Here is a 55,953-nt window from a genome sequence, read left to right on the forward strand (position 1 = left end):
CGCAGCGCCACCCGGCAATGAACTTAATGATAGGTCTTAATAATCTCCAGCACGCCGTTAATAATAAACTGCACGCCCATACAGACCAGTAAGAAGCCCATCAGACGGGAAATCGCCTCGATACCGCCCTTGCCTACCCAGCGCATGATGGCGCCGGAGCTGCGCAGCGATGCCCACACGATAATCCCGATAATCGCAAAAATCAGCGGCGGTGCCACCGTCAGCACCCAGTCCGGGAAGGTTGCGCTGTCACGCACCGTCGACGCGGAGCTGATGATCATCGCGATGGTCCCCGGCCCCGCCGTGCTCGGCATGGCAATCGGCACGAAGGCGATATTCGCGCTCGGTTCGGTTTCCAGTTCTTCCGATTTGCTGGTCGCTTCCGGCGACTCATGCGCTTTTTGCGCCGGGAATAACATGCGGAAACCAATAAAGGCCACGATCAGCCCCCCGGCGATACGCAGGCCAGGGATGGAAATCCCGAAGGTATTCATCACCAGTTGCCCGGCGTAGTAAGCCACCATCATGATGGCAAACACATACACCGAGGCCATCATCGACTGATGATTGCGCTCGGCGCTGTTCATATTCCCTGCCAGCCCGAGGAAAAGCGCCACCGTCGTTAACGGGTTAGCCAACGGCAGCAAGACCACCAGCCCAAGGCTGATTGCTTTAATCAAATCCAACATAGTGCGTTGTCGTCCTTATCCATATTTAACACAGCAATTATAGGGGGAAAGTGTGACATTCAGCCATGGGCGCAACGTAACGATTATTTTCCTTCTGAAAAGATAACAGGAAGTTATCCCTATGATTTGAAACACCTTAAAAAAAGTTCATGAAACGTTTTAGCAATTCGTGGCATCGGCTGATTCATTCAGTTGACTTATACTTGCCTGAGCAATAATATCTGCCGTGACTAATTACTTGCCAGGGCAACCATTGTGAAAAGCACCAGTGATATCTTTAACGACGTTGTTCCGCTGGGTCGTCTTATTCATATGGTCAATCAGAAAAAAGATCGCCTGCTCAATGACTATCTGTCACCGCTGGATATCACCGCAACACAGTTCAAAGTGCTGTGTTCCATTCGCTGCGAAGTGTGTATCACGCCGGTTGAGCTGAAAAAGGTGCTCTCTGTCGATCTGGGTGCGTTAACCCGCATGCTCGATCGTCTCGTCTGCAAAGGATGGATAGAACGAAGCCCTAACCCGAATGACAAACGCGGCGTACTGGTGAAGCTGACCAGCGATGGCGCGGCCATGTGCGAGCAATGTCATCAATTAGTAGGACAAACACTGCATCAGGAACTAACAAAAAACTTAACGGCAGATGAAGTGGCAACCCTTGAGCTTTTGCTGAAGAAAATCCTGCCGTAAACAGAAAAAAGAGGTATGACGATGTCCAGACGCAATACTGACGCTATCACCATTCATAGCATTTTGGACTGGATCGAGGATAACCTGGAATCGCCGCTCTCCCTTGAAAAAGTGTCAGAGCGTTCAGGTTACTCCAAATGGCACCTGCAACGGATGTTCAAAAAAGAGACCGGCCATTCATTAGGTCAATATATTCGCAGCCGCAAGCTGACGGAGATTGCCCAGAAACTGAAAGAAAGCAATGAGCCGATCCTTTATCTGGCGGAGCGTTACGGTTTTGAATCGCAGCAAACCCTGACGCGTACGTTCAAGAACTATTTTGACGTGCCACCTCATAAGTACCGAATCACCAGCGTGCCGGGCGAATCCCGATACCTGTATCCGTTAAAACACTGTAGTTAATCATCGCCTGTCACAGACGTAACCGAGGAAATCATGAAAGTTATCGCCTCCGCCGCCCTCGCCTTGCTGGTGCTGTTCTCCAGCCAGACCTTCGCGGAGCAAACCCCTCGTGCAACGCAGCAAAATAATCCGGATACGATGATTTTGCCGTCCGCACATGACCAGTCGCCCTATGATTTCAACCACATGGGTGCTGGTAGCGACAAATCCGACGAATTAGGCGTGCCTTATTATAATCAGCACGGCTTCTGATTCGTTTTTGCCCCGCAGACGCGGGGCTTTTTTATGCCTTTTCGCTTACCCGCGTCGTCCGACGAACCCGCAGACCAAACACGTTAATGTACAGCCCGGCCATGATCAGCACGGCACCCAACAGCTGCAGCGCGCTTAGCGTTTCATCCAGCAATATCGCCGCACTGGCAAGCCCTACCACCGGCACCAGCAGAGATAACGGCGCGACGCGCCAGGTCTCATAACGCCCCAGCAGCGATCCCCAGATCCCGTAGCCCACAATGGTGGCGACAAAGGCCAGATAGACGAGAGACAGGATCGTGGTCATATCGATGTCGACCAGACTGTTCAGCATCACCGCCGGACCGTCCAGAATACTCGACGCCAGCAGAAACGGGATAACCGGGATCAGTGCGCTCCACACCACCAGCGACATCACCGCCGGGCGCGCCTCGTGCTGCATGATCAGCTTGTTGAAGATATTTCCGCAGGCCCAGCTCAGCCCCGCCGCCAGCGTCAGCATAAACCCGAGCAGCGCCACGTGCTGTCCGTTCAGGCTGGCCTCGATCAGCACCAGTACGCCAAACACCGCCAGCGTGATCCCCGCCAGCTGATTGCCCTGCAGGCGCTCGCCAAACACAAACGCCCCGAGAATAATGGTAAAGAACGCCTGCGCCTGTAACACCAGCGAGGCCAGACCCGCAGGCATACCGAACTTGATGGCGCAAAAGAGAAACGCGAACTGGCCAAAGCTGATGGTCAGACCGTAGCCCAGCAGCAGTTTAAAGGGGATCTTTGGACGCGCCACAAAGAAGATGGCCGGGAAAGCGACCAGCATAAAACGTAAGCCGGCCAGCATCAGCGGCGGCATGTTGTGCAGCCCCAGCTTGATGACCACAAAATTGAGCCCCCATACTACGACCACCAGCAGTGCCAGCAGCCCGTCTTTCCGCGTCATATCCCGCCCCTGAATTATTAATAATTTGTTAACACTTCAAGGTAACAGAAAAAAGTGCGTCACGAGAAGATCATTATTTCTGGCAGGCAGCTGAAGCACTTAGGGATAAATCGGGTGCTATACAAGCCCCTTATGTCATGGTAATCCTGTTAACACACATCGAATAAAAGCATAAGCAACTGTCGGGCAGGAATATGAAACCATCTCTCAGGCGCTCAACCGCAGCGCTGCTGGCATCGTCATTGTTATTAACCATCGGTCGAGGGGCAACGCTGCCGTTTATGACCATCTATCTCACGCGCGTCTACAGCATGAGCGTCGAGAATATTGGTTATGCCCTGACGATTGCGCTGACTATCGGCGTGGTGTTCAGCCTGGGATTTGGCATTCTTGCCGATAAGTTTGATAAAAAACGCTACATGCTGATCGCGATTGTGGCGTTTATCGCCGGATTTGTGGCGATCCCGCTGGTCAATAACGTCACGCTGGTGGTGCTGTTTTTTGCGCTGATCAACTGCGCCTACTCCGTCTTTTCGACGGTGCTGAAAGCCTGGTTCTCCGACGTCCTCACCTCCAGCCAGAAGGCGCGGGTCTTTTCGCTGAACTACAGCTTCCTGAACATTGGCTGGACGGTCGGCCCGCCGATTGGCACCTTGCTGGTGATGTACAGCCTGCAGCTGCCGTTCTGGCTGGCAGCCTTCTGTGCCGCCCTGCCGCTGGGCTTTATCCACTTCTTTGTGCAGAAAAGCGTGGCGTTAGATACCGCCGAGGAGAAGACGCCGTGGCAGCCGTCGGTCTTGCTGAAAGATCGCGCGCTGTTCTGGTACACGCTCTCTGGCCTGCTGGCGTCGTACGTGGGCGGGTCGTTCGCGAGCTGTATTTCGCAATACGTTCTCGCTGCACATGCGGACAGCGATTTCGCCGAAAAGGTGGTCGCCGTGGTACTGCCCGTCAACGCCGCCGTGGTGGTAACGCTGCAATATGCGCTGGGCCGCAAAATCTCAGCCAGCAATATCCGCCCGCTGATGTCCCTCGCCACCCTGTTTTTTATCGTGGGGCTGGGCGGCTTTATGCTCTCCGGGGAAAACCTGGTTTACTGGGGCATCGCTGCCGCTATTTTCACGCTGGGTGAGATTATCTATGCGCCGGGTGAATACATGCTGATCGACAACATTGCGCCACCGGGAATGAAGGCGAGCTATTTCTCCGCGCAGGCGCTGGGCTGGCTCGGCGCGGCGGCAAACCCGATGATCACCGGTATCATCCTGACCAACCTGCCGCACTGGTCGTTGTTTGTGATTATGATGGCCGCGATTATTGTGGCGTGGCTGATGATTTTGCGCGGGATGAGCGTGAAGGCATGGTGCGAGTCACCCAAAGCGGCGTAGCAAATGTAGGCCGGGCAAGGCGAAGCCGCCTCCCGGCAAAAGCAAAAACCTAGTGGTGCAACATCTCCTCCACCACCTGCTCTTTATACATCTCGTTCGGATAATAGGTCGGCCAGTTATCCATCTCTTTCAGCAGCGCCTCGTGGGAGGTATTGCCCATGAAAATATGGAAGTGCGAAGAGGCCTTCGGTCCGATGGTATGGTCGCTGAACTGGACAAACTTCGGCGCCTTGCTGCTGGCGTCCTTGCACTCAAAGAGATAGCGCACGCCTTTCTTGCCTGACGCGTAGGTCAGAATTTTGTAGCCGCTGTAATCATACTGGCAGCGGCTGACCGCTTTCCCCTGATGGAATTCCATCACGTTATTTTCGATACCGATGGCATCCACGTCCGTCGCATAACCCGTGCGGTAGTAGGCTTTCACCTCATCAAAGGATTTGCTTTTATCCTTCTGCGCTTTCTGCTTAAAGACCGGATCCAGCGAACCATCGAGCAGGAACGGATAGACCGACTGCCAGGTGCCGTCCCAGTCAGACAGCGCTCTGTCCTTCACGTCTTTATCCTCAAACACGCCGTTCGCCGCTTTCTGTTCTGCTTCGGTCATCTGGTGGCCGTGCGAGTGAGCAAACAGCTGGCCGCTGACCAGCAGCGCCCCCAGAGTCATGGCAAATTTCCCAATATGTGCAGCCAAAGTAACGCCCTCATTCCGTTTTATAAGAATGAGAATGTTATATTATAACATTTCAGATCGCAACCAGCCCGCGAACGCCCTCCTGCTCCATATTTTCACCCCGCCCGCGCTGAATAATGGTGCCGCGGGACATCAGCAAATAGCTGTCGGCCAGCTCGGCGGCAAAGTCGTAAAACTGCTCAACAAGCAGGATCGCCATGTCGCCTCTGTTTGCCAGGGTGCGGATCACGTGGCCGATCTCTTTAATAACGGAAGGCTGTATGCCTTCGGTCGGTTCATCCAGGATAAGCAGCCGCGGACGACTCGCCAGCGCGCGACCAATCGCCAGCTGCTGCTGCTGACCACCCGAGAGATCGCCCCCGCGACGGTGCTTCATCTCTTTGAGCACCGGGAACAGCTGCCAGATCTCCTCCGGCACCTGCTTCGCCTCGCGGGCGGAAAACCGCGATAGCCCCAGCAGGAGGTTCTCCTCCACGGTCAGGCGCGGAAAAATCTCGCGTCCCTGCGGGACATACGCCACGCCAGACTGCACCCGCTGGTGCGGTTTGCTGTGGGTAATCGTTTTCCCCTGCCAGATGACCTCCCCGGTTTTCGCCGGGATCAGCCCCATCAGACACTTCAGCAGCGTGGTTTTCCCCACGCCGTTGCGCCCCAGCAGACAGGTGACTTCGCCGGTGATGGCCTCAAAGCTCACGCCGCGCAGGATGTGGCTGCCGCCGTAATACTGATTCAGTTCGTTGACCTGTAGCATTCCCTCTCCTTAACGTCCCAGATAGACCTCAATCACCTGCTCGTTGGCCTGCACCTCACGCAGCGACCCTTCCGCCAACACCCGCCCCTGATGCAGCACCGTCACGTGGTCGGCAATCGTTTCAACAAAGCCCATATCGTGCTCCACCACCATCAGGGAGTGTTTGCCCGCCAGCGTTTTGAACAGCTCTGCGGTGTATTCGGTTTCCGCGTCGGTCATTCCGGCGGCGGGTTCATCCAGCAGCAGCAGATGCGGGTCCTGCACCAGCAGCATGCCGATCTCCAGGAACTGTTTCTGTCCGTGGGAAAGCAGCCCGGCCCGTCGGTCGCGCTCCGCGCTAAGGCGCAGCAAAACCAGCATCTCGTCGATCCGGTCACGCTGCTCCCCATTGAGTTTTGCCCGCAGGCTCGCCCAGACGGATTTATCCGTTTTCATGGCGATCTCCAGGTTTTCCCACACCGTCAGCGCTTCAAAAACCGTGGGCTTCTGGAATTTACGCCCGATGCCCTGGCGGGCGATGGCCGCAGGCTCCAGCGCGGTCAGGTCGATGGACTGATCGTAAATCGCCCTACCGCTCTTTGGCCGCGTTTTGCCGGTGATGACGTCCATCAGCGTGGTTTTACCCGCACCGTTGGGGCCAATCACGCAGCGCAGCTCGCCCACGCCGATATTCAGCGAGAGATCGGTCAGGGCCTGAAAACCATCAAAATTGACGTTAATGGATTCAAGCTGAAGCACCGGGTCAGTCTGGTCCCGGTAGCGATCGCCGGGCAGCTGGCGGGTAAATAATCCTTCCGTTGGCTGCATCATTTCTCTCCCTTACGCAACAGACCGTAGACGCCGCGCGGCAAGAACAGCGTGACGGCGATAAAAATCAGCCCCAGAAACAGCTGCCAGTACTCCGGCATCGCGACGGTGAAGAAACTTTTCGCCCCGTTCACCAGCGCCGCGCCAATCACCGGCCCCACCAGCGTGCCGCGCCCGCCCAGCGCCACCCAGATGGCGGCCTCTATCGAGTTCGTCGGCGACATTTCACCGGGGTTAATAATGCCGACCTGTGGGACGTACAGCGACCCCGCCAGACCGCACAGCACGGCAGAAAGCGTCCACACCAGCAGCTTGAACCCGCGCGGATCGTAGCCGCAAAAGGTCAGGCGGTTTTCGGCGTCGCGCACGGCGGTCAGGATGCGGCCAAACTTGCTCTTCGCCAGCGCAAACCCGGTGCCCAGGGCCAGAAGCAGCAACAGCACGGTCGCCAGGAACAGCGCGATGCGGGTGGTCGTTTCCGTTACCGAAAACCCGAGCAGCGTGGTAAAACCGGTAAAGCCGTTATTGCCGCCAAACCCGGTTTCGTTCCGAAAGAACAGCAGCATCCCGGCATAGGTCAGCGCCTGGGTCATAATCGAGAAATAGACCCCTTTGATCTTCGAGCGGAAGGCAAACCAGCCAAACACCAGCGCCAGCAGGCCCGGCACAAGCACAATCAGCACCAGCGCCCAGGCAAAGTGCTGGGTGCCCCACCAGAACCAGGGCAGCTCGCTCCAGGAGAGAAACGACATAAACGCGGGCAGACCGTCACCTGCAGCCTGGCGCATCAGGTACATGCCCATCGCGTAGCCGCCCAGCGCGAAGAAGATCCCGTGCCCAAGGGACAGCATGCCGGCGTAGCCCCACACCAGATCCAGCGCCACCGCAACGATGGCATAGCAGAGGATCTTGCCAATCAGCGTCAGCATCCAGGTCGACAGCGCCAGCGGATGCGTCGCAGGCAGTAAGGCGAAAAACGGCAATATCAGCAGACACACCACCAGCAGGCTGCCTGCAAGTTGCGTTGTGCGTGGCGCTTTACGCGCCAGCGTTAAGGTCAGCGGCTGGCTCATCAGTCAATCACCCTCCCTTTCAGCGCAAACAGCCCCTGCGGGCGTTTCTGAATAAACAGCACGATCGCCACCAGAATCACGATCTTGCCCAGCACCGCCCCCATCTGGGGTTCAAGGATTTTATTAAAGATCCCCAGACCAAACGCCGCGGCCACGCTGCCTGCCAGCTGGCCTACGCCTCCGAGCACCACCACAAGGAAGGAGTCGATGATATAGCCCTGGCCCAGCTCAGGCCCGACGTTACCGAGCTGCGATAGCGCCACGCCGCCTAACCCCGCAATCCCGGAGCCAAGCCCAAACGCCAGCATATCGACGCGCCATGTCGGTACCCCGCAGCAGGCGGCCATGCTGCGGTTTTGCGTCACCGCCCGCACGTTAAGCCCCAGACGGGTTTTATTCAGAATGAGCCAGGTAAAGAACAGCACCAGCAGCACGAAGCCCAGCACCACGATGCGGTTCCACGGCAGCGTCAGGTTAGCAAAAACCTGCACCCCGCCGGAGAGCCATGCCGGGTTCGCCACCTCCAGGTTCTGGGCGCCAAAGGTCATGCGCACCAGCTGGATAAGCATCAGGCTGATGCCCCACGTCGCCAGCAGCGTTTCCAGCGGACGACCGTACAGATGACGGATCACCGTGCGCTCCAGCACCATTCCAATGCCCGCCGTCAGGCAGAACGCGACCGGCAAGGCGATAACGGGATAGAGCGCCAGCCACTGGGGCGCAAGCCCGGCCATCGCCTGCTGCACCATCCAGGTCGCATATGCCCCCAGCATCAGCATCTCGCCGTGAGCCATATTAATCACGCCCAGCAGGCCGTAGGTGATAGCCAGCCCCAGCGCGGCCAGCAGCAGCACCGACCCAAGGGACAGCCCCATAAACGCCTTGCCCAGCAGGTCGCCCCACATCAGGCGGTGTTGGATCTGGCTAAGACTCTCTTCTGCGGCCGCGCGCACCGCGCTATCCGGCTCCGTCTGTGGCAGGGTAAACGGGGTAAGCCTGGACTGCACGTCCGGATCGTCTGACTGGCCTAACAATTCGACGGCCTTGCGACGCACTTCCGGCTGCGGGCTGGCCAGCTGGAGATTCGCGACCGCCAGCAGCAGCGCCTGACGCGCCACGGCGTCCGTCTCATCGTTCACACGCTTTTCCAGAAAAGCGAGCATCCCGGGCTGGGCATCGCGCTGCAGCTGACGCGCCGCCGCCCGTCTTTCGGTGACACTGTCACTCACCAGCTGATGCGTGGCGATAGCAGTTGCAGCCAGCACGCGCAGCCGGTTCGTCAGGCGCACGGCTTTGGTTGGGCCCTCTGCCGTCTGACTCTCCCCCAGCGGGATGACGTTGCCATCGCGTTGTGCAAAGGCGTGCTTTTGCGTATCGACGTAGAGATTTTCCTTTTGTAGCGCCTCAAGGAGCGGCAGTCTTGACGCATCCGGCGCGGCGGCCCACTGCGTCAACAAATCCGCCTGCTGGCTGCGGCTGGCGGCAACAAAACGATCGGCATCCGATGCCTGCACCATCCCTGGCAGCAGTCCGGAAAGCCATACAAGAGCGATGAACAGGCGCATGGCGTTCATGACGTTTCTCCCTGCGGTGATGGCTTAGTTGCTGGCGGTTTTCATCGGCTGGTCGGGCTTTTTGTCATTCCCGGCGATGAACGGGCTCCACGGCTGGGCGCGTACCGGCTGCTCCGTCTGCCACACCACGTTAAACTGGCCGTTGCCCTCGATTTCGCCGATCATGACCGGCTTGTGCAGATGATGGTTGGTGGCATCCATGGTGAGCGTAAAGCCTGACGGCGCCTTAAAGGACTGACCGGCCATCGCCGCACGCACTTTGTCCACATCGGTAGTGCCCGCTTTTTCCACCGCCTGCGCCCACATGTGAATACCTACGTAGGTGGCTTCCATCGGATCGTTAGTTACGACGGTATCGGCGTTCGGCAGCTTGTGCGCCTTCGCATAGGCTTTGTAATCCGCTACAAACGCCTGGTTAGTCGGGTTATCCACGGACTCAAAGTAGTTCCAGGCTGCCAGGTTACCCACCAGCGGTTTGGTGTCGATCCCGCGCAGCTCTTCTTCACCCACGGAGAACGCCACCACCGGCACGTCCGTCGCCTTCAGCCCCTGGTTAGCCAGCTCTTTGTAGAACGGCACGTTGGAGTCGCCGTTGATGGTCGACACCACGGCAGTTTTGCCGCCCGCGGAGAATTTTTTGATGTTGGCAACGATGGTCTGGTAGTCGCTATGACCAAACGGGGTGTAAACCTCTTCGATGTCCTTATCCTCCACCCCTTTCGAATGCAGGAACGCGCGCAGGATCTTATTGGTGGTGCGCGGGTAAACGTAATCGGTGCCCAGCAGGAAGAAGCGCTTCGCCGCGCCGCCGTCTTCACTCATCAGGTATTCCACCGCCGGGATCGCCTGCTGGTTCGGCGCCGCGCCGGTATAGAAGACGTTTGGCGACATCTCTTCGCCTTCATACTGCACCGGATAGAACAGCAGGCCGTTCAGCTCCTCAAAGACCGGCAGTACGGATTTGCGCGACACCGACGTCCAGCAGCCGAATACCACCGCCACTTTATCCTGGCTCAGCAGCTGACGCGCCTTCTCGGCAAACAGCGGCCAGTTTGAGGCCGGATCCACCACCACCGGCTCCAGTTTCTTGCCCAGCACGCCGCCTTTGGCGTTGATCTCATCGATGGTCATCAGCGCGACGTCTTTCAGCGGGGTTTCGGAGATGGCCATGGTGCCGGACAGCGAATGCATGATCCCCACCTTGATGGTATCGGCCGCCTGCGCGCCAAAACTCATCCCCATCGCCACGACGGACGCGGATAACGCAAAAGCTTTTAATAAGGTACGACGCTGCATATTTTCACTCCTGAAAAAGAACGCTGTGCGAAAACGTCCGGTACGGCGTGGACGCGGAAAAAAAAGTGTCAGCGAAGCAGGAGCAAAAAGAGTGCCAGAATGGAGATAGCGCTATTTCTGGGAGGGGAACGCCGGATGTAAAGAGAACGACTCAGAATGGTACAGCGCTGCACTTTTATAATGCAGCGCCGTATAACGGGGTTACCAGACTTCGCTGGCGATCTGCGTGACCAGCCGGACTTTGTCCCACTGCTGGGCTTCGCTCAGGCTGTTGCCCTCTTCGGTCGAGGCAAAACCGCACTGCGGGCTGAGGCAAATCTGCTCTTTTGCCACGTATTTCGCCGCCTCTTCGAGACGGGCTTTAATTCCCTCCGGATTCTCCAGCTCGCCGTTTTTTGTAGTGATAAGACCCAACACCACCTGCTGTTTGCCCGGGCGAACAAAGCGCAGGGGCGCGAAATCCCCGCTGCGGTCGTTATCATATTCGAGGAAGAAGGCGTCAACGTTGACCGTTCCGAACAGCACTTCCGCTACCGGCTCGTAGCCGCCTTCGGAAATCCAGGTGGAACGGAAATTGCCGCGACAGACGTGCAGTCCGATGGTCAGATCGTCCGGCTTGCCCTCCAGCGCCTTGTTCAGCACGCGGGCATAGATGCGCGCCAGCTCATCGGCGTCGTCGCCGCGCTCGCGGATCTGACGGCGCTGGTCGTCCGAACAGAGATAGGCCCAGACGGTGTCATCCAGCTGCAGATAACGGCAGCCCGCGTCGTAGAAGGCCCGGATGGCATCGCGCCACGTGGTCGCCAGGTCATCGAAATAGACGTCAAGGTCCGGATACACGGTCGCATCAATATCTTTGCGACCGCCGCGGAAGTGCAGCACGCTTGGGCTCGGAATGGTCATTTTTGGCTGGGCGTTACCGCTGATGCTTTTCAGATAGCGGAAATCGTCCAGCATCGGGTGCTCGCCAAAGCCCAGCTTGCCGGTGACGCGCACGCCGTGGGCTTTGGTTTGCACGCCGTTAAACTGGATGCCCTGCTGGGAATCGTAACGCTCAACGCCCTGAAGACCGTCGAAGAAGTCGAAGTGCCACCAGGCACGACGAAACTCACCGTCGGTCACCACATGCAGGCCGCACGCACACTGCTGCTCGACGACGTGGCGAATGGCCTCGTCCTCCACCGCACGAAGCTGCCCGGCATCAATCTCACCGCTGGCAAATTTCAGGCGAGCCTGCTTGATGGCATCCGGGCGTAAAAAACTGCCGACTACGTCGGCGCGGTACGGGGCGTGGCGTCGTTGCATGGAAATCTCCTCAGTCTGCCGGCGATAATTGCCCGCAGTGATAATTCATTATTTGAAGCTTTAGACTTCTGGATGTCTAAATGTCCAAAAACAATGTCATACCTCACCGGTGCCGGCAAACGAGAAAATTTCACGTATGTTGAAAAAAATTCATCTTCACAGCGCGGCGACGGACGCCTCGCTGGCAAACGCGTAGCGTTCATCTTCCCAGCCGGTGATCCCACCGAGCATGATTTTGACCGGCAGCCCGAGACGGGCCAGCTTCAGCGCGGCTCTGTCCGCGCCGTTACAGTGCGGCCCTGCGCAGTAGACGACAAACAGCGTCCCTTCAGGCCATTGGGCCATGCGCTCAGCGGTCATCTGGCTCCACGGCATATGCAGAGCGCCCGGCACATGGCGACGGGCAAACTGCTCCGGGCTCCCCACCACGTGCAGCAAAACAAAGTCCTGCTCATTATGCGTGATGGCATGATGCACATCGGCGCAGTCGGTTTCGACGCTCAGGCGACGCAGAAAATGGGTAACGGCTTCCTGCGGTTCGGCAGCCGGAAATTCAGTAACATAGCTCATGATCCTTCCTCATCTTTGGCGTTTGTGTTAACACTACTCTATCCACAAATTCAGCTCATGAATGCGCTCGCTTATGCCAGAAAACATCAAAAAGATGACAACGTTAAGACAGATTGCCCGCCCGAAGGTGGTGGTGCTGGCGTATGACGGTCTGTGTACCTTTGAGTTTGGCGTGGCGGTGGAAATCTTCGGCCTGCCGCGCCCCGAGCTGGGTGACGACTGGTATCGTTTTGCCGTGGCAAGCGTTGACAACGGTGAGCTTCGGGCGACCGGCGGGATCCGTATCATTACCGATGGCGATATCTCCCTGCTTGCGTCTGCCGATCTGATCGTGGTGCCGGGCTGGCGGGGGGTGGACTCGCCGGTCCCGGACGCGCTCTGCAACGCATTACGTCAGGCCAGCGCGCGGGGCTGTCAGCTACTCTCCATCTGCTCGGGTGTATTTGTGCTGGCCGCCTCCGGTCTGCTCAACGGACGCAAAGCCACGACGCACTGGCGCTACATTGAGACGCTTAAAGCCCGCTACCCTGACATCGACGTGGTCGAGGATGTGCTCTACCAGGACGAAGGCGAGATCCTGACTTCCGCAGGCAGCGCGGCGGGGATCGATCTCTGTCTGCACGTCGTGCGTCGGGATTTCGGGATGGAAACCGCCAACAGCGTGGCGAGGCGGCTTGTCATTCCCCCTCACCGGGATGGATCTCAGCCGCAACAGCTGAGCCGCCCGGTGGCGCAGCTGCGGGAAAGCCAGCGCCTCGGTCAGCTGTTTGATTTTCTGCACACGCATCTTACCGAGCCGCACAGCGTCGACTCGCTGGCGCGTCGTGTCGGTATGAGTCAGCGCACGTTTCTGCGTCGCTTCGAAGCGGCAACGGGAACGACGCCTGCCCGCTGGTTACTCAATGAGCGCCTGCTGCGGGCGAAAGATTATCTGGAAAGCAGTCGTTTAAGCATCGACAGCATCGCGGAACAAACCGGGTTTGGTCAGGCATCGACGCTGCGTCATCATTTTCGCCAGCAGTTCGCGATTTCCCCGGCCCAGTACCGTAAACAATTTTCTCATGCCGGTACTGCCCGCTGAGGCGTCAGTCTTTTGGTTTCGCTGGAATACGGAGAACCTGATGGTCACCACACACGTTTTTATCGCAACCAGTCTTGATGGCTACATCGCCCGACACAATGATGATATCGACTGGCTGCTGCAGCGCGATGACCCGAATGAGGATCATGGCTACACGGCGTTCATCGCGGACAAAGACTGGATCGTGATGGGCCGTGGGAGCTATGAGAAGGTGCGGACCTTTGAGACATGGCCTTATGACCGGCCCGTACTGGTGCTCTCCCGTCAGCTGGTCGACACGCCCGTACCCGACACGCTGAGGGGCAAAGTACAGTTTTCCGGCCGCACGCCAAAGGAGGTGCTCGACGATCTGGCGAGGCAGAACGCCCGTCGCGTCTATCTCGATGGTGGGCAAGTCATACAGTCGTTCCTGCGAGAAGGACTGGTGGCCGATATGGTGATCACAACCGTTCCTGTCCTGCTCGGTTCGGGAAAATCGCTGTTTGGCGCCCTTCCCGGGGATATCGATTTGACGCTGGTCTCCAGCCGCAGCTTTCCTTCGGGTCTGGTGCAGTCGCACTATCGGGTGACGCCATAACCCCACGGCCAACACCGCTACGTTATGCGCAAAAAAAACCGCCAAAAAATGGCGGTAAATGCTTGCATGGATAGATTTGTATTTTGGTCTCTACGTCCCGACACTCCATGGCCGGGCTGCGGATCCCATACAACCTAACACTCGTTATCTTAACGAAGGTTAAACAGCCTTTTTAACCCGCACTGGTAATGTTCTCTGATGAGATGCAGCGCGCCCGAAATCATACTCTTTGACATTCCCTTTGCGCTAATTTGAACTTTTGAATAATAACAATAATAAATAATCGGCATCATTAAGCCGCAACGTTATTCGGCGGTGACCTCATGGTTAAAAAAGGTTTATCTCTCGTGATGCTTATCTGTGCCCTCTTTTCAGGCCAGCTTATGGCCGGGCACAAAGGACATGAATATCTGTGGGTAAAGAATGTGGATCATCAGCTGCGTCATGAAGCCGATAGCGATGAATTGCGAAGCGCGGCGGAGGAGTCGGCGGAGGGTTTGCGCGAACACCACCTGTGGCAGAAATCGCGCAAACCGGACACGCACGTTCGGTAGTTAGCTGCCCTTGCGTTTTGGCAGGGTTTTCATCAGATCGTCCGGGCTGACGGACGCCACAATACTGCCGGGCTGCGGCATTTTGAAGATGTGGTTTTTCATCTTGCCAATTACATGCATTTCGCACGGACGGCAGTCAAATTTGAGGGTCAGCACTTCGTCACCGTTTACGAGCTGCATAGGCGTGGCCTTCCAGCTCTTGATGTTGCCTTTCGCCTGCTTAGGACACAGGTTAAACGCGAAACGAAGGCAGTGTTTGGTGATCATCACCGGCACATCGCCCTTCTCCTCATGCGCCTCATAAGCCGCGTCGATCAGCTGCACGCCGTGGCGATGATAGAATTCACGCGCTTTATGGTTGTAGACGTTGGCGAGGAAGGATAAATGCGTATCCGGGTAGACGGGCGCAGGAACGGTTTCCGCTTTACGGCTAGCCCGCGGGTAGTTCGCCAGGCGCGCGTCATCCAGCATCTCGGCGGTTTCACGGCGGAACTGGTTGAGCAAACTGTTCGGCACAAAGAGGGCATCCGGCAGATTGACCTCAACGTTGCGGGCGTAGTAAATCGTCTGCCCCAGCTTTGCGACGCCATCCTTCAGGCTGTTGAGCGCTTTCTCCGCGTTGTTTGCCACCTCGAACAGGCCATCAAGCGTATGCGTTACGCTGATGCCGTCTTCACAGGTCATGGTCAGAATCAGCTGCTCTTCCCAGCCGCCCAGTTCAATATCCACCGCGATACGACGCTCGCTGGAGGTTTTCAGCAGCGCCTGCTGCCAGTTATGATCGAGGTTACGGTTAAGCGCCGCGTTCGGCCGCGCCTTGTAGAGATCGGCCGGCATTTCGTTCGGCCATACGCGGTAGCGGTTCTCACCGGTTTTCTCCACCGTGTTGGCGCGGAAGCCCACGACCTCACGCTTAATCATCACGTTAAGGCCATCGCCGTTCGCCAGCGGTTCCGTCACCGCAACATCAAGGTGATCTTTCGCCACTTTCAGCACTTCACCCACCGGCAAACCGATAAACTTCGGTGAGTCAAACGCGCCGATATCCCCTTTACGGGCATTCACGAAATAGTCCGTGCTGCCGCGGTGGAACGTTTTGTCCGTCGACGGAATAAAGAAATGCTCGGTACGACCGGCCGACGCGCGCGCCAGGTCACCGCGATCTTCGATGATGGCGTCCAGCATCTGGCGATAGTGCGCGGTGATATTCTTCACGTAGCTCATATCTTTATAGCGCCCTTCAATCTTGAAGGAACGCACGCCCGCGTCGATCAGCGCGCCCAGGTTGGCGGTCTGGTCGTTATCCTTCATCGAGAGCAGGTGTTTTTCAAATGCCACCACGCGGCCCTGGTCGTCTTTCAGGGTATACGGCAGACGGCAGGCCTGAGAGCAGTCGCCGCGGTTGGCGCTGCGGCCCGTCTGCGCGTGCGAAATGTTGCACTGGCCGGAATAGGCGACGCACAGCGCGCCGTGGATGAAGAATTCAATCGTCGCGTCTGTCGCCTGGTGAATATCGCGGATCTGATTCAGGTTCAGCTCACGCGCCAGAACGATCTGCGAAAAGCCGACGTCAGAGAGAAACTTCGCCTTCTCTACCGTGCGGATATCACATTGGGTACTGGCATGCAGTTCAATGGGGGGAATATCCAGCTCCAGCACGCCCATATCCTGAACAATCAGGGCATCCACCCCGGCCTGGTAGAGATCGGTAATCAGACGTTGCGCAGGCTCCAGCTCATCATCATGAAGAATGGTGTTCAGGGTAACGAACACCTTCGCCCCGAAACGGTGGGCGAACGGCACCAGCTCAGCAATATCGCTCAGGGTGTTGCTGGCGTTATGGCGGGCACCGAAGCCCGGGCCGCCAATGTAGATGGCGTCTGCGCCATGAAGGATCGCTTCACGGGCAATGGCGGCGTCACGGGCCGGGCTTAAAAGTTCAAGATGATGGGATTGCAGGCGCATACTTCGTCGTTATCCGTTATGGTCAAAATGGCGGCTATTGTAGTCAGAAGTCTGCGTCAGCGAAACAGTTTTGCGTAGCCTCAGCGGGGATAATGAATCAGGGAGTGAAAATGCACCGTCCGGTCGCTGCTGTTGCGGTAGGCGTGCGGTTTATCGCCGGCAAAACGGACGCCGGAATCGGCTGAAATCGTCTGCCATTTGCCCTCGAGCTTCATCTCCAGCTCGCCGCTGACCACCACCACATGTTCAATCACCCCCGCCTCATGCGGCGTGGATTCACTCAGGGCGCCGGGGGCCAGGGTAATGGAGAAATAATCAAACCGGAGCGCCTCGTCCCACGGAAAGAGCGGCTTGACGACCATCGCCTGCTGCTGCGGGTCAAACACCGCCTGCCGGTCCGCCTCCGGTGTGATGAAGGCGGAAAACGGCACGTTCAGTCCCGTGGCAATTTTCCACAGCGTCGACACCGTGGGGCTGGATTCATTTCGCTCGATTTGCCCGAGCATGGCCTTTGATACGCCGGTTTCGTCCGCCAGCTTCGACAGGCTCCAGCCCCGTGCCTGGCGTAATGTTTTCAGTGTTGCTGCAAGGTGTTGTGTGATGTCCATATTTCCTCCTGACGACGAGCATACCACTTGTACGCTATAACGCACAGTGTTACCTTACTCCGGACGTTATAACGCACAACGGAGTTTTCATGCGCCCTTCCTCTCATCTTGTTCCGGTCGTACTGGCTGGATTTGTCGCCGTTCTCGTGGGCTACGCCAGCTCGGCCGCCATCATCTGGCAGGCCGCCGCCGCGGCTGGCGCCAGCGCGCAGCAGATCGCAGGCTGGATGACCGCACTGGGGATTGGGATGGGCGTCAGCACGCTGGTGCTTTCCTGGTGGTACAAAGCGCCCGTGCTGACCGCCTGGTCGACGCCCGGCGCGGCGCTGCTCGCCACCAGCCTGCACGGCGTCACGCTGGCGGAAACCATCGGCGTGTTCATCTTTGCCAACGCGCTAATTTTGCTCTGCGGCATCACCGGGCTTTTCGCCCGTCTGATGACGTTGATCCCCCATTCGCTTGCTGCCGCCATGCTCGCCGGGGTACTGCTGCAGTTTGGCCTGCACGCGTTTGCGCATCTTGAGGGGCACTTTCTGCTGTGCGGCAGCATGATTGCGGCATGGCTGATCGCAAAAGCGCTGTCGCCGCGCTATGCCATCGTGGTCACGCTTCTGGTGGGCGGTATCGTGGCCTGGGCCGGTGGTGACGTTGTCACGGATAAGTTCACCCTTTCACTGGTGAAACCCGAATTTATTGCGCCCGCCTTCACCTTCACCAGCCTGGTGAGTATTGGCTTGCCCTTCTTCCTCGTGACCATGGCCTCGCAAAATGCGCCGGGTTTCGCCACCATGAAAGCCTCCGGCTACCCGCTGGCGGCCTCACCGCTCATCATCGTGACGGGTGGACTGGCGCTGCTGTTTTCTCCGTTTGGCGTCTTTTCTATCTGCATTGCGGCCATTACCGCCGCCATTTGTCAAAGCCCGGATGCACATCCGGACGCGGATAAACGCTGGCTGGCAGCCATCGCAGCCGGCGGGTTTTATATGCTGGCGGGAATTTTCGGTGGCTCTATTACCGGGCTGATGGCCGCCCTGCCGCTCAGCTGGATCCAGACGCTCGCCGGTCTGGCGCTGCTGGGCACCATCAGCGGGAGTTTATACCAGGCGCTGAGTCACGAAGCGGAGCGCGACGCGGCCATCGTCACGTTTCTGACGACCGCAAGCGGCGTCACGATCCTGGGCATCGGTTCGGCGTTCTGGGGGCTGGTGCTGGGCGGGGTATGTTACGCCCTGTTTTCACGCGCTCGCCGCGCGTAGCTGCGACGGCGTCATGCCCGTCGCGCTGCGAAAGCGGTTGCTGAAGTGGCTGGCGGAGTTAAACCCGCAGGCCAGCGCAATGTCCGTCAGTGGCATGGAGGTATGCTGCACCAGCTCTTTCGCTTTGACCATACGCCTGTGCATCACGTACTGATGCGGTGCCAGCCCCGTCGACTGGCGGAACATGCGGGCAAAATGGTATTCGCTGAGGGCAGCCTGCGCCGCCAGCTCGGCCAGCGTCAGGGGCTGCCCCAGGTTCTCTTCGATAAAGGCCAGCACGTTGCGCAGAACAAACGGCGATAACCCGCCGGTGACGACCGGCAGCTTCCACTGCACGTTTGAGTAGTTTTGCAGCAGATGGGTCAGCAGCAGCGTGGAGGCCGTGCTCAGGGTGAGCTGGTTGGCGTGCTGCTGCCAGTCACAGCCCAGTAAAAACTGGCGATACAGCGTGGTGATCTTCGGGTCGCTGCCAAAAATACGCTCGTCCAGGGTCAGCGAAAGCGGCCGCTTATCCCAGATTTTTTCTCCCACGTCGCGCAGGTGTTCATCGGTGCAGTAGAGATGCACAAACGACAGGTCATCGCGGATATCCCACGTCGATTCGCTCTCTTTGGGCATCAGGCAGAAACGGTCCGGCCCCCCGCCGTTCTTCCAGCCTCTTGGCGTTTTTTGATAGCTTTCGTAGCCGTCCGCCACGTACAGGCTGAGGGTATGATGGTTGCTCTTTACGGTGATCGTGTCGTGCTTGTTGTACCACGCGGCCAGCTGAATACCCGAATTCAGCGAGACGGTTTCCCGCAGGACTGCATTCTGTTGGCAAAGCGTTTCAAAGGTATCGTAAGCGTGAGACATAACCGTTAGCGCGTGAAGAATCGGAATATCAGTCTAAGAAGAGTTGTCGCCCGTTGCCAGTCCCTCCAGAAGAAAAAAGCGCAAGATTTTGCAAGTCTGCCGCAAGCGGGTGAAAGCCCGTTACGCATCTCAGCGTCATACTGCGGGCTTCCGCGGTTTAAGAAGAGACAACTATGAACGCATTATTATACGGACTCGTGGTCATTATCTGGGGAACCACCTGGATTGCGATTTTCCTGCAGCAGGGCCCCGTCGCGGCGCCGGTGTCCATTTTCTGGCGCTTCGCCGTCGCCAGCCTCACCATGATGGTGGTGTTACTCGCCCTGCGTCGCCTGCGCACGCTGGCGCTTCGGGATCATCTTTTTTGCCTGCTTCAGGGATGCTGTGTTTTCTGCTTTAACTTCTGGTGTTTTTACACGGCAGCGGCACATATCAATACCGGGCTGGAGTCGGTGATCTTCTCCATGGCGGTACTCTATAACGCCATTAACAGCTTTATTTTCTTCGGCCAGCGCCCGCCCGCGCGTTTCTGGACGGCGGCGGCGCTGGGGCTGGTCGGGATTGTCACCCTCTTCTGGGACGATCTGCTGGCCAGCGGCTGGAGCGCGTCACTCCTGACCGGTATTGGGCTTTCCGCACTGGGTACCTACGGCTTCTCGCTGGGCAATATGATCAGCATGCGCCATCAGCGCAGAGGCCTGGAAACCATGACCACCAACGCCTGGGCGATGCTCTATGGCACGCTGGTGATGGGCTGCATTGCGCTGTTCAGAGGCGATAGCTTTGTACCGGAATGGACGGTGAGCTATCTCGGCGCGCTGGTGTATCTGGCCCTGTTTGGCTCGGTGATTGCTTTTGGCGCCTACTTCACGCTGGTGGGACGTATTGGCCCGGGCAAAGCGGCCTACAGCACGCTGCTCTTCCCGCTGGTGGCGCTCTCCATCTCCACGGTGTATGAAGGCTACGTCTGGCATGTCAACGGTATCGTGGGATTAGTGCTGATTCTGGGAGGAAATATGGTGATGTTTACCAAACCGGAAACCTGGTTCAGACGCTTACGAATGGCATAAATAAAAAGGCCTGCATTACGCAGGCCGTTTTATTTTATTTCGCGGTCTTTTTCACATCAAACATGGTGGCGTCCGTCGCCATGTCATCAACAACCTGCTTCAGCGTCGCAAAGGTCATTGGTGTGTTTTCGTTATTCAGCTCTTTACCTTCGCCTTTACGTACCACCTTCATAACCGGTTTGTTGGTGGCCGCATCGATCAGCTCACCTTCAAAGAAGAGATGCGTATCCATGGTGCGGTGTCCGGTTGCCATCTGCGTCCCGGCAACCACCAGCGCCACAGGCACCACTTCATAGAACTGCAGCCCCTCTTTCTGCGAACTCACCCCGGTAATCGCGCCACGGAAAATCAGGCTGTGTTTACCCGGCGTGGTGACAACTGGCTTACGCGTACCAATCGCCGTTTTCATTTTGTTATTGGTGTAATTCAACAACTCATCAAGCGTTTTTTGCCCAATTTGCGTGGTGGGTTTTGGCGTTGGATAATAGGTAATTGGCGTCCAGAGAATGCTGTCGTAATTGGCTTCGTTATACGAAGGATCGACCCAACGCAGCGTTGGTTTTCCCGTCGCCGAGGTCGTTTGCTGCAAGCCTGAATAATCTTTTAAAAAGCCGGAGTATTGTTCCGGAGCGGCGACTTTTGAAGAACAGCCCGCCAACGCCAACAGACCAGTAAGCACTGCAACTTTAAAAAAAGTTTGAGTACGCATGATAGTTTTCCATGTTATCTGCAAGTATGCATTTGAAGTTATAGCAAAAGTCTGGCGGGTTTGTTGTGACAAAAAATGATGCCAGGAGCACAAATTGCAAAAAGATTGCCCGGACGCATGCCGGGCAGTGAAAAATTACTGATTTATATCCACTTGCCAGAACAGATGTTTGCCAAACGGATCGATTTCATAGCCCTTCACCTCCTTGCGCACCGGTTCGAAAATCGTTGAATGCGCAATCATCACCGCAGGCATCTGGTCATGCATCATCTGCTGAGCCTGTTTATACAGCGCCACCCGTTTATCATGATCGGTTATCGATTTGGCTTCAGCAACGATCTTATCAAACGGCTTATAGCACCATTTCGCCGAATTTGATCCACCGTTTGCCGAGGTGCAGGTAAACAGCGGACCAAAGAAGTTGTCAGGATCGCCCGTTGCGGTCGTCCAGCCCATCAGCGCAGCCTGATGTTCCCCGCCCTTCACACGCTTAAGGTATTCGCCCCACTCGTAGGTAACGATTTTGGTCTGTACGCCAATTTTCGCCCAGTCCGCCTGAATCATCTCCGCCATGCGTTTCGCATTCGGGTTATAGGGACGCTGGACCGGCATCGCCCATAAATCGATGCTGACGCCGCTGGCAAAGCCGGCCTTTTTCAGCAGCGCTTTGGCTTTTTCAGGATCGTAGTCGTAATCCTTAAGCTCGCTGTCGGCGCTCCAGACGCCAGGCGGCAGCAGGTTCTTTGCCGCCGTTCCGGTACCGTGGAACACCGCGTCAATAATGGCCGGTTTGTTGATGGCCATCGCCAGCGCCTGACGGACCTTCACGTTATCCAGCGGCGGCTTCTGCGTGTTGAACGCCAGGAAGCCGGTATTCAGTCCGGCTTTGCTCATCAGGTTGATATCTTTATTGGCCTTCATGCGCGGCAGATCGGCCGGGTTCGGGAACGGCATCACCTGACATTCGTTCTTCTCAATTTTGGCAAAACGCACGGAGGCATCCGGGGTGATGCTAAACACCAGTCGGTCCAGCTTCGATTTCCCCTGCCAGTAGTCGGCAAACGCCGTGAACAGGATCCGGGAATCCTTCTGATACTGCGCCAGCTTAAACGGCCCGGTGCCGATGGGCTCCATATCCACCTTCTCCGGCGTGCCCGCTTTCAGCATCGCGTCGGCATACTCCGCCGAAAGGATTGAGGCAAAATACCAGGCCAGATCGGCGACAAACGGCGCTTCCGGGTGCGCCAGGGTAAAGCGCACGGTGTGGTCATCGACTTTATCAATGGCGGTTATCAGGCTGCCGAACTCCAGGCTTTCGAAGTTGGAGTAGCTGCCGTTAGAGACATTATGGTAGGGATGATTCACGTCTTTCTGGCGCCTAAACGAGAAAATCACGTCGTCGGCGTTAAAGTCGCGGGTTGGCGTGAAGGATTTATTACTCTGGAACTTCACGCCCTGACGCAGATGGAAGGTGTAAACCTTGCCGTCGTCGCTCACCTCCCAGCGCTCCGCCAGGCTCGGCACCAGCTCCGTGGTGCCGGGTTTGAAATCGACCAGACGGTTATAGACCGGCACGGCGCTGGCGTCGACGCTGGTTCCCGAGGTGTAAAGCTGAGGATTAAAGTTTTCCGGCGATCCTTCGGAACAATACACCAGCGTTTTCGCGGCGACGGCGGAACTGACCGTGAGCGCCGCAAGCGCCAGCGCAATAGTTGTGAGTTTGCTTGTCATCATTTATTCCTGTCTTTTTAATTCGACGGCTAATTAATTCTTTTGCCATTTCATAAATAACATTAAAGTGAAGTGGCAAACACCCGAAAAATAAATAAGGAACAAATCACTATGGGCTCGACGCTTTCCAGACAATTAACGCACCGTTTTTTCCGCTATCTCGCGATCACCAGCCAGAGCGATCCCAGAGTCAAAACTCTGCCCTCAACGCCGGGCCAGCACGACATGGCGCGCGAGCTGGCGCAGGAGCTGGCACAGCTGGGGTTAGACGATATTGTGATTGATGAATTTGCCACGGTAACGGCGGTAAAAAAAGGCAACGTGCCCGGTGCGCCGCGCATCGGCTTTATTACCCATATTGATACCGTCGACGTGGGACTTTCACCGGATATTCATCCACAAATATTAACGTTTACCGGTGAAGATCTCTGTCTGAATAAAGAGAAAGACATCTGGCTACGGGTAGAGGAGCACCCTGAAATTCTGGCTTATCCGAACGAGGAGATTATTTTCAGCGACGGAACCAGCGTATTGGGCGCCGATAATAAATCGGCGGTCACGGTGGTCATGACGGTGCTGGAAAACCTGACGGCGGAACACCAGCATGGCGATATCGTCGTGGCGTTTGTGCCTGACGAAGAGATCGGCCTGAACGGTGCCAAGGCGCTGGATCTTAAGCGCTTCGACGTCGACTTTGCCTGGACCATTGACTGCTGCGAGCTGGGTGAGATTGTTTACGAGAACTTTAATGCGGCAGCCGCGGAAATCCGTTTTACCGGCGTGACGGCGCACCCGATGTCCGCCAAAGGCGTGCTGGTGAATCCCCTGCTGATGGCGACTGATTACATCAGCCATTTTGACCGCCAGCAAACGCCCGAGTGCACCGAGGGACGTGAAGGCTATATCTGGTTTAACGGCATTCAGGCCGGACAGAACGAGGCCGTTCTTAAGGCCAATATCCGCGACTTTGACAAGGAGCGCTTTGCCGCGCGCAAGCAGCAGATTGCCGACGTGGCCGCGCTGATTGCCGCCCAATATCCGACGGCCAAAGTGGACTATCGCATTGAAGATACCTACAGCAATATCAGCAATGCGATTGGCGAAGACCGACGCGCCATCGATCTGATGTTCGAGGCGATGGAATCGCTCGGCATCACGCCGAAACCGACGCCGATGCGCGGCGGCACCGACGGCGCGGCGCTCTCGGCTAAAGGGCTACTCACCCCGAACTTCTTCACCGGGGCGCATAACTTCCACTCGAAGTTTGAATTCCTGCCGCTGTCGTCGTTTGAGGCGTCTTATAAGACAGCCCTGCAGATCTGCCTGCTGGCCGCCCGTTAAGCGGGCTTTCGTGCCAGCATCGTGGCAAAGCGCAGCTTAATGCGGTTGCCGTGTTCATCGGTGCGGTGCAGTTCGCCAACGTCTTCGTTGTATTTGAGCAACTGCCAGCCTTCATAGTAGTTGCTCAGCTCACCGCTCCTGAACGCAAACGGGAAGCCGACCGTGCAGGGGTAGTCTGCCGTATCCATGGCGGCAACGATCAGATTGTAACCGCCCGGCGTCGTGCAGCGCTGCATATTGGCGATAAGGCCCGGGATGGTTTTTGCCTCCAGGAACATCAGCACCACGGTAGAGAGAATAAAATCGTACTGGCCGTCAAAGCTCAGGTTGTTCAGATCCTTAATCGCGGTATGCAGATTAGCGATCCCTTCTTCCGCCTTGATGCGCTCGATATTGTCGATGCTCATCGGGTTCTTGTCCCACGCGGTGACATCGTAGCCGTTGGCTGCAAGATAAAGGCTGTTACGGCCGTTGCCGCAGCCCAGATCCAGCGTTTTACCGGGCTTCACGATCTCCGCGCTGTACAGCACTTCTGAATGGGTACGCGTTAAGCCATATTTCTCAGTGAAGTAATTCTCATCGACGGTCATTATTGTTCCTCGGATTGCATAAGCTGCGCTTTATCAGCACGAACCAGAAGTTTGCCCTGAAGCAGCAGAATCAATGTACGCACCAACAGCCACCCAATAATCGCGTTGGTGAAGATAAACAGCGGCACGGCAATGGCGTGAAAAAAGCCCGTCGGACTGCTTTGTCCCAGATGCAGACCCGTGGTTGCCAGGGCCGATACGCCAAAGGAAAAACTCCAGAATGAGGCATTGAACGGCTGGGACAAATACCATGGCATCAGGCGGAGCATAAATAGCAGCTGCAGCAGGCCATAGCCGAACAGCATTTTCGCAAACGTATCCGCCTGACCGCCATTTACGCTGAACCAGGCGCTACATGCCACCAGCGCGGGCGCCAGTTGAATACCCAATGAAGTACGCAGTGCGGAGGGCAGTTCTCCTGCACTACGAAGACGCTGAAGAATAACCGGTTCCAGGCTGAGCCAGGAAAAGACGCCCGCGCCAAGGAAGACTAACCCTGCATCGTTGAAGCCCAGGGCACCACATGCCATCGCGCTAATAAAATTATTCGCCACCGTAGGCAGATATAATCCAGGCGTGGTCGCCTCTTGCGGATGTTTCCCGCGCCATAACCCGGCGCTTTGCCAGGCGGAGTATGCAAGCTGCACCACCACGCCAATGCCAAACAATGCCAGTGACACCGCGCGAAACCAGGGGACAAAGCCGATGGCGACCAGCATCGTGGTGGCCGGGAAAAGGCTGACAAAACTGCTCATCACCGGGTGTCGCATCTCTGCCAGCACGCTGCGGGGGAAACGGATCGCACGCGTCACAAACGCGACCGTTAAAAGAAACCAGCATATCACCGCAAGGGCTACGAGGCCCTCACCCGGCCAACGCGTCACTGGCCAGAGGGTGCTGGCGTATCGCCAGGCGAAACCCATCCCGATGATGCCAAGCACCATGCCAAAATACCCTGCGGGCAGGTTAAGTACCTGTTGGGGTTTGTTAAATTTATTCATTAATTTTAATTTTTAAAATGTATTTTAAATGCCATTTTAAGCGGTTTCTGCAGCGGATGCCAGCAAAACGAAAAGCCGAAAATTTGCTACGTTTAGTTGAGATGCTAACCAGAGATCAAACGATGAAAAAGTACCGGCTCAGCGATGAAACCCGCCTCTGGCAATGGAAAAACGGCGAAACCACCCACGCCGCTACGCTGCGGCAGATCATCGCCACGGCGGACTTTAACGACGTGACGGTCGGCACGAGAGGCGGCTGGATTGACGATGAGCGCGCCCTCGCACAGGACGGCGACTGCTGGATCTACGATGAAAACAGCGTGGTGTTCGCCGGGGCAACCGTATCCGGCAACGCGCGTCTTACCCTTCCATGCATCATTAGCCATGACGCGCATATCGGCGGCAGCTGCTGGCTGGACGGCGCGGAGGTCAGTCACGGGGCGCGAATAAGTGACAACGTCACCATTCAGCAATCCTGCGTACGGGGCGAGTGCCATATCTACGGCGACGCGCGCGTGCTGCATCACAGCGTGGTCATTGCCGCCAAAGGGCTGACGCCGGATCATGAACAGATCCTCCAAATTTACGATAACGCGACGGTGAGCCAGTCGCGCATTGTGCACCAGGCGCAAATCTACGGCGAGGCGATGGTTAATTTTGCCTTCGTTGAACACCGGGCCGAAGTCTTCGACAACGCGATCCTCGAGGGTAACGAACTCAACAACGTCTGGGTGTGCGACTGTGCGAAAGTCTACGGCAACGCCCGCGTGATAGCCGGTTTCGACGACGATGCCATCCCGACGGTGCGCTACAGCTCGCAGATTACGGAGAATGCCGTGGTTGAAGGCAACTGCGTCATCAAGCATCACGTCCTGATTGGCGGTCACGCATGGCTGCGCGGCGGGCCGATCATGCTGGATGATAAAGTGGTGATCCAGGGGCGCGCGCGAATCAGCGGGGATGTGCTTATCGAGCATCGGGTTGAAATCACCGACGATGCGGTCATAGAAGCGTTTGCTGGCGAGAGCATTCATCTGCGCGGCGAAAAAGTGATAAACGGCGACCAGCGCATCACCCGCACGCCGCTGCTGGGTGCGTTATAGGGTATAAATCCTGCCGTAGATATTCACGTCGTCAAAGCGGCCATTCAGGTATTCCGCTTCCCGCAGGCACCCTTCCAGCGTAAAACCGTTGCGCACGGCAACGCTGTTGCTGTGCTGATTCGCCACCCGACACTTGATCACAAAACGGCGGATCTCACCGCGTTCAGCGTAGTAGCGCATAAACGCCTGCAGTGACTGAGAGAGAATGCCCTGCCCCTGGTGGGCTTCATCCAGCCAGTAGCCGATGTAGACGGCTTTGTTCGTCGGTTCAATGGTGTTGAACGACAGGACGCCAACCAGCGCATCATCCTTGAAAATCAAAAACATTTTGGCGTAGCCGCGCTGATGCAGCATCTGGTTGCTCTGCACGTTACGGCGGGTGTCCTCTTCGCTGCCCACGTGCTGCGCCCAGTCAAAGGCGGTTTGCAGAAAGGCTCTGTTTTTAAGAACGAGATTGTGCAGGTCGGCGGTGTAGCGCTCCTCGACGGCGCGAAGTTCGATATCCTGGGTGACGGGGATGATTTCTGAAGACATGGTGCCTCTCAATTGCCGGGTGGCGCTAGCGCTTACACGGCCTGCGTTTCGAAACTGTAGGCCGGGTAAGGCGAAGCCGCCACCCGGCACAATCCCACAAGGGTTAACGCATTACCCTGTCGTCAACGTACTGACGTTTATCCGGCGCCGGCGGGAAATACTGGTACAGCCAGGTTTCACTGATGGCGTCGCCCTGACAGCGCAGGAACAGGCGCATATCCACCGGCTCCGTCGAATCCGACGTCGGGTACCAGTCAAACAGAATGCGATAGCCGTCAAACGGCTCAACGTAGAGGATCTCTACCTGCTTCGCTTCACCGCTGGAGAGCGTAATCACCGGCTCGATGCCTTTTGGCGCAGCGGCCTTCAGGTCGCCGCCGACGAAGTCAATCGCAAAGCGACGGGCCCACACTTTCGGGTAGTTTTCCCCTGGAGCCCAGCCTTCCGGGAAGCCGCCCATGCCGGTGCGGGTCGCATAAACGTTCGCCAGCGGGGAGCGCACCGGCGGCATCGCGCTCCAGTAGAGGCGATATTTGAAGTCCAGCTCGTCGCCCGCTTTCACCGCTTTTTCCGGCTGCCAGAAGCAGACCACGTTATCCAGCGTTTCGCCGGTGGTCGGGATCTCCATCAGGCCAACCGCGCCTTTACCCCAGTCGTTACGCGGTTCCACCCAGAGGCTTGGGCGCTTGTTGTACCACCCCATCACGTCCTGATAGTGCGAGAAATCGCGATCGAGCTGCAGCAGCCCGAACCCTTTCGGGTTTTTATCCATATAGGCGTTGAACTGCAGCTTCTGCGGGTTGTTCAGCGGACGACAAATCCACTCCCCGTTGCCGCGCCACATCGCCAGGCGGTCGGAGTCGTGAATTTGCGGGTGAATGGTGTCGCACATGCGGCGTTCGTTATTGCCGCAGCTGAACATGCTGGTCATCGGCGCAATGCCGAGCTGCTTGATGTCCTTACGCGCATAGAGGTGGTTTTCCACCTCCATGATCACCTGGCTCTTCTCGCAGTGGATCACGAACTTATAGGCGCCGGTGATGCTCGGGCTATCCAGCAGCGTATAGACGGTAAAGGTGGTGTCGCCGGGCTTGACGGTTTCAAACCAGAAGGCGGTAAAGTCCGGGAACTCTTCCGGCGTGTCGGTAAAGGTGTCTACCGCCAGACCGCGGGCGGAAAGGCCGTACTGGTAGGTGTCGTCCACCGCGCGGAAATAGCTGGCCCCCAGGAAAGAGACGATATCGCGACGCGCCAGCTCCGGCGCCTTAAACGCGCGGAAGCCCGCAAAGCCGAGATCGCTTTGCCCTTCCAGCTGTTTGGTATCCACGCCCGTTTCACCGTAGCTGAACAGCTCAGGACGGAAGTGGATCTCGCGCGCCATAGAGGTCGACTGGTCCAGCGAGAACATCCGCACGCGGCGGCGGAATCCCATTCCCATATGGAAGAACTGCACGTCCAGCTTACGCCCTTCAATGTTGTTCCACAGAGACTGCTTTTCGTCGTAGCGAATGGCGTTGTACGCCTGCGGCGTCATGGTTGCCAGCGTCTCCGGCAGCGGACGCGGCGCGCCACCCCACGGGGTTTTCGCCAGGTCATGCGCCATGGATTGCAGTACGGAGAAATCAAAACGACGGCTCTGGCCGTCAGCAATGTCAGAGTCGGCAGCGTATGCCGCTTTGGAAAACAGGGAAGCAAGGCCGGATGTGCCGCTCAGGGCTGCCACTGCCAGCGAGCCTTTTAGAAAACGTCTGCGATTCATGCCTGGAAAAACGTCCTTATGGTCGTGTGAATGTGTTCCGCGCTCGGCGAAATGACGGCAAGAAAGAACGCACAGCCTAAACAAAAATGGTTAAGAATCCAATTGTTGGCCGGTGATTATATGAACAAAGTGAGAAATATTTTCTGTCGACCAGAACGGCCCGAAAGTGGTGTAAAGAAAGCCTGGAAAATGTGTATAAAAATGCCCCGTCAGGACATCAGCTGACGGGGCCAATGAGGCGGTTATTTTACGCTGACATCGATACCCGGGAAGTACTTATCAGCGAGTTTGGCGATCGTGCCGTCGGCACGTACCTTATCAATTGCGGCATCAAGCTGCTTTTTGGTGGCCTCATCACCTTTGCGCAACCCAAAACCGATCCCGCTGCCGAGGATGGTGTCGTCAGATACCGGTTTGCCGATGAAGCCAAACCCTTTTCCCTGCGGCTTGCTGAGGAAACCTGCCTGCCCGGCCGCGGACATGACCAGCGAGGCGTCGATACGGCCATTCAGCAGATCGCCCCAGGCCATATTCTGATCTTTATACGACACCACGGTGACACCCTGCTTTTCCCAGTGCTCTTTGGCATAGGTTTCCTGAATGGAGCCCTGCAGCACGCCGATGGTTTTGCCCTTCAGCCCTTCAGGCGTCGCCTCGACTGCCGTACCGGCCTTGCCGACCAGCTGCGACGGAATACGGTAGATCGGCTGGGTAAAATCAATGCTCTTGCGGCGCTGATCGGTGATATTCATCGCCGAATTGATGGCGTCGAATTTCTTCGCCACCAGCCCCGGGATCAGCGCATCAAACGAGGTTTCCACCCAGCTGCATTTCAGCGCTGCCGCTTCACAGATGGCATTCCCCAGCTCAACGTCAAACCCTTCCAGTTCGCCTGCCGCATTGCGGCTTTCAAACGGCGGATATTCGGCTTCCAGACCGTAACGCAGCTCGGACGCTGCGAAGGAGGAAAAGGTACACAGCAATCCCATGCCGACAACTAGCGCGCGTAATTTCATCTCAAACTCCTTAGCGTGGTTTAACCCGACACAGGGCCTGGGCACCTGCCCGTAACGTCGCCTCATCTTTCGCAAAAGAGAGACGAATCAATTTATTATCCGTACCGTCCGCATAAAACGCCGACAGCGGAATGGTGGCAACACCGTACTCAACGATCAGCCGTTTCACCAGCTCGCTGTCGCGCTCGTCGCTGAACTGGCTGTAGTCCGCCAGCATGAAGAACGAGCCGGCGCTTGGCAGCAGCGTAAACGGAGAATCGGCCAGCAGACTGTGCAGCAGATGGCGCTTGCGCTGGTAAAACGCCGACAGCGACAGCCAGGTTTGCGGGTCGACCATATGTTCAGCAAACGCGTGCTGCATTGGCGTATCGGCAGAGAACATTAAAAATTGATGGACTTTACAAATCTCGTCCATCAGTACCGCCGGTGCAACACAGTAACCCACGCGCCAGCCGGTGACGTGATACGTTTTTCCGAAAGAAGAAATAATCACGCTACGCTCCGCCAGCTGCGGGTGCGTAGCCATCCCGTGGTGCGGCTCACCGTCAAACACCACGTGTTCGTACACTTCGTCAGACAAAATAATGATGTCAGTATTGCGGGTCAGCGCCGCCAGCTGCTGCAGATCGTCGGCGGAAAAGACCTGACCGCTCGGGTTGTGCGGCGTATTGATGATGATCATGCGCGTGCGCGGGGTGATCGCGGCGCGAACCTCGTCCCAGTTGACGGCAAAATCCGGCACGGTGAGCTTGATGGCAACCGGCGTTGCCCCCTGCAGGCGGACAATCGGCGCGTAGCTGTCAAATGACGGCTCAAAATAGATCACCTCATCGCCCGGATGCACCAGCCCGCTGATTGCCGAGTAGAGCCCTTCGCTGGCGCTGGCGGTCACCAGCACCTCGCGGCCCGGGTCATACTGCGTGCCGTAAAGCGTGGCAATTTTATCGGCAATGCGCTCTTTGAGCGTCTGCAGGCCGGTCATCGACGCGTACTGGTTATGCCCTGCCTCCATCGCACGGGTGACGCCCGCAACAAGCTTCGGGTCGCAGGAAAAATTCGGTGCGCCCTGAGAAAGGTTTATCGCGTTATGCTGCGCCGAGAGCTGGCCGATAACGGTAAAGATCGTGGTGCCCACATCGGGCAGTTTGGAGCGCGTTTGCACAGGCGTTTGTAAAGTCATCCTCTTTCCCTTCTCATGGACATTGCATAACTATTCAAACAACATCTCTGTTGTCGGGACAATCGAATTGTTGTCATAATAGCCATGAGAAAAATGCATAGCTGAGGTGTTTTCATGTCGCGCCGTTCGCTCCCGCTCAATGCCATCGACGCATTTTTAGTCACCGCGCGTCACCTGAATCTCACCCATGCTGCCGCAGAGCTTTGTCTGACGCAGGGGGCAGTGAGCCGCAAGATAGCCTCCCTCGAGGCCTGGTTTGGCTTTCCGCTTTTTGAACGCCACGCGCGCGGCCTGCGCCTCTCTTCACAGGGCTGCGCCCTGCTCCCGGAACTGCAGTCTGCGTTCGAACACTTGCTGACCGTGGCCGACCAGGCCCGCAGCCAGCAAACCGTGATCCGGCTCAAGGCGCCCACCTGCGCCATGCGCTGGCTGGTGCCGCGCCTGCTGGAGGTGGAGCGTGAGCAACCGGATCTGCAGATCGCCCTGACCACCACCACCGATCATAACGTCAATTTCAAAACCGAATCTTACGACGCGGCCATCGTGTTCGGCACGCACATGAGCGCAGGCGACCTGCTGTTCGAAGAGGCGCTCACCCCGGTGATAAGCCCGGTGCGGGCGGGTGCAGCGCTGGGATCGCTGACGTTCCTGCACCCCACAAGGGATAAGACAGACTGGTCGCTGTGGCTGACGAAACAGGAAGGTCCGGGCTTTGCCATGCACAAAAATCAACACTTCGACACGATGGATCTCGCCATCACGGCCGCCATTCAGGGGCTGGGCGTCGCCATTGCCGACGAAACGCTGGTGGCCGAAGATGTCCGCGCGGGAAGACTGATGCGGCCTTATGAAACCAGCATAAAAACCGGCGCGAGCTACCGGCTGGTGCTGCGCGAAACGCCAGGGGAGGAAAATGGGCTGGCGGCGTTTCGCGCCTGTTTGCTTAATCGAGGCTGACGTGGTACTTCATCACCCGTTTGAAGAGGCTCATCCGGGCGCGCATAAAGCGGTTTTCAAGCCTGAAACCTGCATGTTTATTCACGCCAATGCGTAATAAAACGTCCCGCCCTTTACGGCATGCGGGCCAGTGCGTCGGCCCGGGCAGGATCTCACGAGGTCCTGCGTCTCGCGCAAAGCTCACCCAGTAATCGGCCACCTGAGCAGCAAACTGCACATCCCGTTCGTTGACATAGTGGCGTGAAGGCTCCACCTGGCCGAGGGTATCAAAGACGTAAGGCACTTCATTGCCGTGCCACGTGCCGTTGATATAGGTGGCATGTTCCGCTTCCGCAACATAGTCAAACCAGTAACGCCAGCACAATCCGCCGACGCGCTGCTGCGCCTGCATCACGACGTAGCCCATCGTAGTGAACGCCATGTCGCGGCACACCTGCCTGCCCAGCTCCTCATCGCCTTTGACGCCCGGATAGAGCAGCTTAATCAGCCCCAGCCCGAAGCGTCGCTCCCGGCGAAGCTTCTGGATTTGCCCGGCGAGATCGATGCCAAACACCGCCATCACGCTGGCCTCATCGCTGTTCGAGCCGATCATTACCGGCACGGGGTGCTGGCGAGCGGCGAAAAAGACGTCCAGCATCGCTTCAGGCAGAACGCAATCCCCGACGATGGGGGCCGGAGCAATGTTCAGCGGCGCGGTGAGCGGCCAGAACGCCTCCGGCGGAATGGCGCGCAGTTGTTCGGCTGTCGCCTTTTCCAGGCCAAAATGGGCGGCCAGCGCCTCCCCTTTTTGCAACGCCTGCTCTCGCGGCGTGTCCGGCAAGGTGTACCCGCTTTGCACAATCGCCTTATGGAACAATTCTTCTGCAAGCGGAGAGGCCAGCAGAGAGAGCACGCTGCGCGCGCCCGCGGATTCGCCAAACAGGGTCACGTTAGCGGGGTCGCCACCAAATGCGGCGATATTGTCCCTTACCCATTCGAGGGCGGCGATCTGATCCAGCAGGGCAAAATTATGCACCACGCGATCTTCCTCGCCTTCCAGCGCGGGATGGGCAAAAAAGCCAAGATGACCGAGACGGTAGTTGATCGTCACCACAACTACGCCGCGCGTGGCCAGCGCTTTGCCGTTATAGGGCGGTAAGCCACCCGCACCGATGGTAAAGCCGCCGCCGTGCAGCCAGACCATAACCGGAAGCGCCCCGGCGCGCTCTGTGGGAGACCAGACGTTCAGATAGAGGCAGTCTTCCGAGAACTGACCGGGATCGCCCCCGCCCAGCTCCTGGCAATATTCGCTGCTTTGCCAGCTTGAGGCCGAAAAGGCGGTAGCCTCGCGAACGCCATCCCACGGCTCAGGATGCCGCGGGGAGCGCCAGCGCCACTCGCCAACGGGCGGTGCGGCATAAGGAATACCGCACCAGACGTGGACATTTTCATCGGTTAAGCCAGAGAGTGCGCCCTGGCGCGTTTCAACCACAGGGGCGGAAGGATTTTGCATAACGACCTTATTTTTTCCATCACACCCCAGCAGAGTAACGCTTTCAGAGCAAACCGCAACGCTGTTTGCTGCGCGTTTCAGCCTCCTCATAGAGGGTAAATTCGTCATACACCGGGCAGCCGAGGGCCGCTTCAAACGCATCGCGGCTGGCGTTACCGTGGCTGCGGGCCTGGGTTTCATTCCCGAGATTGGACTGGAAAATCCCCGCGGCGCTGACCGGGAGGAAATCTTCGTAGGTGATCGGCTGTGCGACGACCCATCCGCGCTCGATCAGCGGCTGCGGATCGTCGCCCGGCCGGAACGCATGGCGATGCGCTTCACCCGCTGGCGTCAGACGGTAGCGGAAATACGCCAGCTCCTGACGGCGCATTAACAGTTCGCTGTCAGGGAAGGCGCTAAAGATCTCCTGCAGATGCAGCTGGTGCGTCAGGTTATCTTTGCCGGTGCCGGCCTGGGCAAGGAGGCTATCGTACAGTTCCCGGCCTTTCGGGGTCAGCGCCACGCCGCGCTGCTCAATCTCACCGAAGCGCGCGGTGTGGGTGCCTTTGTGTTCACCGGCAAACAGCACCGGCTCTTCCAGCGCCTTGAAACTGGTTTGACGCAGCAGGACGGGCACCTCGCGACGCGGCGGCCCTTCAATCAAAATTTTCGGCTCAATACCGTACTTCGGCATCAGCTCCTGCACCCGGTCAATATCCAGCGTGCGCGGCGTCAGGTGGTTAATATGACAGCCCGGGAAGCAGACCACATCGGCGATCAGCCGGTGCTCGTTATGCAGCGCGAGATAGGTCTCCTGATCGACCGTCGCATGGCGGTGCCAGCGGAAGGTTTCCAGCGCTTCCTGCACAAACTCCTGCGCCTGCTCGACGGTAAACTGCCCTTCCGATTCATACAGATCGAGAAGCGCCAGACAGCGTGGGGTGAAGATGTTTCGGTGAGACAGAATTTCCGCCGCACGTTCGCGCAGCGCGACGTTTTCAATCAGCTCAAGGCGCAGCAGCGAAGTAAAGATGCGGAACGGATTACGGCACAGCGCCGCATCATCAATCGGCCGAAATGCCGTTGAGTGGACCGGCACCCCCGCCTGGGAGAGATCGTAATAGCTGACCGGGTACATCCCCATAATGGCAAACATACGGCGCAGGGTTGAAAGTTCTTGCGCACTGCCGACGCGGATTGCCCCGTGACGCTCGACGTTCAGACGCGCAAGCTCATCGGCGTTTGCCAGTTGTTCATGTAATAGTGGATCATTTTCCAGCACCGCCAGGTTTACGTCCGCTACCAGTTCAAGCAAGGTGCCGTACTGCGGAACTTCCTGCTGGTACATCGCCGACATAGCCTGCGAAAAGTGTTCCCGAATGTCATCAGCCGTGATGGTGTTCGCCATGATGTCATGCCTCCAGTGAATATTACCTGGAGTGTAGAGAAACCCGTTCCTTCCGGGGGGAAAGATTTCTGATTTGTGATCTTAAGACGACAGTGGTCAAACCGTGTGCGACTGGCCTCTGAACAAGCCTTAACGAAACCGCCCTTTCGCGCCTGGCGCTTTTTATCCAGGATTTTCCTTATAATTATTTATGGTTTCGCTTTCTAGCTATAAAGGAGTATTTTTTATTTTCCCCTGGCTGCAAATCAACCAATTTGAGTGCGTCATTATTTTTATCCTCAGCTTTCAAATTTTTAGCTCAAAGTTAGGAATAATCTGAACAGTTGTTTACAAGTCCTTCCTGTCTATCCATATTTCCAACGCAAGCGAAGCGCAAATTTACAAATATTTAAAAATAACGCAACCGCAAATAGCAAAACGCATTTGACGGATCGCACACAGCGACTAGAGTTATTACTCGAACGACGAGTGATACGGAATATTTTCGTATCGTACTGACATAACCAATATATGACTATGAGGTTTAATATGGCAGAGCATCGTGGTGGTTCCGGTAATTTCGCTGAAGACCGTGAAAAAGCATCAGAAGCTGGACGTAAAGGTGGCCAGCACAGCGGTGGTAATTTTAAAAACGATCCGCAACGCGCATCTGAAGCGGGTAAGAAAGGGGGACAGAACAGTCACGGCGGAGGCCGTAAATCTGATAACTCCTGATCTTATTTAGTACTCTTTTAATAAAACCAGAGAGCATGCTGCGGGCTGAAAAGCTCGCAGTACCCTTTCTTTATTTTACCGGAGCGTAATAATTATGAATATGAAAAGTGTAGAGGATGTATTTATTCATCTTCTGTCGGATACCTACAGCGCAGAAAAGCAGCTTACCCGAGCGTTAAGCAAGCTTGCCCGCGCCGCCTCCAGCGAGAAGCTGAGCGCCGCCTTTACCGCACACCTTGAAGAGACGCAAGGTCAGATCGAACGTATCGACCAGATCGTGGAACAGGAAGACGGCATCAAGCTCAAGCGCATGAAATGCGTCGCAATGGAAGGCTTAATTGAAGAAGCTAATGAAGTCATCGAAAGCACGGAAAAAAATGAAGTCCGTGACGCCGCATTAATTGCTGCTGCGCAAAAAGTGGAGCATTACGAAATAGCCAGCTACGGTACCCTTGCCACTCTGGCAGAACAGCTCGGCTATAAAAAAGCCGTTAAGCTTCTTGCCGAAACGCTGGAAGAAGAGAAAGAGACCGACCTTAAACTCACCGACCTGGCCGTTGGCAATATTAACCAAAAAGCGCAGAAATGACGCGATAATACAGGTTAAATAAAATGAGCATCAGTCCCAGGACAATTAAACGGTGCCATTTAGCGGCAGCGATAATATGGTTCATTCTCGCTATCCCTTCCGTCATCTGGTGGAAGAACAGCGTGCTATGGGTCATTATCATCAGTATTTATGCCAATATTGTCGGCCATTTATCTGGCTACAGTGCCGCACGTGCCGATCAGGCTGCTGAAAGTGAGACCAAATAAGCGAACCCCTAATGAGGATACAATGATGAATCACGTAGAACACTACCATGACTGGCTACGCGATGCCCATGCAATGGAAAAGCAAGCCGAATCTATGCTGGAATCCATGGCCAGCCGTATCGATAATTATCCTGATGTTCGCGCTAGAATTGAGCAACATATTAATGAGACAAAACGGCAAATCACATTGCTGGAGGAAATCCTCGACCGTAATGATATTTCTCGTTCGGTCTTAAAAGACTCGATGAGCAAAATGGCGGCGCTGGGACAATCCATCGGCGGCATGTTCCCTTCTGACGAAATCGTGAAGGGCTCGATCAGCGGCTATGTTTTCGAACAGTTTGAAATCGCCTGCTATACCTCCCTGCTGGCGGCGGCCAAAAAAGCGGGTGACACCGCCTCGATACCCGCTATTGAGACGATCCTCGCCGAAGAGCGCGAAATGGCCGACTGGCTGATTCGTCATATCCCGCAAACGACGGAACAGTTCCTGCTGCGTTCAGACGCGTCGGGTGTGAAGCGAAAAAATAACCCACAGGAGAGTGAGCATGTTTCGACACGTCAAACAGCTGCAATACACGGTTCGCGTCGCCGAACCGAATCCCGGCCTGGCGAACCTTTTACTGGAACAATTTGGCGGACCGCAGGGTGAACTGGCCGCCGCCTGCCGCTACTTTACGCAAGGGTTGAGCGATGACGATCCGGGCCGTAAAGACATGCTGATGGATATCGCGACCGAGGAGTTAAGCCACCTCGAAATCATCGGTACCCTGGTTGGTATGCTGAATAAAGGTGCCAAGGGCGCGCTGGCGGAAGGGGTGGAAAATGAGGCCGAGCTGTATCGCTCCATGACCGAAAACGGGAATGACAGCCACATCACCTCCCTGCTCTACGGCGGCGGAACCCCGCTAACCAACTCAGCGGGCGTACCCTGGACGGCGGCCTACGTCGACACCATCGGCGAGCCGACGGCGGATCTGCGTTCGAACGTGGCGGCCGAGGCCAGAGCCAAAATCATCTATGAACGGCTGATCAACGTGACTGACGATCCTGGCGTTAAAGATGCCCTGGCGTTTCTGATGACGCGTGAGGCGGCGCATCAGCTCTCCTTTGAGAAGGCGCTGCAGTCCATCCGTAATAATTTCCCGCCGGGAAAACTGCCGCCAATCGAGGAATTCACCAACAAGTACTACAATATGTCTGAAGGTGGAGAGGTTCGCGGAAGCTGGAACAGCGATAAACATTTCGATTACGTTGAGTCCCCCCAGCCTGCGGTGGATGGCGGCGATGGCAGTGCCAGCGTGACGCTCACAACCGAGCAGGCAACCCTGGTTAAGGCGATGTCTGCCCGCACGAAGTCCGATCCACATTCCGACCCGCTGACCGGTGCCGAGCTGGGTGCCGGTAAGACTAAACCGTAATCGGTTTGCCGGGCAGGCCTGACCTGCCCGGCAAGTCGCGTGCCCCATCGTCTCAGAGGTACGGACCATGTTCGAACTCGATGCGTTTCATCTGGCCAGAATTCAGTTCGCTTTTACCGTCTCGTTCCACATCCTGTTTCCTGCGATCACCATCGGTCTCGCCAGCTACCTGGTGGTGCTGGAGGGCATGTGGCTGCGCACCAAAAACGACGTCTGGCGATCGTTGTACCACTTCTGGCTAAAGATATTTGCCGTTAACTTCGGCATGGGCGTCGTTTCCGGGCTGGTGATGGCGTACCAGTTTGGCACCAACTGGAGCGGGTTCTCCCAGTTCGCGGGCAGCATTACCGGCCCGCTTCTGACCTACGAGGTATTAACCGCCTTCTTCCTGGAGGCCGGATTCCTCGGCGTCATGATGTTCGGCTGGAACAAGGTCGGCCCGGGGCTGCACTTCTTTTCGACCTGCATGGTGGCGCTCGGCACGCTGATGTCGACCTTCTGGATCCTCGCCTCCAACAGCTGGATGCATACGCCGCAGGGTTTCACTATCGAAAACGGGCAGGTGATCCCGCAGGACTGGCTGGCGATCGTCTTTAACCCCTCCTTCCCGTACCGTCTTATTCATATGGCTATCGCCGCGTTCCTGAGCAGCGCGCTGTTTGTCGGCGCGTCGGCCGCCTGGCACTTGCTCCGCGGTAACGATACGCCCGCCGTTCGCACCATGTTTTCGATGGCGATGTGGATGGCGCTGCTGGTCGCCCCTATCCAGGCGGTGGTAGGCGATATGCACGGCCTGAACACGCTTGAGCATCAGCCAGCCAAAATCGCCGCTATTGAGGGTCACTGGGAAAATCCGCCCGGCGAGGCCACCCCGCTGCTGCTGTTTGGCCTGCCGGATATGGAGGAAGAACGCACCAAATACGGCCTGGAGATCCCCGCGCTCGGCAGCCTGATTCTGACGCACAGCCTGGATAAACAGGTCCCGACCCTGAAAGACTTCCCGAAAGAGGATCGACCCAACTCGACCATCGTTTTCTGGTCGTTCCGCATTATGGTAGGGATGGGGCTGCTGATGATTACCCTCGGTCTGCTCAGCCTCTGGCTACGCTATCGCCATCGACTTTACCACTCGCGTCCGTTCCAGTGGTTTGCCCTCTGCATGGGGCCTGCGGGGCTGGTCGCGCTGCTTGCCGGCTGGGTGACCACCGAAGTGGGCCGTCAGCCGTGGGTTGTCTATGGCTACCTGCGCACCATCGACGCGGTATCGCTGCACAGCACCCTGCAGATGAGCATTAGCCTGCTGGCGTTCTTCGTCGTCTACTCATCCGTATTTGGCGTGGGCTATGTTTATCTCATCCGGCTGATTAAGAAAGGCCCTCAGCCCGTTGATACGCTGACGTCAAACACCTCGGGCACGCCTGCCCGTCCGCTGTCAGCCGCGGAGTCTGTTCCGGAAGAGGAGAGAATCTGATGGGCGTCGATATCTCAGTGATTTGGTTTGCCATCATCGTGTTTGCCACGCTGATGTATATCATTATGGACGGCTTCGATCTGGGGATTGGCCTGCTGTTTAACTTCGTGGGCGATGCCAAAGAGCGCGATGTCATGGTCAACAGCGTGGCGCCCGTCTGGGACGGCAACGAGACCTGGCTGGTGCTCGGCGGCGCGGGGCTGTTCGGCGCGTTTCCGCTGGCCTATGCGGTGATCATTGATGCGCTGACCATCCCCCTCACCGCGATGCTGATCGGCCTCATCTTTCGCGGCGTTGCCTTTGAGTTCCGCTTCAAAGCCACCCCTTCACACCGCAAATTCTGGGACTACTCCTTTGCCGGCGGCTCACTGCTCGCCACCTTCAGCCAGGGCGTGGTGGTGGGCGCCGTGATCAACGGCTTTGACGTGGAGGGCCGACGTTTTGTCGGCTCTTCGCTGGACTGGCTCACGCCTTTCAACCTCTTCTGCGGCATCGGTCTGGTCGTCGCCTACACGCTGCTGGGCACCACCTGGCTCATCATGAAAAGCGAAGGCGCGCTGCAACAACGCATGCGCGAACTGACCCGCCACGTGCTGCTGGCGCTGATGGTGGTTATCGCGGTGGTCAGCGTCTGGACGCCGCTCGGCTGGCAGTACGTCGCCGACCGCTGGTTTACCCTGCCCAACTTCTTCTGGTTCCTGCCGGTTCCGCTGCTGGTCGGGATCTTCAGCGTGCTGATCTGGCGCCTGACCCGCAATCCGGCCAGCCACGCGCGCCCTTTCCTCCTGACGCTGGGGCTGATCTTCCTCGGGTTCAGCGGACTGGGTATCAGCCTCTGGCCGAACATTATTCCGCCGCGTATCACTCTGTGGGAGGCCGCGGCCCCGCCTGCCAGCCAGCTGTTTATGCTGGTTGGGACGTTACTGATTATTCCGGTGATCCTGGTGTACACCGCCTGGAGCTACTACGTGTTCCGGGGCAAGGTTTCGGATACTGAAGGCTATCACTGAGGCACGCTATGACGGACTGGCATACACGGGCCATTATTTACCAGATTGATACCGCACTCTTTTATGATTTGAACGGCGATGGCTGCGGGGACATCGCCGGGATAACGGCCAAGCTGCGGTACATTCGCCGCATGGGGGCGACGGTTATCTGGATCACCCCGTTTTACCTCACGCCCTTTCTCGATGAAGGCTATGACGTCAGCGACCATCTCCAGGTGGATCCCCGCTTCGGAAAGCTGGCCGATATCATCGCCTTTATCGAACAGGCCCGCGAGCTGGGCATGCAGGTCATTATTGAACTGCTGATCCAGCACACCTCTGACGCGCATCCCTGGTTCCAGCAGGCCCGCCGTAACCCGGCGTCACCCTACCGGGATTACTACCTCTGGTCAGATAGTGACGACGACGATACGCCCCCCATGTTTCCCGGCGTGGAGGAGAGCATCTGGACCTGGGACGACGAAGCGGGACAATACTACCGGCACATGTTCTATCGCCACGAACCGGACCTGAACCTGACCTCGCCCGCGGTGCTGAAAGAGATCGAGAACATCATCCTCTTCTGGCTCAAGCTGGGCGTGTCGGGGTTCCGCCTGGATGCCGCCTCCCATCTGACCACGCAGGCGGGAAACGGTGATGAAAAAAAAGGCCTGTGGATCCTCGAACATATGCGCCGTCTGATTGAGGAACATAATCCGGACGCGATCCTGCTGGGTGAAGTGGACGTCGAGGTGGAGGCCTATCAGGACTACTTTGGCAATAATGACCGCCTGAATCTGGTGCTCAATTTCTGGCTCAACAAGTATTTTTACGTCAGCCTGGCCCGCAAAAGCGCCCGTCCGCTGCGCAACGCGGTGAAGAAAATGATCGTCCCGCCCGATTCATGCTGTTTTGCCAACTGGCTGCGCAATCACGACGAGCTGGATCTGGAGGGCATCAGCCAGAAAGACAAACAGTTTGTCCTCGATACCTTCGCCCCTGATGAGGAGATGAACGTCTATCAGCGCGGGATCCGCCGCCGCCTGGCACCGATGCTCAACGGCGATCTGAAGCGGCTGGCGTTCTGCCACGCGGTACTCTTTTCCCTGCCCGGCGTTCCGGTGATGCGCTATGGCGATGAGATCGGCATGGGGGATGACCTCGATCTGGAGGAGCGCTACGCTGTGCGCACCCCCATGCAGTGGGCGGGATCGCAAGGCGGCGGTTTTTCGGCAGCCGACCCGGAAAAATTTATCGCGCCGATTATCGACCGCGGCCCTTACCGCTATCAAAAAATCAACGTCGCTGATTCGCTGCTCCACCGCAACTCGCTCCTGCACCGCATCATTGATATCGCCAATACCCGCTCGGAGTTCCCCGAAATTGCCGTTGCGCCCTTTCGGCTCCTCACGATCGATAGTGACGCGGTGCTGGGGATCTATTACGAGACCGAAGAACGCAGCATCCTGACCTTTGTTAACTTCAGTGACCAGCCGGTGCAGTTCACCGTGAAGGGGATCCGCAACACGACCTGGACCGCCTGTCTCGCGGACAAACGCTACGATGACGCGCTGGTTTGCGGTAAAACCGTCGAGCTCAGCCTTGGCGGCTACGGCTATCGCTGGTTCTGGACGCACCGCAGCGCGCTGCGCTGATTACGGTTTCCGGCGGGTTATCAAACGCGTCAACACAATACCCGCCACCGCAAGGGCCCCTAACACCACTTTGCCCGGCATACCGGAGGTCACGGACGACGCGCGGGTTTTCGCTTCGTCAGTGAAACGGCCATGGATTTTGTGCAGATCGTTAACCGGCTGGTCGAGATAATCCCGGCGGTCCGGCGCGTTCAGATCGTCGGTCATCTGACCTTCCCAGGCTTTCTTCACCATCAGCCTGTCCAGAAAACCCGGGAAGAGGAACTGCCCGACAATCGACTGAATGGTGCTGCTGCCTACCCACAGCTCGCGCACCGGCTTTTGCGCCACCCTGAAGATGGCGCTGGCGGCGACTTCAGGCTCGAACACCGGCGGTACCGGCCGCATTGCCCACGCGAACTTGTTCCTTGCCCATTCGAACTGCGGCGTATTGAGCCCCGGCATCTGCACCATCGAAAGCTGAACCCGGCTGTTCTCATGCATCAGCTCGGTGCGCACCGCATCGGTAAACCCGCGAATCGCCGCTTTGGCCCCGCAGTAGGCGGACTGCAGGGGAATGGAACGGTAGGCCAGCGCGGACCCTACCTGAATAATCACGCCCCTGTCGCGCGGAACCATAAGCTCAAGCGCCGCGCGGGTGCCGTTCACGTAGCCGAGGTATGTCACCTCGGTCACGCGCCGAAACTCGTCCGGCGTAAGGGTACGAAACGGTGCCAGCACGGCCCCCATGGCGTTGTTGACCCAGACATCAATCGCACCGAGGCGATACTCAATCTCGTTAGCCGCATCCACCACCGCCTGACTGTCGGCGACGTCCGCCTGCACGGCGTGCGCATTTACGCCGAAGCGGCGCAACTCTTCCTGGGTGGAGTGCAGGCTGGCCTCATCACGGGCGATGAGGCCCACATCGTAACCTGCTTTTGCAAAGCGCAGCGCCGTGGCTTTTCCCACGCCCGCCGTCCCACCGGTAATCACTATGACAGCCATAGAACCTCCACGTGAACTCAACCGTTATTTCCGTCCGACAATGTTGTTACCAGCTCTGCCAGCGAAAAATGCACCGCTTTTTCCACCACGTCCTGACAGTCTCCGGAGAAAAGCACGGTACGGGTTTTCGTCTCGCCACGTATGTTCCACGCAAAACAGACCGTCCCCGCCGCCGTGCCGTCGTCGCCCCCTTCCGGGCCAGCGTATCCGCTGATGGCGATGCTGATATCCGCCTGGGCAATGTCGCGGATGCTGGCGGCCATCTCGGTCACCGTCTGTTCGCTGACGGCGGTATAGCGCGCCAGCGTTTCAGGACGCACGCCGAGGATCCGCGCTTTCGCGGCATCGCTGAACACTACCAGCCCGACATCATAAAAATCGGCCGTGTTCTCTTCAGCGCAGAGCGCCACCGAGAGCTTTCCCCCGGTGCAGGATTCCGCCGTGGTTAAGCGCAGACCGGCATCGGTTAACTTGCTCGCCAGTTTTTTTGTCAGCTCACCGACGGTGTAATGGTTATCGTGCAAAAGATTGCTCATCTTGCCGCCTCTTATTTCTCGAAAGGAATGATTGAAATATGTCCATTGCGCTCAAGTATGGCATATTTAATTTGGCTTATTTCGGTAATGCCATTATTCTGACGCGCGGAAACCAGAATATCATCGCAAGAGACATCGACCTTTTTGAGTTTATCCGCCAGGGGAACGCCGTTTTCCACCAGAATCACGGGCGTGCCGTCCAGAATATTCTCTACCGGGGAAAAATACTTTTTCATAAGGCCAAAAATAATATCCACTACCACCAGGGTGGTAATCGTAATCATCGCGCCGGTGACGGAAAAATCCTGCCCCAGAAGCGCCTGCTGCGTGGCTTCACTAATTATCAGGAGAAGAATGAGATCAAAGCTGGTCATCTGCAGCAGCGCGCGTCGCCCGGCCACTTTAAATACCACCACGAGGAACAAATAAATAGCCAGCGCACGAAAGACCATATCCATATCAGCCTCCTACGGGTAAATAAATTGCCAGAGGGTGATCTCCGGCTCGTTGTTTACGCGGATGACCGAGTTCCATTTACCGGCCCGGGACGGTGTGGTAAAGAGTAATACCGAAAAGTTGTCCGTCTTTTTCAGGTTGTGATAAACAAAATAGAGGCTTTTTCCGTGGCTGAACATGGCGTCCGGCTGGGGCCAGACGCTGCCTGGATCATACGCATCGCTACTCTCGCTGGTGACGCTGAGGGTATAGGCCCCCTCCGCTTTCACCGGAAACGCAAGCTGCATCCGTGTCTCCGTCTCCCGCCGCCCGAAGCGCTCATAGTTTATGGTCAGCGACTTGGCGGAATTTGTTTTTACCGTATCGCTGACTATTCCGCTTGAAAACAGACCGGCAATGGCGGCAACGATAATACCTAACAGAACGATAAACCCCACCTGACGAAACGCGTATTCAAACGTCAGCAAGCGATATCTTTCCTCAATCCCGGGTAACTTTTCATTTTCACGCTTCATGGCCATCGTCACCGTTTCGCTTATTATCCGATAATTTTGATTTCTAACGCGAATGTTTTTAGGACTTATCACATTTGCCACATAAAGGAATAGCAACAATACTTAATAAGTCAAGACACCCAAAATGAAGGATATCCGATGAAATTATCGCTTATTTCCGCTTTTTTGATATTTCTGGTTCCGGCCGCATGGGCAGATAATAACGGCGGGTTACAAAAAGGTGAAGCCCCGCCGCCGCCCCACGCCCTGGATAGCGGATATCGCGGAACCGATGACGCGCGTATTATGACCATCGATCAGGCAAAACAACTGCACGACGGTGCGACCATTTCATTACGCGGTAATCTTATTGACGGTAGCGGCGATAAGTTTGTATTTCAGGATAAAACCGGAAAAATCGACGTTATTATTCCCCAGGCAGTCTTCGACGGCAGAACGGTAAAACCCGACCAGATGATCAGCATCAACGGTTCGCTTGATAAAAAATCATCTCCTGCCGTCGTCCGTGTCGATCGTTTGCAGAAATAATTCAGCGAAGCGTTAACGCTGCAGTTATCCATCAAATCTCACCCCTTGGCTTAAGGAGTCAGCTATGAGTGATACCCAACAACGTACGAACGCTTATCCGCAGCCCCCGTTCCCGGAACAGCCACAGACGCCACCGGGACTGGCATCCGAAATGCAACCTGTACCCGACCACGGGGAAACTAGCTACAAAGGGCATGGCCGCCTGGCCGGTAAAAAAGCCCTGATCACCGGCGGTGACTCAGGTATCGGTCGCGCAGTGGCCATCGCCTATGCCCGTGAAGGCGCAGACGTGGCCATTAACTACCTGCCTGAAGAGGAAAAAGACGCCGCGGAGGTCATCGACCTGATCAAAGCCGAAGGCCGGAACGCCGTCGCGCTGCCGGGGGACGTTCGGGACGAAACCTTCTGCCAGAATCTGGTCGAAGAAGCCGTCTCGAAGCTGGGCGGGCTGGATATTCTGGTCAATAACGCCGGTCGTCAGCAGTTCCGTGAATCCCTTGAAGAGCTGACCACCGAAGATTTTGACGCGACGTTTAAAACCAACGTCTATGCCCCCTTCTGGATCACGAAGGCGGCGCTGCGCCACCTGAAAGCCTCGTCCGTTATCATTAATACCTCCTCCGTTCAGGCCGTGAAGCCGAGCCCGGTGCTGCTGGACTACGCCCAGACCAAAGCGTGCCTGGCGGTATTTACCAAATCCTTAGCCAAGCAGCTGGGTCCGAAAGGCATTCGCGTCAACGCGGTCGCTCCCGGACCTTACTGGACGGTACTGCAATCCAGCGGCGGCCAGCCGATGGAAAAAGTGAAGGAGTTTGGCGGCGATACCCCGCAGGGACGTCCGGGTCAGCCCGTCGAGATTGCCCCGCTTTACGTCACGCTGGCTTCGGATGAATGTTCATTTACCTCCGGCCAGGTATGGTGTTCTGACGGCGGTGACGGCGTGATCTAACCCCTTACCCCTCCCTCTATGCAATGAGCAATAAATGAACAAGGACGTTCACATTTCTTCCCCTGCCGAAAAACATGTTGTAACTCAAACAGATCAAATGTTAAAAATATTTTGCTATCAAGTTATCAAAATTAAACAACTTAGCTTGTCACCCGCATCGCTCTGTTTTTAACATCGCCTATGGAAAAAAATGGTCTGTTCAGTCAGCGCATACGCTTGCGCCATTTGCATACATTTGTGGCCGTCGCTCAACAGGGAACGCTGGGGCGTGCGGCTGAAACTCTTAACCTGAGCCAGCCTGCGCTCTCGAAAACCCTCAACGAGCTTGAACAGCTGACCGGCGCCCGTCTTTTTGACCGGGGTCGGCTGGGGGCGCAGCTTACCATCGTGGGCGAACAGTTCCTTACGCACGCCGTCAAAGTGCTGGATGCGCTCAATACCGCAGGCCAGTCGCTGCATCGAAAAGAAGAACACGCCAGCGAGGTCGTCCGCGTCGGGGCCCTGCCCACCGCCGCGCTGGGCATTCTTCCGCCGGTGATTGGCCAGTTCCACAAGCAGCAACGGCATACCACTATTCAGGTTGCCACCATGAATAACACCATGCTGCTCGCGGGGCTGAAATCGGGCGAGCTGGATATCGGGATTGGCCGCATGTCCGACCCTGAACTGATGGGCGGTCTCAATTACGAGCTGCTGTTCCTGGAGTCCCTGAAGCTGGTGGTTCGTCCCGATCATCCGCTGCTGCAGGACACGGTGACGTTAAGCCGCGTCATGGAGTGGCCGGTGGTGGTGTGCCCGAAAGGGACCGTCCCACGTCAGACCGCCGAAACCTTGCTGCAAATGCAGGGGTGTACGCTGCCCTCAGGGTGTATCGAAACGCTGTCGGCCTCGCTTTCACGCCAGCTCACCCTCGACTATGACTACGTCTGGTTCGTTCCCTCCGGCGCGGTAAAAGATGATTTGCGCCAGGGCACGCTGACCGCTCTCCCGGTAACGGCCCCCGGCGCCGGTGAACCTATCGGCATTTTGACCCGGGTAGATACCCCGCTTTCCACAGGCGCGCAGACGCTGCTGAGCGCCATCCGTAAATCGATGCCGGTTTAATACCCCTCACCCTAACCCTCTCCCCTAAAGGGGCGAGGGAACAGACCTGCGCGTTAATCAAATAATGCGAAATCATTCATTAACAATTGCGTAAAACAATTTAACAGTTTTATCATAGCCGCGAATTCACCAAATGGTTCACAAATGGTTTGATAAAAACGAATTCACCCGTACTAATCATCAATCCCACCGCATTTATTACCCAACTGGTACATACCCGACACGGCGGCGGGATCTAAAGGAGAGAGAAATGGTATTTGGCAGCGCGCCACGTGGAATACCGCGTATTCTGCAGTGGCTTCTTGCCGGACTGATGATGCTCATCGGTCTGGCGGTCGGCGGGTTGGGCTTTAAGCTCGCCACCGTAGGCGGGAGTAGTTACTTCCTGATAATGGGCGTGGCAATGGTGATTGCCGCGATCCTGATTTTCCTCAACCGCACCAGCGGGATCCTGCTTTACGGCATCGCGTTTATTGCCTCGCTGTTCTGGGCGGTAAGCGATGCGGGCTGGGATTTCTGGCCGCTCTTCTCCCGCCTGTTTACCTTTGCCGTGCTGGCGTTCCTGTGCGCCATCGTCTGGCCCTTCCTGCGTGCGGCAAACCACACTGCACCAAACAAAGCCCCCGCTTTTGGCGTCGCGGCGCTGCTCGCGGTGGCCATGCTGGTCAGCCTCGGCTGGATGTTTAAGCCGCAAACCCTTGTGGCAGCGAACGAGCCCGTGCCGGTGAAACCCGTCGCACCCGGCGAGCAGCAAAAGAACTGGGAGCACTGGGGCAACACCACCCACGGCGACCGCTTCGCCGCGCTGGACCAGATTAACAAGCAAAACGTCAGCTCGCTGAAAGTCGCGTGGGTTGCGCACACCGGCGATATTCCGCAGAGCAACGGCTCGGGTGCGGAAGATCAGAACACGCCGCTGCAGGTTGGCGACACGCTGTATGTCTGTACGCCGTACAGTAAAGTGCTGGCGCTGGACGTGGATTCCGGTAAAGAAAAATGGCGCTACGATTCCAAAGCCACGGCCCCTAACTGGCAGCGCTGTCGCGGTCTGGGCTATTTTGAAGACCACTCCACCGTGACAACGTCACAGGCAGAAACACAGCCTGCGGCATGCCCTCGCCGCCTGTTCCTCCCCACCACCGACGCCCGTCTGATTGCCATTAACGCGGATAACGGCAAGGTCTGCGACGACTTTGGCGACCATGGCACCGTGGATCTGAGCGTCGGCATGGGTGAGATTAAGCCCGGATATTATCAGCAGACCTCCACGCCGCTGGTGGCCGGAAACGTTGTTGTCGTCGGCGGTCGCGTCGCGGATAACTACTCGACCGGCGAGCCGCCGGGCGTGGTCCGCGCCTACGACGTTCACACCGGTAAGCTGGCCTGGGCGTGGGATCCGGGTAATCCGAACCTGACCGGCCTGCCGCCGGAAGGCCAGACCTACACCCGCGGTACGCCGAACGTCTGGTCTGCGATGTCCTACGACGCCAAACTGAACCTGATCTACCTGCCAACCGGCAACGCCACGCCAGACTTCTGGGCGGGCGAGCGTACCGCGCTGGACGATAAGTACAGTTCCTCCATCGTCGCCGTCGACGCGGCCACCGGCCAGGTCCGCTGGCATTTCCAGACCACCCACCATGACCTGTGGGACTTTGACCTGCCTTCCCAGCCGCTGCTGTACGACCTGCCTGACGGCAAGGGCGGCACCACGCCTGTGCTGGTGCAGACCAGCAAGCAGGGCATGATCTTCATGCTTAACCGTGAAACCGGCAAGCCGGTGGCGAAGGTCGAGGAACGCCCTGTCCCGGCGGGTAACGTTGAAGGTGAACGCTACTCCCCAACCCAGCCGTACTCCGTAGGCATGCCGATGATTGGCAACCAGACGCTGACCGAGTCCGACATGTGGGGCGCGACGCCAGTCGACCTGCTGCTGTGCCGCATTCAGTTTAAAGAGATGCGTCATCAGGGCGTCTTTACCCCGCCTGGTCTCGATCGTTCCCTGCAGTTCCCGGGCTCACTCGGCGGGATGAACTGGGGCAGCGTCTCCGTTGACCCGAACAACAGCCTGATGTTCGTCAACGATATGCGCCTGGGTCTGGCAAACTATATGGTGCCGCGCGCGAACGTGGCGAAAAATGCCAGCGGCATCGAGATGGGGATTGTCCCGATGGACGGCACGCCCTTCGGTGCGATGCGTGAACGCTTCCTGTCGCCGCTGGGCATTCCGTGCCAGAAGCCGCCGTTTGGCACCATGTCGGCCGTTGACCTGAAAACCGGCAAGCTGGTGTGGCAGGTTCCTGTTGGTACGGTGGAAGATACCGGCCCGCTGGGCATTCGCATGCACATGCCAATCCCAATCGGCATGCCGACGCTTGGGGCATCGCTCTCGACCCAGTCCGGCCTGCTGTTCTTTGCCGGCACCCAGGATTTCTACCTGCGCGCGTTTGATACCGCCACCGGGAAAGAGATCTGGAAAGACCGCCTGCCGGTCGGCAGCCAGTCCGGGCCGATGACCTACGTGTCGCCGAAAACCGGTAAGCAGTACATCATCATTAACGCCGGTGGTGCCCGCCAGTCGCCGGATCGCGGTGATTACGTTATCGCGTACGCGTTACCTGATAAGAAATAACCGATGAACAAAGGGACCTTTTGGTCCCTTTTTTTTGCCCGGTGGCGCTTCGCTTACGCGGGCCTACAAATACAAGTAGGTCGGGTAAGGCGAAGCCGCCACCCGACAAAACACGCGACTCAGAACGTCTCCCAGTTATCCCCCGAAACTGTCGCCGCCGGGCGCAACGGCGCGCTCGTCGCCACTGGCGCTGACGCCACCGCGCGGTTCGGCTTCGCACCGCTCAGACGAAACGCCCCAACCGCCTCGGTCAGACGCGCGCCCTGTTCTTCCAGAGACGCCGCCGCCGCGGAGGCTTCTTCCACCAGCGAGGCGTTCTGCTGGGTCACTTTATCCATCTCCGAAATCGCCTGGCTCACCTGGACGATACCGCGACTCTGCTCATCGGACGCCGCGGCGATCTCCAGCATGATGTCGGTGACGCGCTTCACCGCGTCGACGATCTCATTCATGGTGTTACCGGCGGCAACAACTTCACCGGACCCCTGGTCGATCAGCGAAACCGATTCGTTGATCAGGCTTTCGATCTCTTTTGCGGCATTCGCACTGCGGCTTGCCAGGGTGCGCACTTCACTGGCCACCACGGCAAATCCGCGCCCCTGTTCACCCGCCCGCGCCGCTTCTACCGCCGCGTTAAGCGCCAGGATATTGGTCTGGAAGGCAATGCTGTTAATCACGGCGGTGATTTCAGAGATCTTCTTCGAGCTGCTGGAGATATTGCCCATGGTTTTCACCACGCCGGAGACCATCTGGCCGCCGCGGGTGGCTTTCCCGGAGGCATCTTCCGCCAGCTTGCTGGCATGATGGGCGTTATCGGCGTTCTGTTTCACCGTCGCAGTAAGCTGTTCCATGCTGGCGGCGGTCTGCTCGATGGCGGCAGCCTGCTGCTCGGTGCGGGAAGAGAGATCGGTGTTACCGGCAGAGATCTCGCTGGTGCCGCGGTAAATCTCCTCCGCCCCCTGACGCACGGTGCCGACCGTTTTTTCAAGCGAGTGCTGCATGGTTTGCAGATCCCGCGTCAGGCGGCCAATTTCGCTGCGCCCGGCCACGTCGTCCGGCATCGTCAGGTCGCCCTTAGCGATATTCTCGATACGTTTCGCTGCCCGCTGCAGCGGATTGATTACCGTGCGGCGCAGCACGACAAAGGTCATCGCCGTCAGCACCAGCGCCAGCGCAAACGCGCCCACCATAAACATCAGGCCCAGCTGCGTGCGGCTGTGCGCCTGCGCCGTTAGCGCATTGGCACGGTCGGTACGGATCTTAATCGCCTTCAGCAGTACGGCGTTGTACGCGTCGTCCAGCGGACGCGCCGTTTCGTTTTCGTGGTTGATGATCGCCTCGAACATGCCGTTTTTGGCGAATTTGACCATCGGCTGCATGCCCGCGATATAGGCGTCATACCGGGTCTTAAGCTCCGCATCCAGCGCTGCGCCCTCGGCGGTACGCACGGCGCGATTCATGTAGGCGGTAAAGCTCTCCTGAGACTGCTTAATGCGCGTTTCCGCCTCGCTGATGTTCTGCTTCATCGCATCCATCTCTGCGATACGGCTTGCCGCACCGGCGTGGATCAGATTGATACGCGCGGTTCGCAGATGGTTTGAGCTGTTCGACAGCCCCATACGCACCTGAATTTCAGCTGTGACATCCTGCTGATCGTTATCGGCCTGCAGCAGGAAATACCCTGCCAGACCCGAGCTCAAGGCAAACAGAAGAATAATGCCACCGAGAATGGAGGAAAACAGCGGAACCAGCCTGATGTGATGCAAGAAGCCCAGCCTGCGCTGCGCCAGCATCGAAGTAGTGTTGTCCATGACCGTCGACTCTCTTGTAGGTAAGATGCGTAAAAACACGCCTGTTAAATAGTCATCGGCACGGCAGAGATTTAGATTACGGCTAAAAACGCCGCACTGGTCACACTTTAGAGAAGATTATTAAAGAAATGCCAGCGGCGAAAAACCGCTGGCAGAAGAGTTACTTGTCGCCGAAATGGATAACGGTACGGATGGATTTTCCTTCGTGCATCAGATCAAACGCCTCGTTAATCTGCTCCAGCGGTAAGCGGTGGGTAATGAACGGATCGAGCTGAATCTTGCCGACCATCGCATCTTCAACAATACCCGGAAGCTGGGTACGGCCCTTCACGCCGCCAAACGCGGAACCGCGCCATACGCGCCCGGTGACCAGCTGGAATGGACGGGTTTTAATCTCCTGACCCGCACCGGCCACGCCAATGATGATGCTCTCGCCCCAGCCTTTGTGGCAGCACTCCAGCGCGGAACGCATCACGTTGACGTTGCCGATACACTCGAAGCTGAAGTCCACGCCGCCGTCGGTCATCTCGACGATGACGTCCTGAATCGGCTTCTCGTGATCTTTCGGGTTCACAAAATCGGTCGCGCCCATTTCACCCGCCAGCCTGAATTTCTCCGGGTTGGTATCGACCGCAATGATACGACCGGCCTTCGCCTGCACCGCGCCCTGAATCACCGCCAGACCAATGCCGCCGAGACCGAACACCGCCACGGTATCGCCCTCTTTGACTTTTGCGGTGTTATGCACCGCGCCAATACCGGTGGTCACGCCGCAGCCCAGCAGGCAGACTTTATCCAGCGGCGCCTGAGGGTTCACCTTCGCCAGCGAGATCTCCGCGCAAACGGTGTATTCGCTGAAGGTGCTGGTGCCCATGTAGTGATAAACCGGCTCGCCGTTGTAGGAGAAACGGGTCGTCCCGTCGGGCATCAGCCCTTTCCCCTGGGTGGCGCGAACGGCCTGGCAGAGGTTAGTTTTGCCGGATTTACAGAACTTACACTCGCCACATTCCGCAGTGTACAGCGGGATCACGTGATCGCCCGGCTTCAGGCTGGTCACGCCCTCGCCCACTTCTACCACAATCCCGCCGCCTTCATGGCCGAGCACCGCCGGGAAGACACCTTCCGGGTCGTCGCCCGAGAGGGTAAACGCATCAGTATGACATACGCCGGTATGGGTGATTTTGATCAGCACTTCGCCTTTTTTCGGCGGTGCCACGTCAATTTCAACGATTTTGAGCGGCTGGCCGGGGCCAAATGCAACTGCAGCGCGAGATTTCATATGTCTTCCCTTCTTGTCAGGTATGTGGATTTATTTTAGATAAGAGCGCAGTAAATGGCCGACTTCCGCCATGCGAACGGCACGCTGATCCGGCGTGGTGTCCCCCGCTACCAGCTCATCTTTGAGGTGAATTTCAACCATTTCGCCCATCAGGCCATTGGCAGCCCCGCGCACGGCGGCAATTTGCTGCAGGATGGCCAGACAGGGGTCGCCCGACTCCAGCGCGCGTTCCAGGGCATCAACCTGGCCCCGAATGCGGCGGACGCGGGTAAGAATACGTTTTTTATCTTCGGGTGAATGCGGCATACGCCCTCCTGATACTATAGGGGGGTATGGTACCTATTTTGTTACCGCTGTGTAAACCTAAAGATGAGAGGGTTGAGGTTTTGTACAAAACTCGGGGGAGGCATTGAATACGCCAGATAACAAAGCAAAATAAAAAGCGTAAAGTCTCATTCTGATAAGCCGATAAAAACAGGGTCTTTTTTTAATATAGGGATATTACATGCGTAAACTCATCTCCTCCATTGGGCTCATAGCAGGTATGGCTGTAGCCACACCCGCGGTTCACGCCAGCACGTTGACACAAACGTTGACCCGCTGCGACTCAACCTTTTTCAACGAGATTTATCATCAGCGAGCCAAACTCAGCCGCGTAGCCCCCTTAACGCTCAACAAGCATTCGCAGGCCTGGTTCAAAGCCCCTGAAGACGGCAATCGCACCATCTGGTTTGCTCAACCGCTGCATGAATTAAATCTGACGGTATCGGGATATTACCTGCAAACCAGCAATCTCGATGAAATCAATTACGGTAAGTACTATTACTGGGGACTCATTTTCAAAGAGTCACAAGAAGAAGTGATGTCCAGACTTGATCATTTGTCCTGGAAAAAGGCGGGAGATGATTATGTTTCTCAGACGATGATTAAAATCAACCCAAACAGTGACTGGGAAGACAACGCGCAGGCGGTGTCAGGTATTGCTCCGGCAAAAGAAAGTACCGAAAAGCTGTTAATGCTCAGCAAAAGCAAAGACGGGACATTATTGCTCTGTACCGTTCAGGGAAATGTAACGCCTGACATGCTGACGACATTACGACCTGATTTATCCGCAGGGGATGCGAAATGAAAAAGCTAACATGGCTGGTATTACTTATGCTGACAGGTTGTACCGGGACAAGTAAACCCCAGCCGCAGTCTACCCCCAAGCCACCGGCAGGCGTCATAAAAATCCTTGAAGATAAGAAAATTGCTTCGTATATCGATTTTCGGGTGATTTCAACTTATCAGGGTAACGACCACTTACGCCGCTTTTATTTCATCAATAACTACGCCGAGCAGACACTCATTATAAAAAATCCTCCCGTCTACATAGCGAGCTCACGGGCAATCGACGTGATTAACTGCGACAAAAACCAGCGTGCCGTTATGGCGCGAACCTATTTTTCGAAACCGTTCGCGGAAGGCGATGTCGTACATGTGACACAGGATGTGGGACAATGGGAAAGTTATCCGAAAGACTCTCTTTTTGGGATAATAGCGGAAAGCATGTGCAGTATTCCCGTTGAAAAACTCAAGCCAGAGCCAGCGAAAGATAATCGAAAACCGTTACTGGATGAATAAAATCTTCCGGACCTAAGCTTCTATGGACAGACTCACTCTGCTCTACATGAAAGCGCGGGTTGGGCTGTCCGCTAACAAATAGCCTGCCGTTAAATTGACGATCCGTTACTGACCGTCCTTTCTGCCGGGCGGCACTGCGCTTACCCGGCCTACCGTCCCCTGGCAGCCTGCGCCAGCGTTTGCAGTTCCTCCTTCAGCCAGCGCGTTGCGCCCCGCTGGCCGCTGCGTTTATGCGAGTAAATTTTCACTTCAAACGTGCGTATCGAGAACGGTAAAGGAAAAATCCTCAGGCCTGCTGCCGCAACCAGCTTCTCAGCGGCGTATCGAGGGATGGCCATCAGCAGGTCGCTTTCCGCTACGATAAACGGTGCGCTGAGCATTGACGGCGTTTTGATCGCGATTTGTCGGGTATAGCCCAGCTGCTCAAGCCGTACGTCAAGAACGCCCTGCTTCTCATTCCATGGCGTCACCACCAGGTGTCGGGCCGCGAGATACTCCTCCAGCGTGAGACGCGTCCGGCGCGCGTTGCTGATGACCACATACTCATCTTCAAACCAGTCGATCTCTTCCAGCTCCGGGTGCCGGATATCATCCTGAGTGCTGAACCCCAGCGCGAGATCCACTTCACCCGCCAGCAGTTCCGTCAGCGCCGGGCTGTGCGGCAGATAGCGCAATTCGAAACGCAAACCCGGGGCCGCAAGCTGCAGCCTGTGCATTAGCGCCGGGAAAATGCACAGCGCGGTAAAGTCCGTTATCGCAATTTGTAAGCACTCCGAACTGCTGGCTGCATCAAACTCCGGCTGCGGAGTCAGCTCATGATTCAGGAACGACAGTGCGGAAGCAATGGAAGGCGCAAGCTGAGAGGCATACACGCTGGGGGACATGCGGTGCCCTTCGCGGAAAAACAGCGGGTCATTCAGGGTGGCACGCAGACGCGACAGCGCATGGCTGAGCGCGGATGTGCTCATCGCCAGCTCGTCAGCGGCCAGGCGAACGGAGCGGTGGCGGTAAATCGCGTCGAAAACGGGCAGCAGGTTTAAATCAAGACGTCTCAGGGCCGGATGCATAGTATTCATCATTTGTTGATTTCATTGCACTTAATTCTTCAGACAATACGCCGTATGCTTAACGCCATCAATCAAGACGCACGCTAAAAAGCAGGAAAAACAATGAGCATCACCCTTCGTCAGGCACGCCCCGAAGATGCGGCAGCCATTTACGCCATGATTTATGAGCTGGCGGTGTATGAAAAAGCCCCGGAAGAAGTGGTTACCACACC

General features: G+C 56.9%; 57 protein-coding genes and 1 pseudogene (1 of these 58 only partly in view). 27 read left to right on the forward strand and 31 right to left on the reverse strand.

The genetic code is table 11. From position 1 onward, the window contains the following. Positions 1-23: 23 nt before the first annotated feature. Positions 24-689, reverse strand: coding sequence for a MarC family NAAT transporter (locus tag B498_RS06675; protein WP_008502235.1), 666 nt, complete (start codon positions 687-689; stop codon positions 24-26). Positions 690-944: 255 nt separating this feature from the next. Between B498_RS06675 and marR the strand changes: the two genes are divergently transcribed. Genes marR through marB form a run of 3 tightly spaced genes read left to right on the forward strand, consistent with a single transcriptional unit; the run spans position 945 to position 2,033 of the window. Beyond that, on the forward strand, positions 945-1,379 hold the full coding sequence (gene marR / locus B498_RS06670) for a multiple antibiotic resistance transcriptional regulator MarR (RefSeq protein WP_008502236.1): 435 nt from the start codon (positions 945-947) through the stop codon (positions 1,377-1,379). 21 nt (positions 1,380-1,400) lie between these two features. Continuing rightward, positions 1,401-1,781: an MDR efflux pump AcrAB transcriptional activator MarA gene (gene marA, locus B498_RS06665; protein WP_008502237.1), complete on the forward strand. Its 381-nt coding sequence runs from the start codon at positions 1,401-1,403 to the stop codon at positions 1,779-1,781. 33 nt (positions 1,782-1,814) lie between these two features. Continuing rightward, entirely contained in the window at positions 1,815-2,033 is a 219-nt protein-coding gene (gene marB / locus B498_RS06660) for a multiple antibiotic resistance protein MarB (RefSeq protein WP_008502238.1), read from the forward strand. 31 nt (positions 2,034-2,064) lie between these two features. On the opposite strand, the gene eamA is transcribed toward marB, so the two are convergent. Continuing rightward, a complete protein-coding gene (gene eamA / locus B498_RS06655; protein WP_008502239.1) occupies positions 2,065-2,970 on the reverse strand; it encodes an O-acetylserine/cysteine exporter in 906 nt (301 codons plus the stop codon). Positions 2,971-3,164: 194 nt separating this feature from the next. On the opposite strand from eamA, the gene ydeE reads away from it, so the two are divergent. After that, complete coding sequence (gene ydeE, locus B498_RS06650; RefSeq protein ID WP_008502240.1) at positions 3,165-4,358, forward strand: efflux MFS transporter YdeE; 1,194 nt, start codon at positions 3,165-3,167, stop codon at positions 4,356-4,358. A 49-nt stretch (positions 4,359-4,407) separates the two neighbouring features. Here ydeE and zinT read toward each other — a convergent pair whose 3' ends face one another. From zinT to B498_RS06610, 8 genes are all read right to left on the reverse strand, one after another. After that, positions 4,408-5,049, reverse strand: coding sequence for a metal-binding protein ZinT (gene zinT, locus B498_RS06645; protein ID WP_008502241.1), 642 nt, complete (start codon positions 5,047-5,049; stop codon positions 4,408-4,410). A 52-nt stretch (positions 5,050-5,101) separates the two neighbouring features. Next, positions 5,102-5,800 carry an urea ABC transporter ATP-binding subunit UrtE gene (gene urtE / locus B498_RS06640; RefSeq protein ID WP_008502242.1) on the reverse strand — a complete coding sequence of 233 codons (699 nt, stop codon included), beginning with the start codon at positions 5,798-5,800 and terminating at the stop codon, positions 5,102-5,104. Positions 5,801-5,809: 9 nt separating this feature from the next. Then, entirely contained in the window at positions 5,810-6,607 is a 798-nt protein-coding gene (gene urtD, locus B498_RS06635; RefSeq protein WP_008502243.1) for an urea ABC transporter ATP-binding protein UrtD, read from the reverse strand. After that, complete coding sequence (gene urtC / locus B498_RS06630) at positions 6,607-7,680, reverse strand: urea ABC transporter permease subunit UrtC (protein WP_008502244.1); 1,074 nt, start codon at positions 7,678-7,680, stop codon at positions 6,607-6,609. The genes urtD and urtC overlap by 1 nt, the downstream gene beginning before the upstream one ends. Continuing rightward, a complete protein-coding gene (urtB, locus tag B498_RS06625; RefSeq protein WP_008502245.1) occupies positions 7,680-9,254 on the reverse strand; it encodes an urea ABC transporter permease subunit UrtB in 1,575 nt (524 codons plus the stop codon). The genes urtC and urtB overlap by 1 nt, the downstream gene beginning before the upstream one ends. A 24-nt stretch (positions 9,255-9,278) precedes the next feature. Further along, positions 9,279-10,550: an urea ABC transporter substrate-binding protein gene (gene urtA, locus B498_RS06620; RefSeq protein WP_008502246.1), complete on the reverse strand. Its 1,272-nt coding sequence runs from the start codon at positions 10,548-10,550 to the stop codon at positions 9,279-9,281. Positions 10,551-10,751: 201 nt separating this feature from the next. Next, positions 10,752-11,855: a cobalamin-independent methionine synthase II family protein gene (locus B498_RS06615; RefSeq protein WP_008502247.1), complete on the reverse strand. Its 1,104-nt coding sequence runs from the start codon at positions 11,853-11,855 to the stop codon at positions 10,752-10,754. 156 nt (positions 11,856-12,011) lie between these two features. After that, positions 12,012-12,425 carry a rhodanese-like domain-containing protein gene (locus B498_RS06610; RefSeq protein WP_008502248.1) on the reverse strand — a complete coding sequence of 138 codons (414 nt, stop codon included), beginning with the start codon at positions 12,423-12,425 and terminating at the stop codon, positions 12,012-12,014. Positions 12,426-12,498: 73 nt separating this feature from the next. Between B498_RS06610 and ftrA the strand changes: the two genes are divergently transcribed. The 3 genes from ftrA to B498_RS06595 all read left to right on the forward strand — a co-directional run bounded on the left by ftrA (position 12,499) and on the right by B498_RS06595 (position 14,637). Next, positions 12,499-13,506: a transcriptional regulator FtrA gene (gene ftrA / locus B498_RS06605; protein ID WP_008502249.1), complete on the forward strand. Its 1,008-nt coding sequence runs from the start codon at positions 12,499-12,501 to the stop codon at positions 13,504-13,506. A 40-nt stretch (positions 13,507-13,546) separates the two neighbouring features. After that, positions 13,547-14,083, forward strand: coding sequence for a dihydrofolate reductase family protein (locus tag B498_RS06600; RefSeq protein ID WP_008502250.1), 537 nt, complete (start codon positions 13,547-13,549; stop codon positions 14,081-14,083). Between the two features lie 323 nt (positions 14,084-14,406). Then, positions 14,407-14,637, forward strand: a complete 231-nt coding sequence (locus B498_RS06595; RefSeq protein WP_008502251.1) for a DUF2554 family protein — start codon at positions 14,407-14,409, stop codon at positions 14,635-14,637. On the opposite strand, the gene B498_RS06590 is transcribed toward B498_RS06595, so the two are convergent. Both B498_RS06590 and B498_RS06585 read right to left on the reverse strand, forming a co-directional pair. Then, the gene (locus B498_RS06590; protein ID WP_008502253.1) at positions 14,638-16,602 is read right to left on the reverse strand and encodes a peptidase U32 family protein; all 1,965 of its coding nucleotides are present in this window, start codon (positions 16,600-16,602) and stop codon (positions 14,638-14,640) included. 80 nt (positions 16,603-16,682) lie between these two features. After that, on the reverse strand, positions 16,683-17,210 hold the full coding sequence (locus tag B498_RS06585) for a helix-turn-helix domain-containing protein (RefSeq protein ID WP_008502254.1): 528 nt from the start codon (positions 17,208-17,210) through the stop codon (positions 16,683-16,685). 89 nt (positions 17,211-17,299) lie between these two features. On the opposite strand from B498_RS06585, the gene B498_RS06580 reads away from it, so the two are divergent. Next, the gene (locus B498_RS06580; protein ID WP_008502255.1) at positions 17,300-18,466 is read left to right on the forward strand and encodes a benzoate/H(+) symporter BenE family transporter; all 1,167 of its coding nucleotides are present in this window, start codon (positions 17,300-17,302) and stop codon (positions 18,464-18,466) included. Here the strand turns inward: B498_RS06580 and B498_RS06575 are convergent. Next, a complete protein-coding gene (locus B498_RS06575) occupies positions 18,446-19,318 on the reverse strand; it encodes a helix-turn-helix transcriptional regulator (RefSeq protein WP_008502256.1) in 873 nt (290 codons plus the stop codon). The genes B498_RS06580 and B498_RS06575 overlap by 21 nt on opposite strands. Positions 19,319-19,491: 173 nt before the next feature. Between B498_RS06575 and B498_RS06570 the strand changes: the two genes are divergently transcribed. Next, positions 19,492-20,388 (forward strand): DMT family transporter, encoded by an 897-nt coding sequence (locus B498_RS06570; RefSeq protein WP_008502257.1) that lies wholly within the window; start codon positions 19,492-19,494, stop codon positions 20,386-20,388. Between the two features lie 34 nt (positions 20,389-20,422). Here B498_RS06570 and B498_RS06565 read toward each other — a convergent pair whose 3' ends face one another. Then, positions 20,423-21,097: a DUF3313 domain-containing protein gene (locus B498_RS06565; protein ID WP_008502258.1), complete on the reverse strand. Its 675-nt coding sequence runs from the start codon at positions 21,095-21,097 to the stop codon at positions 20,423-20,425. A gap of 135 nt (positions 21,098-21,232) precedes the next feature. After that, positions 21,233-22,828 (reverse strand): ABC transporter substrate-binding protein, encoded by a 1,596-nt coding sequence (locus B498_RS06560; protein WP_008502259.1) that lies wholly within the window; start codon positions 22,826-22,828, stop codon positions 21,233-21,235. 111 nt (positions 22,829-22,939) lie between these two features. On the opposite strand from B498_RS06560, the gene pepT reads away from it, so the two are divergent. Beyond that, positions 22,940-24,169, forward strand: a complete 1,230-nt coding sequence (pepT, locus tag B498_RS06555) for a peptidase T (protein ID WP_008502260.1) — start codon at positions 22,940-22,942, stop codon at positions 24,167-24,169. Here the strand turns inward: pepT and tehB are convergent. Both tehB and tehA read right to left on the reverse strand, forming a co-directional pair. Next, entirely contained in the window at positions 24,166-24,759 is a 594-nt protein-coding gene (gene tehB / locus B498_RS06550) for a tellurite resistance methyltransferase TehB (protein WP_008502261.1), read from the reverse strand. The two genes, pepT and tehB, sit on opposite strands and share 4 nt — an antisense overlap. Beyond that, positions 24,759-25,760: a dicarboxylate transporter/tellurite-resistance protein TehA gene (gene tehA / locus B498_RS06545; protein WP_008502262.1), complete on the reverse strand. Its 1,002-nt coding sequence runs from the start codon at positions 25,758-25,760 to the stop codon at positions 24,759-24,761. Before tehA ends, tehB begins: the two co-directional genes overlap by 1 nt. 122 nt (positions 25,761-25,882) lie before the next feature. On the opposite strand from tehA, the gene ydcK reads away from it, so the two are divergent. Next, the gene (ydcK, locus tag B498_RS06540) at positions 25,883-26,863 is read left to right on the forward strand and encodes a YdcK family protein (RefSeq protein ID WP_008502263.1); all 981 of its coding nucleotides are present in this window, start codon (positions 25,883-25,885) and stop codon (positions 26,861-26,863) included. On the opposite strand, the gene rimL is transcribed toward ydcK, so the two are convergent. The 4 genes from rimL to B498_RS06520 form a co-directional block, all read right to left on the reverse strand. After that, entirely contained in the window at positions 26,858-27,397 is a 540-nt protein-coding gene (rimL, locus tag B498_RS06535; RefSeq protein WP_008502264.1) for a 50S ribosomal protein L7/L12-serine acetyltransferase, read from the reverse strand. The two genes, ydcK and rimL, sit on opposite strands and share 6 nt — an antisense overlap. A gap of 103 nt (positions 27,398-27,500) precedes the next feature. After that, a complete protein-coding gene (locus B498_RS06530; protein WP_008502265.1) occupies positions 27,501-29,156 on the reverse strand; it encodes a glucan biosynthesis protein D in 1,656 nt (551 codons plus the stop codon). A 242-nt stretch (positions 29,157-29,398) separates the two neighbouring features. Beyond that, entirely contained in the window at positions 29,399-30,172 is a 774-nt protein-coding gene (locus tag B498_RS06525; RefSeq protein WP_008502266.1) for a transporter substrate-binding domain-containing protein, read from the reverse strand. 10 nt (positions 30,173-30,182) lie between these two features. Then, positions 30,183-31,352: a pyridoxal phosphate-dependent aminotransferase gene (locus B498_RS06520; RefSeq protein ID WP_008502267.1), complete on the reverse strand. Its 1,170-nt coding sequence runs from the start codon at positions 31,350-31,352 to the stop codon at positions 30,183-30,185. A 114-nt stretch (positions 31,353-31,466) separates the two neighbouring features. Between B498_RS06520 and B498_RS06515 the strand changes: the two genes are divergently transcribed. Then, a complete protein-coding gene (locus B498_RS06515) occupies positions 31,467-32,309 on the forward strand; it encodes a LysR family transcriptional regulator (RefSeq protein WP_008502268.1) in 843 nt (280 codons plus the stop codon). Here B498_RS06515 and B498_RS06510 read toward each other — a convergent pair. Next, positions 32,296-33,801 carry a carboxylesterase/lipase family protein gene (locus B498_RS06510; protein ID WP_008502269.1) on the reverse strand — a complete coding sequence of 502 codons (1,506 nt, stop codon included), beginning with the start codon at positions 33,799-33,801 and terminating at the stop codon, positions 32,296-32,298. The genes B498_RS06515 and B498_RS06510 overlap by 14 nt on opposite strands. 43 nt (positions 33,802-33,844) lie before the next feature. Further along, the gene (locus B498_RS06505) at positions 33,845-35,188 is read right to left on the reverse strand and encodes a VOC family protein (RefSeq protein WP_008502270.1); all 1,344 of its coding nucleotides are present in this window, start codon (positions 35,186-35,188) and stop codon (positions 33,845-33,847) included. Positions 35,189-35,716: 528 nt separating this feature from the next. Between B498_RS06505 and B498_RS06500 the strand changes: the two genes are divergently transcribed. The 8 genes and pseudogenes from B498_RS06500 to B498_RS06470 all read left to right on the forward strand — a co-directional run bounded on the left by B498_RS06500 (position 35,717) and on the right by B498_RS06470 (position 42,254). After that, positions 35,717-35,902, forward strand: a complete 186-nt coding sequence (locus tag B498_RS06500; RefSeq protein ID WP_004150795.1) for a general stress protein — start codon at positions 35,717-35,719, stop codon at positions 35,900-35,902. Between the two features lie 94 nt (positions 35,903-35,996). Then, complete coding sequence (locus B498_RS06495) at positions 35,997-36,491, forward strand: ferritin-like domain-containing protein (RefSeq protein WP_008502272.1); 495 nt, start codon at positions 35,997-35,999, stop codon at positions 36,489-36,491. Between the two features lie 23 nt (positions 36,492-36,514). Next, on the forward strand, positions 36,515-36,718 hold the full coding sequence (locus B498_RS06490) for a hypothetical protein (protein ID WP_008502273.1): 204 nt from the start codon (positions 36,515-36,517) through the stop codon (positions 36,716-36,718). Between the two features lie 25 nt (positions 36,719-36,743). Continuing rightward, a pseudogene (locus tag B498_RS0121565) lies at positions 36,744-37,244 on the forward strand (ferritin-like domain-containing protein); the annotation flags it as partial. Positions 37,245-37,266: 22 nt separating this feature from the next. Beyond that, positions 37,267-38,139 (forward strand): manganese catalase family protein, encoded by an 873-nt coding sequence (locus B498_RS06485; protein ID WP_008502274.1) that lies wholly within the window; start codon positions 37,267-37,269, stop codon positions 38,137-38,139. Positions 38,140-38,206: 67 nt separating this feature from the next. Further along, positions 38,207-39,610, forward strand: coding sequence for a cytochrome ubiquinol oxidase subunit I (locus tag B498_RS06480; RefSeq protein WP_008502275.1), 1,404 nt, complete (start codon positions 38,207-38,209; stop codon positions 39,608-39,610). Then, entirely contained in the window at positions 39,610-40,620 is a 1,011-nt protein-coding gene (gene cydB, locus B498_RS06475; RefSeq protein WP_008502276.1) for a cytochrome d ubiquinol oxidase subunit II, read from the forward strand. The genes B498_RS06480 and cydB overlap by 1 nt, the downstream gene beginning before the upstream one ends. Positions 40,621-40,628: 8 nt before the next feature. Continuing rightward, the gene (locus B498_RS06470; protein ID WP_008502277.1) at positions 40,629-42,254 is read left to right on the forward strand and encodes an alpha-amylase family protein; all 1,626 of its coding nucleotides are present in this window, start codon (positions 40,629-40,631) and stop codon (positions 42,252-42,254) included. On the opposite strand, the gene B498_RS06465 is transcribed toward B498_RS06470, so the two are convergent. Genes B498_RS06465 through B498_RS06450 form a run of 4 tightly spaced genes read right to left on the reverse strand, consistent with a single transcriptional unit; the run spans position 42,255 to position 44,748 of the window. After that, positions 42,255-43,241 carry an SDR family oxidoreductase gene (locus tag B498_RS06465; RefSeq protein WP_008502278.1) on the reverse strand — a complete coding sequence of 329 codons (987 nt, stop codon included), beginning with the start codon at positions 43,239-43,241 and terminating at the stop codon, positions 42,255-42,257. A gap of 17 nt (positions 43,242-43,258) precedes the next feature. Next, positions 43,259-43,777 carry a 2-oxo-tetronate isomerase gene (locus tag B498_RS06460; RefSeq protein WP_008502279.1) on the reverse strand — a complete coding sequence of 173 codons (519 nt, stop codon included), beginning with the start codon at positions 43,775-43,777 and terminating at the stop codon, positions 43,259-43,261. An 11-nt stretch (positions 43,778-43,788) separates the two neighbouring features. Further along, entirely contained in the window at positions 43,789-44,235 is a 447-nt protein-coding gene (locus B498_RS06455; protein ID WP_008502280.1) for a DUF421 domain-containing protein, read from the reverse strand. Between the two features lie 9 nt (positions 44,236-44,244). Beyond that, the gene (locus tag B498_RS06450; protein ID WP_032623010.1) at positions 44,245-44,748 is read right to left on the reverse strand and encodes a hypothetical protein; all 504 of its coding nucleotides are present in this window, start codon (positions 44,746-44,748) and stop codon (positions 44,245-44,247) included. 138 nt (positions 44,749-44,886) lie between these two features. Between B498_RS06450 and B498_RS06445 the strand changes: the two genes are divergently transcribed. From B498_RS06445 to B498_RS06430, 4 genes are all read left to right on the forward strand, one after another. Then, positions 44,887-45,276 (forward strand): YdeI family stress tolerance OB fold protein, encoded by a 390-nt coding sequence (locus B498_RS06445; RefSeq protein ID WP_008502282.1) that lies wholly within the window; start codon positions 44,887-44,889, stop codon positions 45,274-45,276. 64 nt (positions 45,277-45,340) lie between these two features. Further along, on the forward strand, positions 45,341-46,225 hold the full coding sequence (locus B498_RS06440; RefSeq protein WP_008502283.1) for an SDR family oxidoreductase: 885 nt from the start codon (positions 45,341-45,343) through the stop codon (positions 46,223-46,225). A 180-nt stretch (positions 46,226-46,405) separates the two neighbouring features. Then, positions 46,406-47,329: a LysR substrate-binding domain-containing protein gene (locus B498_RS06435; RefSeq protein ID WP_008502284.1), complete on the forward strand. Its 924-nt coding sequence runs from the start codon at positions 46,406-46,408 to the stop codon at positions 47,327-47,329. A 250-nt stretch (positions 47,330-47,579) separates the two neighbouring features. After that, positions 47,580-49,961, forward strand: a complete 2,382-nt coding sequence (locus tag B498_RS06430; protein WP_008502285.1) for a glucose/quinate/shikimate family membrane-bound PQQ-dependent dehydrogenase — start codon at positions 47,580-47,582, stop codon at positions 49,959-49,961. Between the two features lie 119 nt (positions 49,962-50,080). Here B498_RS06430 and B498_RS06425 read toward each other — a convergent pair whose 3' ends face one another. The 3 genes from B498_RS06425 to B498_RS06415 form a co-directional block, all read right to left on the reverse strand. Next, complete coding sequence (locus B498_RS06425; RefSeq protein WP_008502286.1) at positions 50,081-51,772, reverse strand: methyl-accepting chemotaxis protein; 1,692 nt, start codon at positions 51,770-51,772, stop codon at positions 50,081-50,083. Between the two features lie 160 nt (positions 51,773-51,932). Continuing rightward, positions 51,933-53,051, reverse strand: a complete 1,119-nt coding sequence (locus B498_RS06420) for an S-(hydroxymethyl)glutathione dehydrogenase/class III alcohol dehydrogenase (protein ID WP_008502287.1) — start codon at positions 53,049-53,051, stop codon at positions 51,933-51,935. Between the two features lie 30 nt (positions 53,052-53,081). After that, complete coding sequence (locus tag B498_RS06415) at positions 53,082-53,357, reverse strand: metal/formaldehyde-sensitive transcriptional repressor (RefSeq protein ID WP_008502288.1); 276 nt, start codon at positions 53,355-53,357, stop codon at positions 53,082-53,084. A 199-nt stretch (positions 53,358-53,556) separates the two neighbouring features. On the opposite strand from B498_RS06415, the gene B498_RS06410 reads away from it, so the two are divergent. Together B498_RS06410 and B498_RS06405 are read left to right on the forward strand one after the other, a co-directional pair. Next, a complete protein-coding gene (locus B498_RS06410) occupies positions 53,557-54,180 on the forward strand; it encodes a hypothetical protein (protein WP_008502289.1) in 624 nt (207 codons plus the stop codon). Beyond that, entirely contained in the window at positions 54,177-54,674 is a 498-nt protein-coding gene (locus B498_RS06405; RefSeq protein WP_008502290.1) for a surface-adhesin E family protein, read from the forward strand. Before B498_RS06410 ends, B498_RS06405 begins: the two co-directional genes overlap by 4 nt. Before the next feature lie 149 nt (positions 54,675-54,823). Here B498_RS06405 and B498_RS06400 read toward each other — a convergent pair whose 3' ends face one another. Further along, positions 54,824-55,753, reverse strand: a complete 930-nt coding sequence (locus tag B498_RS06400; RefSeq protein WP_032622995.1) for a LysR family transcriptional regulator — start codon at positions 55,751-55,753, stop codon at positions 54,824-54,826. A 90-nt stretch (positions 55,754-55,843) separates the two neighbouring features. Here B498_RS06400 and B498_RS06395 point away from each other — a divergent pair, with 90 nt between their 5' ends. Further along, positions 55,844-55,953 carry the 5' portion of a GNAT family N-acetyltransferase gene (locus B498_RS06395; RefSeq protein ID WP_008502292.1) on the forward strand. It continues 367 nt past the right edge of the window, so the window shows 110 of its 477 coding nt (coding positions 1-110); the start codon lies at positions 55,844-55,846; the stop codon falls past the right edge of the window.

It is taken from the genome of Enterobacter sp. SST3 (assembly GCF_000286655.1).
Taxonomy (GTDB): Bacteria; Pseudomonadota; Gammaproteobacteria; order Enterobacterales; family Enterobacteriaceae; genus Enterobacter; species Enterobacter roggenkampii.

Bases quoted from the DNA above. Each gene is read 5' to 3' on its own strand.
- rimL (WP_008502264.1), bottom strand. From the start codon at position 27,397: ATGTCTTCAGAAATCATCCCCGTCACCCAGGATATCGAACTTCGCGCC.
- urtE (WP_008502242.1), bottom strand. From the start codon at position 5,800: ATGCTACAGGTCAACGAACTGAATCAGTATTACGGCGGCAGCCACATC.
- B498_RS06675 (WP_008502235.1), bottom strand. From the start codon at position 689: ATGTTGGATTTGATTAAAGCAATCAGCCTTGGGCTGGTGGTCTTGCTG.
- B498_RS06400 (WP_032622995.1), bottom strand. From the start codon at position 55,753: ATGATGAATACTATGCATCCGGCCCTGAGACGTCTTGATTTAAACCTG.
- B498_RS06615 (WP_008502247.1), bottom strand. From the start codon at position 11,855: ATGCAACGACGCCACGCCCCGTACCGCGCCGACGTAGTCGGCAGTTTT.
- B498_RS06435 (WP_008502284.1), top strand. From the start codon at position 46,406: ATGGAAAAAAATGGTCTGTTCAGTCAGCGCATACGCTTGCGCCATTTG.
- B498_RS06520 (WP_008502267.1), bottom strand. From the start codon at position 31,352: ATGACTTTACAAACGCCTGTGCAAACGCGCTCCAAACTGCCCGATGTG.
- B498_RS06415 (WP_008502288.1), bottom strand. From the start codon at position 53,357: ATGCCGCATTCACCCGAAGATAAAAAACGTATTCTTACCCGCGTCCGC.
- B498_RS06500 (WP_004150795.1), top strand. From the start codon at position 35,717: ATGGCAGAGCATCGTGGTGGTTCCGGTAATTTCGCTGAAGACCGTGAA.
- B498_RS06485 (WP_008502274.1), top strand. From the start codon at position 37,267: ATGTTTCGACACGTCAAACAGCTGCAATACACGGTTCGCGTCGCCGAA.
- B498_RS06505 (WP_008502270.1), bottom strand. From the start codon at position 35,188: ATGGCGAACACCATCACGGCTGATGACATTCGGGAACACTTTTCGCAG.
- B498_RS06445 (WP_008502282.1), top strand. From the start codon at position 44,887: ATGAAATTATCGCTTATTTCCGCTTTTTTGATATTTCTGGTTCCGGCC.
- ydeE (WP_008502240.1), top strand. From the start codon at position 3,165: ATGAAACCATCTCTCAGGCGCTCAACCGCAGCGCTGCTGGCATCGTCA.
- B498_RS06530 (WP_008502265.1), bottom strand. From the start codon at position 29,156: ATGAATCGCAGACGTTTTCTAAAAGGCTCGCTGGCAGTGGCAGCCCTG.
- B498_RS06585 (WP_008502254.1), bottom strand. From the start codon at position 17,210: ATGGACATCACACAACACCTTGCAGCAACACTGAAAACATTACGCCAG.
- B498_RS06465 (WP_008502278.1), bottom strand. From the start codon at position 43,241: ATGGCTGTCATAGTGATTACCGGTGGGACGGCGGGCGTGGGAAAAGCC.
- B498_RS06425 (WP_008502286.1), bottom strand. From the start codon at position 51,772: ATGGACAACACTACTTCGATGCTGGCGCAGCGCAGGCTGGGCTTCTTG.
- B498_RS06490 (WP_008502273.1), top strand. From the start codon at position 36,515: ATGAGCATCAGTCCCAGGACAATTAAACGGTGCCATTTAGCGGCAGCG.
- marA (WP_008502237.1), top strand. From the start codon at position 1,401: ATGTCCAGACGCAATACTGACGCTATCACCATTCATAGCATTTTGGAC.
- B498_RS06420 (WP_008502287.1), bottom strand. From the start codon at position 53,051: ATGAAATCTCGCGCTGCAGTTGCATTTGGCCCCGGCCAGCCGCTCAAA.
- tehA (WP_008502262.1), bottom strand. From the start codon at position 25,760: ATGAATAAATTTAACAAACCCCAACAGGTACTTAACCTGCCCGCAGGG.
- B498_RS06440 (WP_008502283.1), top strand. From the start codon at position 45,341: ATGAGTGATACCCAACAACGTACGAACGCTTATCCGCAGCCCCCGTTC.
- B498_RS06595 (WP_008502251.1), top strand. From the start codon at position 14,407: ATGGTTAAAAAAGGTTTATCTCTCGTGATGCTTATCTGTGCCCTCTTT.
- ftrA (WP_008502249.1), top strand. From the start codon at position 12,499: ATGCCAGAAAACATCAAAAAGATGACAACGTTAAGACAGATTGCCCGC.
- eamA (WP_008502239.1), bottom strand. From the start codon at position 2,970: ATGACGCGGAAAGACGGGCTGCTGGCACTGCTGGTGGTCGTAGTATGG.
- urtB (WP_008502245.1), bottom strand. From the start codon at position 9,254: ATGAACGCCATGCGCCTGTTCATCGCTCTTGTATGGCTTTCCGGACTG.
- B498_RS06460 (WP_008502279.1), bottom strand. From the start codon at position 43,777: ATGAGCAATCTTTTGCACGATAACCATTACACCGTCGGTGAGCTGACA.
- B498_RS06560 (WP_008502259.1), bottom strand. From the start codon at position 22,828: ATGACAAGCAAACTCACAACTATTGCGCTGGCGCTTGCGGCGCTCACG.
- B498_RS06410 (WP_008502289.1), top strand. From the start codon at position 53,557: ATGCGTAAACTCATCTCCTCCATTGGGCTCATAGCAGGTATGGCTGTA.
- B498_RS06515 (WP_008502268.1), top strand. From the start codon at position 31,467: ATGTCGCGCCGTTCGCTCCCGCTCAATGCCATCGACGCATTTTTAGTC.
- B498_RS06405 (WP_008502290.1), top strand. From the start codon at position 54,177: ATGAAAAAGCTAACATGGCTGGTATTACTTATGCTGACAGGTTGTACC.
- pepT (WP_008502260.1), top strand. From the start codon at position 22,940: ATGGGCTCGACGCTTTCCAGACAATTAACGCACCGTTTTTTCCGCTAT.
- marB (WP_008502238.1), top strand. From the start codon at position 1,815: ATGAAAGTTATCGCCTCCGCCGCCCTCGCCTTGCTGGTGCTGTTCTCC.
- B498_RS06430 (WP_008502285.1), top strand. From the start codon at position 47,580: ATGGTATTTGGCAGCGCGCCACGTGGAATACCGCGTATTCTGCAGTGG.
- ydcK (WP_008502263.1), top strand. From the start codon at position 25,883: ATGAAAAAGTACCGGCTCAGCGATGAAACCCGCCTCTGGCAATGGAAA.
- B498_RS06610 (WP_008502248.1), bottom strand. From the start codon at position 12,425: ATGAGCTATGTTACTGAATTTCCGGCTGCCGAACCGCAGGAAGCCGTT.
- B498_RS06510 (WP_008502269.1), bottom strand. From the start codon at position 33,801: ATGCAAAATCCTTCCGCCCCTGTGGTTGAAACGCGCCAGGGCGCACTC.
- tehB (WP_008502261.1), bottom strand. From the start codon at position 24,759: ATGACCGTCGATGAGAATTACTTCACTGAGAAATATGGCTTAACGCGT.
- B498_RS06570 (WP_008502257.1), top strand. From the start codon at position 19,492: ATGAACGCATTATTATACGGACTCGTGGTCATTATCTGGGGAACCACC.
- B498_RS06600 (WP_008502250.1), top strand. From the start codon at position 13,547: ATGGTCACCACACACGTTTTTATCGCAACCAGTCTTGATGGCTACATC.
- urtA (WP_008502246.1), bottom strand. From the start codon at position 10,550: ATGCAGCGTCGTACCTTATTAAAAGCTTTTGCGTTATCCGCGTCCGTC.
- B498_RS06495 (WP_008502272.1), top strand. From the start codon at position 35,997: ATGAATATGAAAAGTGTAGAGGATGTATTTATTCATCTTCTGTCGGAT.
- B498_RS06575 (WP_008502256.1), bottom strand. From the start codon at position 19,318: ATGTCTCACGCTTACGATACCTTTGAAACGCTTTGCCAACAGAATGCA.
- B498_RS06480 (WP_008502275.1), top strand. From the start codon at position 38,207: ATGTTCGAACTCGATGCGTTTCATCTGGCCAGAATTCAGTTCGCTTTT.
- urtD (WP_008502243.1), bottom strand. From the start codon at position 6,607: ATGCAGCCAACGGAAGGATTATTTACCCGCCAGCTGCCCGGCGATCGC.
- B498_RS06565 (WP_008502258.1), bottom strand. From the start codon at position 21,097: ATGCGTACTCAAACTTTTTTTAAAGTTGCAGTGCTTACTGGTCTGTTG.
- B498_RS06470 (WP_008502277.1), top strand. From the start codon at position 40,629: ATGACGGACTGGCATACACGGGCCATTATTTACCAGATTGATACCGCA.
- B498_RS06590 (WP_008502253.1), bottom strand. From the start codon at position 16,602: ATGCGCCTGCAATCCCATCATCTTGAACTTTTAAGCCCGGCCCGTGAC.
- B498_RS06525 (WP_008502266.1), bottom strand. From the start codon at position 30,172: ATGAAATTACGCGCGCTAGTTGTCGGCATGGGATTGCTGTGTACCTTT.
- cydB (WP_008502276.1), top strand. From the start codon at position 39,610: ATGGGCGTCGATATCTCAGTGATTTGGTTTGCCATCATCGTGTTTGCC.
- B498_RS06580 (WP_008502255.1), top strand. From the start codon at position 17,300: ATGCGCCCTTCCTCTCATCTTGTTCCGGTCGTACTGGCTGGATTTGTC.
- urtC (WP_008502244.1), bottom strand. From the start codon at position 7,680: ATGAGCCAGCCGCTGACCTTAACGCTGGCGCGTAAAGCGCCACGCACA.
- B498_RS06455 (WP_008502280.1), bottom strand. From the start codon at position 44,235: ATGGATATGGTCTTTCGTGCGCTGGCTATTTATTTGTTCCTCGTGGTG.
- B498_RS06450 (WP_032623010.1), bottom strand. From the start codon at position 44,748: ATGAAGCGTGAAAATGAAAAGTTACCCGGGATTGAGGAAAGATATCGC.